The following is a 57,671-nucleotide window of genomic DNA, read 5'->3' on the forward strand; positions in this document are numbered from 1 at the left end:
GAATTCTGATCCCTGCCCTAGCCCTTCTCCCCCGCCAGCTTGTGTTCCAGGTAATGAATGCTGGTGCCGCCGGCGATGAAGGCAGCGTCGTTCAGCAGATCCTGGTGCAACGGGATGTTGCTCTGGATGCCTTCGATCACCATCTCCATCAGCGCGCCGCGCATGCGCGCGATGGCCTGGTCGCGGGTGTCGCCGTAGGCGATCACCTTGCCGATCATCGAGTCGTAGTGCGGCGGCACGTAATAGCCGTGGTAAATGTGCGAGTCGACGCGGATGCCGGGGCCGCCGGGGGCATGGTAATTGGTCAGCTTGCCGGGACTGGGGACGAAGGTGGTCGGGTGCTCGGCGTTGATGCGGCACTCGATGGCGTGGCCGCGGAACGCGATGTCCTTTTGCTTCCACGGCAGTTTTTCGCCAGCGGCGACGCGGATCTGCGTCTGCACGATGTCGATGCCGGTGATCAGCTCGGTCACCGGGTGTTCGACCTGCACCCGGGTGTTCATTTCGATGAAGTAGAACTCGTTGTTCTCGTACAGGAATTCAAAGGTGCCGGCGCCGCGATAGCCGATCTTGCGGCAGGCCTCGGCGCAGCGTTCGCCGATCTTGTCGCGCAGTTTGGGGTCGAGTCCGGGCGCGGGCGCTTCTTCCAGTACTTTCTGATGGCGGCGCTGCATCGAGCAGTCGCGCTCGCCCAGGTGCACCGCGTTGCCGTGTTCGTCGGCGAGGATCTGAATCTCGATATGGCGCGGCGTCTGCAGGAATTTTTCCAGGTACACCATGGGATTGCCGAAGGCGGTGCCGGCTTCGGTCTTGGTCATGGACACCGCGTTCAATAGCGCGGCTTCGGTGTGCACCACGCGCATGCCACGCCCGCCGCCGCCGCCCGCCGCCTTGATGATGACCGGGTAGCCGACGCGCGCAGCGGTCTTGATGATCTCGTCGGGGTCGTCCGTCAGGGCGCCCTCGGAGCCGGGCACGCATGGCACCTTGGCTTCGATCATCGCCTGCTTGGCCGCCACCTTGTCGCCCATCAGGCGGATGTTGTCGGGGCGCGGGCCGATGAAGCTGAAGCCCGACGACTCGACGCGCTCGGCGAAATCGGCGTTTTCCGACAGGAAACCGTAGCCGGGATGAATCGCCTCGGCGTCGGTGACTTCGGCCGCGGCGATGATCGACGGCACATGCAGATAGCTCTGCGCCGACGGCGCCGGCCCGATGCACACCGATTCGTCGGCCAGCTTCACATACTTGGTGTCGCGGTCGGCCTCGGAATACACGGCGACCGTCTTGATGCCCATTTCGCGGCAGGCACGCTGGATGCGCAGGGCGATTTCGCCGCGGTTGGCGATGAGTATTTTTTCGAACATTTTTAGGGGCTAGGGATCAGGGGGCAGGGGTCAGGATTCAGGGGATGTGCGGCTTCGCCGCGCCAATTTAAATTCAAAAAGCGCGAAGCCCTTCCCCTGATCCCCGACCCCTGAATCCTGACCCCTGAATCCTTCCTCAGGCAATCACAAACAAGGGTTCGCCATATTCAACCGGCTGGCCGTTTTCGACCAGGATGGCCTTGATTACGCCGCCCTGGTCCGATTCGATTTCGTTCAAAAGCTTCATCGCTTCGATGATGCACAGCGTATCGCCGGCATTCACGCTTTGGCCGACTTCGGCAAAATTCTTGGTGCCGGGGGCCGGCGCACGGTAGAAGGTGCCGACCATGGGCGAGCGCACGATGTGGCCTTCGGGCACGGCGTCTTCCACCGGGGCGGCCGTGATCGGTGCCGCCACCGGGGCGGGCGCGTGCATCATCTGCGGGGCGTGCATCATCATCGGCGCGCCCGCAATGCTTTTGGCGATGCGGACTTTTTCTTCACCCTCGGTGATTTCCAGTTCGGCGATGCCGGAGGCTTCGACCAGGTCAATGAGCTTTTTCAGTTTTCTGAGATCCATGGGAGGTCCTGTTTGGGAGGTGGCGCAGCGCATATTCCAGCGCCAGTTCGTAACCGTGCGCGCCCAGGCCGGACACCACGCCGACCGCGAGGTCGGAAAAATACGAGTGGTGGCGGAAAGGTTCGCGCGCGTAGATGTTGGAAAGATGGACTTCGACGAACGGAATGGCGGTGGCTGCCAGCGCATCGCGCAAGGCGATGCTGGTGTGGGTATAGCCCGCCGGGTTGATAACGATGAAGTCGACTTGGTCGTGCGCGGCCTGATGGATGCGATCGATCAGGGCGCCTTCGTGGTTGTTCTGGAAGGTCTCGACCTGTGCGTTAACGGCTTCCCCGCGGCTGACCAGCACACGGTTGATGTCGTCGAGCGTGGCGAGGCCGTAGTGCCCGGGTTCGCGGCTGCCCAGCAAATTGAGGTTGGGGCCGTGCAGAACCAGCACATGCGGGTGCAGACTGGGGACCGATTTGGCAACTGCGCGGCTGGTTCGTTTAGTCGTCATGGCGGCGAGTTTGCCGTAAATGAGGGTAAATTGTCCAGATATTGACGCTAAATCACAACTGTGGGCCGATTTTGCGCAATGCGCTTTCCAGCTTGACGCGCGGCAACCGCCCCAGGTGGCTCAGGGCGATACTGCCGTCGCGGTCGAGCACGATCGTATAGGGTAGCGCCCCGCTCGGGTTACCCAGTTGCCTGGCCAGGCTGTGCGCCGCCCCCTCGCCGATCAGGATCGGATAATTGACCGGCTGGCGCTGCAAGAACTGCGCGACATTGGCCGGGTTGTCGATGGCGATGCCGACAAACTCCACCCCGCTGGGCCGGAATCGGGTGCGCAAATCGGCAAAGTCCGGCATTTCCTCGCGGCACGGCGCGCACCAGCTGGCCCAGAAATTCAGCACCACCACCTGGCCGCGCCATTGCGACATCGGCTGCTGGCGTCCCTCAATGTCCGGAAAACCGAGCTGCCACAGGGCGGCGAGTGCGGGCGCGGCAGGCACTTGCGGCGCATAGCGCGTCTGCGCCAGCCAGACGCCGGCTGCCAGCGCCGCCAGCGCCACGGGGAGGGCATAAAGCCATTTTTTTTGCATGGAGTTGCGCGTGGACCGCGTGACCGATCACCCCGCAGGGGTGATCGGTGGGGTTCGTTTACAGCGTGCCGTAGGAATGCAGGCCCGACAGGAACATGTTCACGCCGATGAAGGCGAAGCTGGTGACGAACAGGCCGACCACCGCCCACCAGGCCAGCAGCGGGCCGCGCAGGCCCTTGACCAGGCGGATATGCAGCCAGGCCGCGTAGTTCAGCCACACGATCAGCGCCCAGGTTTCCTTCGGGTCCCACGACCAGTAGCCGCCCCAGGCTTCGGCGGCCCACATCGCGCCGAGAATGGTGGCGATGGTGAAGAAGCCAAAACCAATCGCGATCGACTTGTACATCATGTCGTCGATCACCTCCAGCTTGGGCAGGCGGCTGGCGAGAATGCCCCGCCCGGCAAGCAGGTAGGCCACCCCGAGCATGGCGGCGATGGAGAAGCCGCCATAGCCGACGAAGTTGGCGGGCACGTGGATCTTCATCCACCAGGACTTGAGCGCGGGCACCAGCGGCTGGATTTCATGTGCGCCGCGGTCAAAGGTGTACCAGAGGATGAAGCCGACCGCCGCAGAAATCACCAGCAGCACGAATGCACCCAGCTGCCGCGTCTGACAACGCGCTTCGTAGTACAGGTACATCATCGCGGTGATGAGGGAGAACAGCACGAATACTTCGTACAGGTTGGACACCGGGATATGGCCGACGTCGGCGCCGATCAGGTAGGACTCGTACCAGCGCACCATCAGGCCGATCCAGCCCATGGCCACCGCGGACCAGGTCAGCGCGCTGCCGGTTTTCAGCGTGAAGTCCGAACGCGCCAGCAGGCCCGCCCAGTAGGTCAGGGTGGCGAACCCGAACAGCGCGCACATCCACATGATGGCGGCCTGGCTGGAGATCAGGAATCTGAGGAAGAAGGCTTCCTCCATGCGCGCGAGGTTGCCGCTGTACTGGCTGATGGCGAACAGGCTGATCGCGCCGACCACCAGGAACAACGGGCGGAACGGCTTCCAGAACCAGCCAGCCACCGCCAGCGAGGGAATCACCGCCAGCAGGATGGCTTTTTCATAGATGTCCATGTAGTCGGCGTACTGCGACAGGGCGAACAGGGCGCCTGCCGCGACGATGGCGGCGAACAGCCAGTCGAACCACGACAGGCGTTTCAATAGCGGGGCGGGTTGATTGAGAGCGAGTTCCATGTTTTAAGCCTCCGGATTTTTTGCGGGCGTGGATGCCGGTTGGGTCAGCGTATCCAATGCCTGCGCGTGTTGGGTGAATTCTTTTTCAAAATCTATCGTCTGCTTGGCCGACGACATCGCCAGCAGCGCGTGGCCCGGCTTGATGCGCAGCCACACCCGACGTTCGCGAACATAAAGCATGAAGAATACGCCGAGCGTCAGCAAAAGCGAACCCAGATAGACTACGTTCTGGCCGGGCGACCGGGTCAGCTGCAAACCGCTTGCCTTGACCTCGTCATACGACATCAGCTGCAGATAGACCGGCGCACCATAGACGAACATGTCGCTGATGCTGTTGAGGGTGTCGCGCACCAGCCAGCCAGTCGCGTCGTCAGCCGGGGGCACGGGCAGGCCGGCTTGCTGGTTGGTAAGTTGCAGCGCCTCGAACGTAGCGAGTTCGAGGATGCGCAGATAGGTGCCCACTGCTTTTTCGCGCTCGGCCTCGGGGATGTTGTCCTCGATAAAACGCCCCAGCGACTGAAAGCCGCCTTCGGCAAACAGCGCCAGCATCTGGCTGGCGCTGAATTTAAGCTTGTCCTCGATTTCCGTGCTCCGGGCCTCCTGCGGCAAGGCCTGGCGGGCGAAGCGCGCGGCGATTTCGGGACGCAATTCCGCATTCAGCAGCGCGCCGCGCAGCCGCATGAAGCTGTCAATATCGCCCGCCGCATCGAGCGGCATACGCAGGTAGCGGAAGGCCTCGTTCGGCGTGTCGCGCACGCCTGACATCATGTACCAGCGGCCGTCGAGTTCCAGCGGCAGCATGTAGTTGGAGAACTCGCGCGCCTGCCCACGCGCATCGCGCAGCTTGTACTGGAAGCTCGGGCCGACGTTGCGCAGGTGCCGGTTGTCGCTGACCGGGCTGCCGCCGAGCACGCTCATGGCGCTGCCGGTCTCCACGATGTCGCCGCCCATGTTTTCGATGTTGAACGGGCGGAAATCGATGAATTCGAGCGTGTGCTCACCCGCTTCGCTGGTCAGGGTCGTGTCCTGGTATACCGTGCCTGCGAGGGGGAAGGAGGATGCCGTGGGGGCAAACAGATTCCAGCCGCGCAGCGTCAGGCGGGTGCCGCCGTCGGCAAAGCTCGCCTGGTAGATGGCGACGTTATCGTGGACCAGCGGGTGGTTGACGGCTATCGTCGCTTCGCGGATTTTGTTGCCGGCGTGGTCGAATAGTTCGACGTCGCTTTCGAAGCTCTTCGGCTGCCCCGTCGTGTAGTGCTCGATGCGGAACTGCTTCAGCGCCACGGTGAAGGGCAGTTCCTGCACCAGATAGCCGTCGGCCACGTTGAGGAAAGCCACATCCGCGCTGGAGCCCTCGGGAATCTGCACGCTGCCGCGAAACGACGGATTGGACGGCGACAGGCGCGAAATCGCCGGCACCTGGCTTTGCGGGATGTCGCGCGTCTCGATCTTCTTGTAGCCCAGCACTTGCTGCGCCTTGAAGATCAGGTTGCCGTCCATCAGGCCGCCGATGCAGATCATCACGATGGAAGAATGCGCCAGAAAATAGCCGAGGCGGTTCCAGCTGCCGGCCTTGGCGGCGAGCAGCACGCCGTCCTCGCGCGGCAGGTTTTTGACTTTATAGCCCTGGCCTTCGAGATAGGCTTGCGCGCTGGCGGCCAGTGCCTCCGGCGCGTGCGCGGTGACCGCTTCATGCCGGTGCTTGAACGCGTTGAGCGACTGCTCGCTGACGTGCTCGCGAAAGCTTTTCATCTCGCGCACGAAGTTGGGCGCGTTACGGGTGATGCACACGCTGGTGGAGACGACGAGGAAGGTCAGGATGACCAGAAACCAGGCCGCGTGATAGACGTCGTACAGGCCCAGCTTTTCAAACACCAGGAACCAGAACGGCCCAAGCTGCATGATGTAGTTGGCGTAGGGTTCCGACTGCTTCAGCACCGTGCCAATAATGGACGCAACCGCGAGGATGGACAGCAGGCTGATGGCAAAACGCATCGAGCTCAGCAGCTCAAACAGGGACTTGCCGAAGGAGGGGGTAGCGGTATTCATTGGCAACAAAAACCCTGTTGGTAACAAGTAAAAAGGGTGACTCGCGTCACCCTTTCATCGACTCAGGAACGGCCAATAAGTTTACCCGTTAGCCTCGTATGTGCATAAAGGCAAGTCGCGGTTGCATCGCCGATAAGCTTTGCAAGCTTGATTGAACCCGGATTAACCATGTGGCCAGAAACATCGTTGTAGGAGCGGCGCCCTCGCCGCGATTGCGGGCGCAAATCGCGGCGAGGGCGCCGCTCCTACATGGGAGCCGGCGACAATCCTGCCTTAACGCAAGCCCTGAATATAAGCAGAAACGGCCTTCATGTCGGCATCTGTCATCTTGGCGGCGATGCTGCGCATCATCTTGGCCGCGTCGTTGGCGCGCGCCTCGACGCGGAAGGCATTCAGCTGCGTGTAGATGTATTCGCCATGCTGGCCGGCCAGACGCGGGAACTGGGTGGGGATGCCTTTGCCCTGTGCACCATGACAGGAAGCGCACGCCGGAACGCCCGCACCCTGAACCCCACCGTGATAGATCTTCCTGCCGAGCAGCGCCAGTTCCTGATCCTTGGAGGTGCCGGGTTTGGGCTGCTGGGCGCTGTAATACGCGGCCAGATTCAGCATGTCCTGCGGGCTCAGGTTGGCAACCATGCTCGTCATGATGGGGTTCTTGCGCGCCCCGGATTGATAGTTGGTGAGCTGCTTGTTGAGGTATTCCGCATTGAGGCCGGCCAGCTTGGGGTTGGCCGCAGCCGCGCTGTTGCCGTCCACCGCGTGGCACGCCGCGCAAACCTGGGTGACGATGCTTTCCGCCGCCTTGGGGTCGCCTTTGCTGGCCGGGCCGACGGCGGGGGTAATGGCAAAAGCGGATGTGGCGGCCAGAGCGGCAACCAGAGAGACGACGAGTTTCATCAAAAGCTCCTGAAGCTTGCAAAACTTGGGAAAACGGGTAGTTTAGCGGTAACTAATATGACTGCCAAGCCCGTGCTCAATCGCGCCCAATTCCATACCTCGGTCGCCCAGCTGCGCGACTTGCCCTACAGCCGTGCCGAAGTTGCGTTTGCCGGGCGTTCCAACGCCGGAAAATCGAGCGCACTCAACCTGTTGACGCGAAAAAACCGCCTGGCGTATACCTCCAAAACGCCCGGACGCACCCAGCTCATCAATTTTTTCGAAGTGGACGCCGACACCTATCTGGTCGACCTGCCCGGCTATGGCTACGCAAAAGTGCCGGCTGCGGTGAAGGCGAAATGGGAGGGTCTGTTGGCCCGTTATCTGCAGGAACGCGAGGCGCTGGTCGGCATGGTGTTGATCATGGATGCGCGCCATCCGCTCACTCCGCTCGATTGGCAAATGCTCAACTGGTTCACCCCCACCGGCAAGCAGGTGCACATCCTGCTGTCGAAGGCAGACAAACTGTCCAACAGCGAAAAGACCCTTACCCTGCGCCGCGTCGAACAGGAACTTGCCGCGCTGGGCAACGTCACGGTGCAGCTGTTTTCCAGCCTGTCGCGCCTGGGCGTCGAGGAAGCGGCGACTGTGGTCGAGGGCTGGCTGAAGCCTGATGAAGTAACGGCGGAGGAAGCGGTTCACAAAGCGTAGTGACGCTAGGACACGCTGATTTATCCGTCGTTGCGAGGCGCGCAGCGACGCGGCAATCCAGGAATGCCTGCTTGATCAATGCGCTGGATTGCCGCGCTTCGCTCGCAATGACAAGGATAGGGACTTGTTCAGGTCATGCCTGAATGGCGCAGCAGATTGAATGGTTTCAACAATAAAAAAGCCCCGACCAAGGGAGGGGCCGGGGCTGAAAATGCCTTAAGGGGATTAAGGCATCCCGCTCAGGGAGGAGAAGCGGGAGACGATGCAAGACCGTCTGCTATTACAGAGTAGACCCGCTTGAAGAAAGTTCCAGAACGCCGTGCATATTCTTTGGAGATGTTTGTGACCCTGCCATTTGGCCCATTCCCTGCCCGGCGCATGCGGCGCATGCGCCGCGACGACTTTTCCCGCCGCCTGATGCGTGAGCACACACTTACGCCCAGTGACCTGATTTATCCGGTGTTTGTTCTGGATGGCCGGAACAGGCGCGAGTCGGTGGCGTCGATGCCCGGGGTCGAACGGCTGTCGATCGACCTGTTGCTGCCGGTGGCCGAGGAATGCGTAAAACTGGGCATCCCCGCGCTCGCGCTGTTTCCGGTGATCGATGCCGGTCTGAAAACCCTCGGCGCGGAAGAGGCGCTCAACCCCGACGGCCTGGTGCCGCGCACCGTGACCGCGCTGAAAAACCGCTTTCCTGAACTGGGCATCATCACCGACATCGCGCTCGACCCCTACACCAGCCACGGTCAGGACGGCTTGATCGACGAAGCCGGCTATGTGCTGAACGACGAGACGGTGGCTGTGCTGGCACGGCAGGCGGTGGTTCACGCCCAGGCCGGCGCCGATGTGGTCGCCCCGTCCGACATGATGGACGGTCGCGTCGCCGCCCTGCGCGCCGCGCTCGAGGGCAGCGGCCACATCCACACCCGGATCCTCGCCTATGCTGCCAAATACGCCTCCAGCTTTTACGGCCCTTTCCGCGATGCCGTCGGCTCCGCCGCCAACCTGGGCAAGGGCAACAAGTTTACCTACCAAATGGACCCGGCCAACAGCGACGAAGCCCTGTGGGAAGTTGGGATGGACCTGCAGGAAGGCGCCGACATGGTCATGGTCAAGCCGGGCATGCCGTATCTCGATGTGATCCGCCGCATCAAGGACGCGTACGGTGCCCCGACCTATGCCTATCAGGTCAGCGGCGAGTACGCCATGCTGAAAGCGGCGGCGCAGAATGGCTGGTTGGACGAGCGCGCCTGCGTGCTGGAAGCCTTGCTGGCGTTCAAGCGGGCGGGGGCGGACGGCGTGCTGACGTACTTCGCGCGCGATGCGGCGCGTTACCTTAAACAAACGTAAATTTCCGTTCATGTGTCAAGTTTTCGTCTGTTGTTGCCGAAATATTGTCTGTCAACTGCCATCGGACGACGAACATGATCGCTTTGCATTCATCCCGCAGGATCCGGAACATGTCTGATACACCCAAACTGCCGATTGGCATCAAGGATCGGCGCCGAGATCCGGACGAATGGGATAAAACCATCGTGGCCTTCCAGTCGCCTTACCGGCTGAAGGATTTGTGCATCGATCAGAGCGCGGATGCATCAAAAGAAGAAACCCGGGGAGTCAAACAAGAATTCAAGGTGCGTCTCGCCACCACGGAAGACCGCCGTAAATCGGCCAGCCTGCTGATCGAGAAAATGTATAGCTGGCGCGGCTATGACGCCGACGCCCTGATCCAGGATCCGAACAAGATTACCCTGGTGGCTTATCAGGATGACAAAGTGGTTGGTACGCTTACTTTGGGCCTGGATTCACCACAAGGCATGGTGGTGGACGAACTCTACAAGCGCGAAGCAGACATTCTGCGCGCTGAGGGCAGAGTACCCAGCGACATTACCCGTCTTGCCGTTGATCAGGACATCAAGTCCAAGAGCGTCCTGGCCGCACTGTTTCACCTGTCGTTCATTTATGGCCGCAACATCCACCAGGCCACGGATTTTCTGATTGAAGTGAATCCGCGCCATGTGATTTTCTATCAGCGCATGCTCGGATTTGAACCGTTTGGTGAAGAAAGAATCTGCCCTCGGGTCAATGCGCCAGCCGTGCTGTTGAGGTTGGACCTGGCTCACGCGAATAAACAGATCATTCGATACGGCGGGATGGGTGCGGCCGCTACGGGGGTGAAGTCGATCTACCCCTATTTCTTTTCGCGCGAGGATGAACTGGGCATCACCCAGCGATTGCTTAAGGGAGAATGATCCCTGGTTGGTTTCCAGAGCCTGGCCCCCATGCAATCTTTTATCTATGACGAAGCCTTTTCCCGCAACATCGGCTGGCTGACCCGGCAGGAGCAGGATCGGTTGCGCCACAAGCGCGTGGCCATCGCCGGTTTGGGTGGTGTGGGCGGGGTGCATCTGCTGACCTTGTGCCGGCTGGGTATAGGCAAATTCCACTTGGCCGATTTCGATGCCTTCGATCTGGCCAATTTCAATCGCCAGGCAGGGGCGACAGTCAGCACCCTGGGCCAGAACAAACTCGGCGTCATGATCCGGCAGGCGCTCGACATCAACCCGGAGCTTGAAACCAAGGGGTTTGCCGACGGCGTGACGGCGGACAATCTGGATGTTTTCCTGGACGGCGTTGACCTTTATATTGATGGCCTGGATTTCTTCGCGTTCGAAGCACGCCAAAAGGTCTTTGCTGCGTGTGCGGCAAAAGGCATTCCCGCTGTCACCGCCGCCCCGCTGGGAATGGGCGCGGCCGTGCTCAACTTCCTGCCGGGCGGCATGAGTTTTAATGATTATTTTTGCCTGGACGATGGCCCCGAGGCTGAAAAGCCATTGCGTTTCCTCATGGGCCTCGCGCCTGCCCACCTGCAAATGAGCTACCTGGCCGACCCTTCGACAGTTGATTTGGCCAGCCGCAAGGGCCCCTCCACTATCATGGCTTGCCAGCTCTGCGCCGGTGTCGCCGCCACCGAAGCCTTGAAAATCCTCCTCGGTCGCGGCACGGTGCGGGCGGCGCCGAGGGGCTACCATTTCGATGCCTACCGCAACAAGCTGGCTCTGACCTGGCGGCCCGGTGGCAATCGCAATCCCCTGCAGCGGGTTCTCATCGCGCTGGCCAAGCGCAAACTGGGGCTCTAAATGCAGCCGATCCCTCAGCCCATGGCGGACATTCTCGAACTCGCCCGTTGGGCGCCATCCGGTGATAACTCGCAACCTTGGCGCTTTGAGGTGTTTGCGGGTGATCGCGCCGTAATACATGTGCACGATACCCGATCGCACTGTGTATACGACTTCCAGGGACGTGCGACTCAGCTGGCCGTGGGGGCGCTGATAGAGACATTGCACATCGCCGCCTCAAGCATCGGATATCGGGTGACGATTACATCAGAAGCCGGCGCAGTCCCTACACACACAAAACACAATCTTGGTTTGCAGCCCGATGGCGCCATAAAATCCGATCCACTTGCCGCATCAATCACACGGCGTTGTGTGCAGCGACGCCCTCTGTCATTCCGTTCGCTGACTTTGGATCAAAGGCGCGCCCTCGAAGATGCGGCTGCCCCATACACACTTCGCTGGCTGGATACGCCTGGGCAGCGGCTGGAGATGGCACGCCTGCTGTTTATAAGTGCAAAGACCAGATTGATTGCGCCCGAAGCCTATGAAGTTCACCGTGCCATCATCGCCTGGCGTAGCCGGTATAGCGATGACCGGGTGCCGGATCAGGCGCTTGGTCTTGACCCGCTCACCTTGCGTCTCATGCAATGGGTGATGCGCAGCTGGAAGCGGGTTCGGTTTTTTAACCGGTATCTGGCGGGCACCTATATGCCTCGCCTGCAACTGGACTTGATCCCCGGCTTGGCCTGTGCCGCGCATTTCGCCCTGATATCAACTTCTTCGCCGCGCCAGCCTGAGGATTTCGTCGCAGCGGGACGAGCCATGCAGCGCCTTTGGCTCACCGCCACGCATTTGGGCCTGCAACTACAGCCTGAGATGACCCCGCTCATATTTAGCTGGTATCACGATAGCGGCACGCGATTTAGCCAGATCGAAGCCGTTCAGCGCACGTTGCCAGCAATACGTGACAGGCTGGCGAAGGTAATGGGGGAGGACGTGCCAAGCCATGGAGTTTTTATGGGGCGGGTCGGCTGGGGCAAGCAGGCGGCAAGCCGTTCGCGCCGGCTTCCCCTTGATCGTTTGATTAATCGTTGAGTGGGCAAGTGCGGCCGATGTCGATTTTTTTTACAGACCATGTCAGGGTTTGTGTGAGATGCGCGTGACGAAAAAGTGAGCCAAACCAGCAAATATGGGCCAACTGGCTTGCAATCGGTCTAATCCGGGCGGTGGAGGGCTGGGCGCCGGCCATACAACGGTGAGGGTAACCAAGGAATGGCCACAGAGTGGGTGGCCAGTCCAGGCATGCGCGATATCACTCGGGCCCGGTGTCGGTTTTCTTTACATGTTTTAAAATCGGCCGGGGTCTGAGGCCGTGCCATCCCGGAATGATTGTTTAAAAATTGTTTATAAACAATAGCTTGTTGTAGGTGTTCCCAAGATGGCATGGGGGTTGCTTTAAGTTAGGCGTGGCCCATCAGCGGCGCGAACTGTTAGTTAAGTAACCCAACATATAAGGAGTGTCATGATGAACTTGAAAAAATCTTTGCTTGGCGTGTCTCTCGCCGCTTCGCTGGGCTTTGGTGCAGCCGCCAATGCAGCTTTTGTCATGGAAGATCTGACGATCGACTTCACCTCTGTCGGTGGGCCCGTCGTAATGGGCGTGGATGCCATCGGCTTCAACGATGCGCCGTTTCGCTCCATCCTGACTGACGTCAATGGTAACGGCTTGGATGCCGGCGATTTCTATACGGTTACGGGCAAGGGCGCTGCCGGCACTCTGCTGAGCAATGAGGATGGCACCATTTCTCCGTCTGGTTTCGGCCTGGCTGGCGGCTTTGAACTGACCTTCGATTTCAATCTGGATGTGTTGGTTACCTCCGTTGTTGGTCCACAGATCAACTTTACCCACATGGCGGGTGCTGACGCGCTGCGTTTTTACCTCGACGATCTCGATGCGGCCAATGGCGACGGCGGCGTGAAATCCAACCCCGGCACCGGCCTCGGCTACACCGATGGCACCCTGGTGCTGACCTTTGACGTTTTGGCAGGTGAAGGTGGCAGTGTGAATGTGAGCACCTTGTTCGATGGCTCGGATGATGCAACTTTCATCCTGGCAGCGATCAACACGGCGGGTATCTTCAAAGACTCAGAGGGTAAGCCGTTTGTGATCGGCAGCACGCTCGCCCTTACCGACAGCAACTTCGACCTCGACTCGAACAACAACAACAAGCTCGACGAAACCCGCGGTGGTTTCGGTTGCACGGAAGCCAACCAAAGCGCTGGCTTCTTCTGCGGCGTGGAAGATGGCACGGTGCGCTTCGCGGTGCCCGAACCCGGCACGCTCGCGATCATGGGCCTGGGGCTGCTTGGCCTTGGCTGGTCCGCGCGTCGCAAGGCTTCTGTCTGAGGCACTGCCCCGGACGAAAAACCCGCAGCTTGCTGCGGGTTTTTTTTCGTCCATGCTTTGCCATCTCTTCGAGTCGTGCCACCATTTCATCACGCATCAAAATTATTGGAATGGAAGAAATATGCCTAGCCTGCCCGTGATCAAGCAATTCATCACCGAACTGGTCTCGCGTCGCGATGCGTTTCGCGTACCTGAGCCCAATCTGGTGATGGACGACCCCGAGCAGGTGCGCGGGTTTAACGAAGCCGGGCTGGAAGGCGGTGTGATGGCGCCGGTTTACCTGTTTCATGCGATCAATGTAACCGAGGTGATACGCCCGGGGGACACCGTATTGGATCTTGGCTGCGGGCCGGCCAATCAACTGGCGATGATCGCCCGCTTGAATCCCGAGAGTCAGTTTCTTGGGCTGGACCTCTCGGACGAGATGCTGATCCGGGCCCAGTCTCAAGTGGATGCGCAGCGCCTGGTCAACGTCAGACTGCGCCACGAGGATATCACCCGGCTGGAGAGCGTGGCCGATCAAAGCGTGGACGCGGTATTCTCGACCGTGGTGCTTCACCAGTTACCGGATCTTGATGCCTTCAATGCGGTGTTCCGGCAGATAGACCGGGTGCTGAAGCCGGAAGGTGGCGTGTATCTGGTTGATTTTGGGCATTTGAAGACCGAGCGCGCGATCGATTATTTCGCTCACCAGTATGCCGATCGTCAGCCGGATATATTTACGCGCGATTACCATAATTCGTTGCGGGCGGCGTTTGACTACACCGATTGGCAGACCGCGCAGCGTAACAGCCTTGCCTCGCGCGCCCGGCTATTCAGTACTTTTGCCATGCCTTATATGGTGGCGGTGAAAAGCCGCGGGCGACACTCGCCAAGCGCCGCGCAGCGGGAACAGTTCGGCGCGCTGTATCGCGCCATGCCTGATTGGCATAGGCGCGATTTCGACGATTTGAGAACCATGTTCAGATTGGGTGGGCTGAAGTTGCACGATTTCCCCAAATGAAGGGGAGTGCGGCAATTACAGGGTGGTGGATGCCGATCGGGATTCACGAACGGGATGGACGTGAACCCCGTAAGGATTCGAGGCGCTGCGAGATTCAGGAATAGGCCTATTCATGGATTTATAACTTGTTGAGCAGTGCGCGTAACGCAGATTGCTGGGGCGAGAGTTTTTGCGAGGCGGGCTGGGCGATAAGACGTGCTTCACGCGTTTCGCCGTGTTCTGCCAGCGCGGTTGCCAGATGCAATGCAATCTCCGGGTTCCCGGGTAGCGCGGCATAGGCAGCCTTGAGTGTGGAGATGCCTTTCTCCAATTGACCGCTCTGAACTTGTATCCAGCCGAGCGTGTCCTGAATCAGCGGATTCTTGGGCGCCGCCTGCGCAGCTTTTTCGGCATAAGACAGGGCTTTTGCATCCCCGATGGATTGATAGAGAATAGCCAAATTGTTCAGTGCCTGCACGTCGCCGGGGGACTGGCGCAGTATCAGCAAATATTGCTCGATTCCTTCGCGTGACTGCCCTGATTGTGCATAGAAGCCTGCCAGATGCCGCCGTACGCCACCATCCTTGGGATGTTGGCTCAGCCAGGTTGTCAGTAATCCGTTCGCCGCGTCGATTTGTCCGCTGCGCACCAAGGCCATGTGCAGGTAGCTTGCGCTACGCGAATCATTGGCGATGGCATGAGCCTGCCGATAAGCTTCGAGTGCCTGGGCAGATTGCCCTTGCGCGTCAAGCATCTGCCCTTCCTGATACCAGCCTGTTGCAGATTGGGGAAAACGCTGCTTGAGCTCGGCGATGAGCTTTTTTGATTCGACAAAATTCTTCTCGGCGATACGAAGAGTGGACAGGAGCGCCAGGGTCTCGATGTCGCCTGGGGTGGCGCCGCGCGATTTTTCCAGATTGGCAATCGCTTCCGCACGCTTGCCGATGGCAAGCTGGGCGGTAGCCAGTCGATAGAGCAGCCTGGGCGTCGATGACTGTTGCGCGAGCCTGGTATAACTGGCCGCTGCATTGGCCATGTCGTTGCTGGCGTATTGCACATCGGCAAGCAAGGCTTGCGCGATGGAATTCTCGGGTGCGGCGTTGATGGCGTCGCGGGCCGCCGACAAGGCCTGATCAGGCTGGTTTGCATTGATGAGGCCACGTACACGCAGGGCGTGTGCGGGCATATACGCGGGATTTGCCTTGAGTGCCTTGTCGATCCATTTCAGAGACGCCTGGCGATTGCCTTTCGAGGCTTCGAGTTCAGCCAGCGTGAATAACGCTTGCGCATGCACAGGAAACTGGTCGACGTAGCGGGTCAGCCGCGCGATCGATTTGTCGATGGTTTTGGCGCGTTTGTCCAGTTGGGCCAGATTGAGAATCGCCGCGATCGCCTCAGGATCGATGGCGTGCGCCTGCTCGAAACTGGCATACCCGCCGTTGATATCGCCGGAAGCCACCTGAGCCATGCCTTTGAGGTTGTAGGCAAGGGCGTTTTTTGAGGCACGCTGGATCAGCCGGTTCGCGACACCCAGTGCTTCGGCATTCCTCTTTTTCTTGATCAGTTCGGAAATCGCAATGACATCGGCGGATGTGACCTGTCCTTCCGCGCCATTGAGTGCATTCAGTTCAGTAAATCCTTGTTCATCGTCGCCAGTTTGAAAATGCAGAGAGGCGAGGCGGGTCAAGATAACTGGGTTCCCTGGCGCAAGTTGATTGGCCTGCGTGAGCGAGGCGATCGCTTGTGCCGAGTTGCCGCGCGATTGCTGCGTTTGTGCGAGCAGGGCAAGGACTTGCGGGTCGCGGGTGGTGAGCGCGATTGGGGCGAGCGTCTTGTAAGCAGATTCCGCATCGCCAGTCAGCAGTTGGGCGGACGCCAGATATTTTCTTGCTTCCGTGCGGCCTGGCGAGCGATTTACGACTTTCGACAGATGCGCGATGGCCTGCTCATACGATTTCATTTCGTAGAGCACCAAGCCCGCCAGAAGGTTGGTCTTGGTGTGGCCTGGCTGGCTCCCCAATAGCTGCTGAATTGCGGACAGAGCAGCTTGGAATTTGCCCTCTTGGTACTTGAACACCGCATCAAGGTAAAGCAGATCGGCGCTCTTGGGTGCGCTTTCCCGCAGCACTTCCAGATCCTTGCGCGCACGTTCTTTCTGGTTCATGGACAGCGAGATCAGCGCGTGCTTGAGCAACGCGCTTCTGTTTTCGGGCTGCAGGGCCAGGGTTTTTGAAAAACTCTTTTCAGCCGCGTCGAGATGGTTCTGATTGAGTTCGATATCGCCAAGCAATATCCAGTTCTCGACGTCCTCTGGCGCGAATTTGATCGCTGTTTGCAATTGTGCGCGAGCGCGGTCTGGATTCTTGGCATGCATCGCGCAACGGGCACGTCCACGATAGGCGGCACCAAGCTGGCTGTCCAGGTTCAGTGCGGAGTCGAAAAGCGCGCACCCTGATTCGGGCTGTCGAAGCCCCAGCTTGGCTTCACCCTGCATGCTCAAAAGCATGGCTTTCTGCCGGGAAGAGGCGTTATCCGATGGAATCGATTTTTCAAGCGCCTGGGTGTAGTCACCTTGCAGCAGCAGCGCTTGTACAAGCTGCGTCTGGAGGGATTCGTGTGCGACACCGAATTCCTCGGCACGTTTAAGCTCTTTTTCAGCATCCGCGCCTTGTCCGAGCTTCAGGTACGCTTCGCCAAGAAGCCAGCGTATTTGGGCATTGTTTGGGTCTTTCTGGAGCGCGTTCTTGAGCTCCAGGATGCTTCCTTTGAAATCTTTCTGGGTGTGTAGATCCTTCGCGCGTTGGAGGTGCTCCTCGGCCGTGAGATCGAGAAAGCGGTCACATCCTGCAAGCGTGACAACGGAGAGCAAAGCCAGAGCAAGGGATAGTGCGGGCATTGCGCGTCTAAAGAAATGTGGTCGCATGGCAAAGGCCTCAATGGGTAGCGGTCAAATGATTGTAGAGCTGGCGGGCCTGTGCTTCGGCGGTGAAGCCCACATTGCGATCCAGCAGCATCTTGAGCTCTTGGCGTGCGCGTGCCTTGTCGCCGTTTTCATTGAGTGCATAAGCCAGATGCCACTGAATTTCAGCCGCATCAGGGGCTTTTGATTGAGCTTTTTTCAAAATGCCCAGGCCCTTGGCAGCGTTCCCCGAGCGAACCAGCAGCCAGCCATAAGTATCGAGTACGGCCGGATTGTCGGGCTTGAGCTTGAGCGCCTGCTCGGCAAAGGATAACGCGCGCTTGTCGTTGAGTTCGGAAAGCGTCCACGCTAGATTATTCAATACCAGCAGATTGCCGGGGTTGCTCTTGTTCAGCACCAGGTAATGCTCGGCCGCGGCAGCGTATTGCTTGCGCCTGATCAGACTTTCGGCCAGCAGGGCGCGCGTGTCCGCGTCTTGGGGATTGGCGACCAGCCAGGCGGCGAGGCGTTTTTCGCCTTCCCCGGGGCGCTGGGTGGCGTTGAAGACCTGTAACTGGCGGGCGAGCAGCGCGCCGGAAGGCGCCAGTTTGTGCGCGCGCTCGAAGGCGGCAAGCGCGGCAGGGTAGTCCTTGCGCGCAAATGCGGTATCGCCTTCGAGGATGAAGCCAGCCGGTTTGTCGGGTTTTTGCTGCTGCACCTGTTTGGCGAGTTTGCTGGCCTCGTCAAAGCGCGCGCCCTGAATCTCGACGCCGCCCAGCATCAGTTGCGCGTCGAGAAAGTCGGGCTGGATGCGCAGCGCGTCCTGCAGGGTCTTGCGTGCACCGGGGAGGTCTTTGGCCGTGATTTGTGCGGTGGCCACCTTGACCAGGGGGGCAGCCTGGCCGGGCATGCGTTCGGCCAGCTTGCGGTAGCTGCCCAGCGCGTTGGTGGTGTCGCCCAGCGCCAGCTGGGTGGTGCCGAGGAGGTCGAGCGCAACCGGGTTGTCGGGCTGTGCGTTGACCGCCTCGCGTGCGGTGGCGAGCGCTTTGTTCCTGTCGCCCTTGGCGAGCTGGTAGCGCGCCAGCGCCACCCGCGGCTGCAGCGCCTGCGGGTGGGCGGCGGCGGCCTTTTCCAGCCAGTTGACATAGGATTTTTCGTCTTTGTCGCGCAGGGCGAGGTCGGCCAGCGCGAGCATGGCGTTGAGGTGCTTGGGCTCGGCCTTGAGGATGGCCTCGAAACGCTGGCGCGCGGCAGCGGGCTGCTTGTCCTTGAGGTCGAGTTGCGCCAGGTTGGCCGCAGCGGGGAAGAACGCGGGGTCGAGCTTGAGTGCCTGGCTGAAGCTGTCGCGCGCGCGGACGGCGTCCTGTTTGCCGAGGTAGGCCGCGCCCCGGTAGTTCCAGATGAGCGGATCGGCGGCCTGTTTCTTCTCCAGCGTGGCGATGCTGGTCAGCGCGGCGTCGAACTGTTGTTGTCTCAGCTGGTTGAGAATGATGAAGGTGTCGGCGCGGCTGCTGCTGCCTTCCATGTCGGCGGCGGCCTGCAGGTCGGCCATGGCACGGCTGTCGCCCTGGGCGAGCCGGGAAATGCCGAGCTCGGTGCGGATGGCGGCGTTGTCGGGGCTGTGCTGGGCAGCCTGTTCAAAATACGCCGAGGCTTGGGCGAAGTCCTTTTTGGCCAGCGCGATTTCGCCGGCGACGACCAGCACGCCGGGATCCTGGTTGGCCGACTTGAGCGCCGGGGCGAGTGTTTTCGACGCGTCATCGGGGCGCCCCAGGCGCAGTTGTGTGGCGGCCAGCAGGCGCAGCGCGTACAGGTTGTTCGGCGCGGCCTTGACCGCTTTGTTGAGGTGCGCCTCGGCGGTCTGCAGGTTGCCCAGTGCGTATTCGATCGAGCCGCCCAGCAGCAGGGCGGGCACGTAATTGGGCGCGCGCTTCAGCACGGCCGCCAGATGGTCGCGCGCGCGTTCGGTTTTCTTCTCGCGGAAGTCGATGAGCGCCTGGGTGTAACGCGCCTGCAGGTTGTTGGGGCTGGCTTTCAAGGCGGCATCGACTTCGCTGCGCGCGTCGGCCAGCTTGTTGTCGGCGAGGGCGATGCCCGCCAGTGCCAGCCGGGCATTGGCATGCCGGGGATCGATCTTGAGGACTTCGCGATAGACCGCGGCGGCTTCGGCCGGTTTCCCGGTGGCGCGCAGCAGGTCGCCCTTCAGCAACAGGCTGTCATGGTGCCTGGGGTCGATGCGCAAGGCCTGGTCGAGCGCCTGCATGGCCTTGTCGGCATCGCCGTCGGCCAGCGCCAGTTGCGCCAGCGCCAGATGAACCTCGGCATTGTCGGGTGCGGCCTGCTGCGTGTGCAGCAGCGTTTTGCGCGCGTCTTCCCTGCGCCCCAGGCTGAGTTCGGCGGTGGCGCGCAGGGCCTGCAGGGTGGCGGCGTCAGGGCCGGCCGGGGCGGGTAGCTCGTCCAGCACGCGCTGGAATTCGCGCTGACCCAGCAGGGCACGGGCGATCATCGGGTTGATGGCGTTCGCCGCATAGCCCGCCTCGCGGGCGCGACGGAACTCCTTCTCGGCGCTGGCCAGGTCGTTCTGGTCGAGATAGAGCTTGCCCAGCTCGTAGCGTGCCTCGGGGTTTTTATCGTCTTCCGCCACGGCATTTTTCAGCTGGATCATCGCCGCCTTGTAGTCCCCCGCCGCGGCCATCGCCCGGGCTTCGGCCACCAGGGTGGCGCTGTCTTCTCCACTACAGGCAGTCAGCAGGCCGGCACCGAGAATCAGGGCCGGCAGCAGCCGGGATGTGGGGGTGAAGATGGGCATAGGGATATCCAGTACTGTTGAATCAAAGTGTAGGCAAATTACGCAGGGTTTATTTCATGCCGATTTTCGCCATCAGGTCATACAGCGTGGGGCGGGTGATGCCGAGCAGTTCGGCAGCCTGGGCGATGTTGCCGTCGCTGTGGGCGAGCGCGCGGCTGACGGCCAGGCGTTCGGCATGCTCACGCGCCTGGCGCAGGTTGAAGGGCTGCGCCTCGGCGGGGCCGAGCCCGAGGTCGGCCGCGGTGATCTGGCTGCCGTCGGCCATGATGGTGGCGCGCTTGACCAGGTTTTCCATTTCACGCACGTTGCCGGGCCAGACGTGGGCTTCGAGCGCGCCCAGCGCGTCGGCGGTGAAGCCCCGCAGGGGGCGCCCCATCTCTCGCGCATAGCGTTCCAGGAACGCCTGGGCCAGCAGGATGGCGTCGCCGGGGCGTTCGCGCAGCGGTGGAATTTTCACCGTGATTTCGGACAGCCGGTAGTACAGGTCTTCGCGGAAGCTGCCTTCGCGGATCATGCCGGCGAGGTCGCGGTGGGTGGCGCAGACGACGCGCACGTCGACCGGGATTTCGCCGCGTCCGCCCAGCCGCTCGATCACGCGTTCCTGCAGGAAACGCAGCAGCTTAGCCTGCAGCGGCATCGGCAGATCGCCGATCTCGTCGAGGAACAGGGTGCCTTCGTTGGCGTATTCGATGCGGCCGATGGTCTGTTTGGCGGCGCCGGTGAATGCACCTTTTTCATGGCCGAACAGTTCGGATTCCAGCAGGGTGTCGGGGATCGCCGCGCAGTTGATGGCGACAAAGCGCTTGCCGGCGCGCGGCGACAGTTCGTGCACGCCGCGCGCCAGCACCTCTTTGCCGGTGCCGGATTCGCCCAGCAGCAACACCGTGACGTTGGCCGGGGCGACTTTTTCCACGGTGTGGCACACCTTGAGCATCGGCTCGCTGCTGGTGATCAGCCCCTGCAAGGCGGAGCCTTGCTGCCTGGCGGCGAGCAGGCGGTTTTCGATTTCCAGCGTGTGGACATGCAGCGCGCGGGCGATCATCAGTGCCAGCACGTCGGGGTCGAAGGGTTTCTGGAAGAAGTCGTAGGCGCCGAGCTGGATGGCTTTTACCGCATTGCTGCGATCGAGGTTGCCAGTGACGACGATGACCTTGGTGGCCGGGGCGAGCGAGAGGATTTGCTGCAGCGTGGCCAGGCCTTCGGTGGCGCCGTCGGCATCGGGCGGCAGGCCGAGGTCGAGCAGCACCACGGCGGGTTCGTGGCGGCGCAGCTGGGCGATGGCGCTGTCGCGGTCGGCGGCGATCGCCAGTTCGTAATCGGCGAGGCTCCACTTCAACTGCTTTTGCAGGCCCGGGTCGTCTTCCACCAGCAGAATTTTTTGCTTGGCGTCGCTCATGCGGCGTCTCCTCCAACGTATGCGTGATTGTCCAGCGGCAGGCTGATGCGGAAGCGGGTGCCGCGCCCCGGTGCGCTGTCCACTTCCAGTTGTCCGCCCAGCGCGCGGATGGTTTCGCGGCATTCATACGCGCCGATGCCCATGCCCGCGCCCTTGGTCGAATCGAACGGCTGAAACAGCCGGGTGCGGATGAAGGTGTCGTCCATGCCGCTGCCGCTGTCGCTGATTTCGACAATCGCCTGCCCGGATTCCTCGAATCCGCGCAGCGAGACCTGGCCGCTCGACGGGGTGGCCTCCAGCGCATTTTGCAGCAGATGGCCGATGGCGCGGGTGAGCCGGTCGCGCTCGGCGCGCACGCGCAGGCTGGACGGCGGCAGATCGAGGGCGGGACGCAGCTTGAATGCCTGCTTGCTGGCGGCGGCGTCGGCGAGGATATCCGCCAGCGCTACCGATTGTGCCTGCGCCTCATCGCTGCCCCGGCGCAATTGCGCCAGCACCTTGTTCATGCGGGCGACCGCGTTCTCAATGGTTTCCAGCATGTCGGCCTGGAACTCGGGGTTGTGCTTGTGCTTTTCGGCATTGGCCAGCAGCAGGGACAACTGGGCGACGAGATTTTTCAGGTCGTGGATGACGAAGGTGGTGGTGCGGTTGAACGACTCGAACTGGCGCGCCACGATGAGCTGGTTGGCCGCACGCATTTGCGCCAGGTGCGCGGCGGCCTGGCGCGCAGCGACCTTGAGCAGGTCGCTGATTTCCCAGTTGAAACTGACCTTACCCAATGAATGTTTCAGCACGACAAAGCCGAGCAGTTCATCGTGCAGCATCAGCGGCACCACCAGCCACGCATCGTCGGCGTGCCGGATCCACGCCGGCATGTCGAGGTCGCCGTACAGGTCGCGCCGGGTTTTCATTTCGTCCAGGTCCACCACCCACTGCTTGTCGGCGAGCCACTGAATGAAGGGGGAGTCGGCCGGCTCGGTGCCGTTGAGGTCGCGCCAGTTCCAGTGGCTGGCGCGCTGATAGCCGGCATCGCCTTCATGCATCCACAGCGCGCCGCCGGGGCTTTCGAGCAGTCGGGCCAGCGCTTCGACGGCGCGTTCGCACAATTGCTCGCCGGGCTGGCCTTCGGTGAGGGCGCGGGTGAACTTGAGCCATTCTTCCCGGTAGTCGTAGCGATAGCTGAAGAAGTGCTTGGACAGGAACACCCGCAGCCGCGCGCGCAGGGTGCCGGAGAACATCAGCAGCACCAGCAGCATGGCGGCGGCAAACAGGAACACGGTCTGCACCACGTCGCCCCATTCGCCGCCGAACAGGCGCAGGTAATAGCCGGCGCCCGCCATCAGCAGCAGATAGACCCCCGCGCCCAGCAGGCTGGCGGTGTGGAAGGCCATGCTGCGCGACAGCCCGACCGGCGCCGCCCACTCCGGGTTGCGGGCGGCGGAGATCGCGATCAATGGCGTCACCAGCGCCGCCACATAGCCGCGTGCCGCCCATACCTGGGCATCCATCGCGTTGAACAGCGCAGCATTGGCATAAAGGTAAAAGTCGTAGACGAACAGTCCGCCCAGCCCGAGGCAGAGAAACTTGATCGCCCAGCGGTCTTCCAGACGGGTGCTGCGGTAGACCTGCTCGACCAGCACCAGCCCCATCACCGTGAGCAGCACCAGTCCCAGATTGCCGGCCCAGCGCGCCAGCACCGGCTGGTCGGGGGCGATGAAGGGCATGACGCTGGCGAGCAGCAGGGCGCCGATGAGCACGCCGCCCAGGGCACGGATCAGGCGCAGCGGTGCGGGCAGGGTGGCGCCAGGCGGCAGCCGCAGCCGCAGGATATAGAGCAGCAGCAGCAGCCAGGCACCGTTGCGCGCGACCTCGGCGGTGAGTTCAAGCCGCGGTGGCAACACCCCCCACGCGGTGAGCGCCGACAGGGCACCCCAAGCAGCGCTGAGTCCGGTGGCGAGCACCAGCAGGCGGCCCTGCGGGCGCTGCCGCCAGCTGGCGACGATGAGGCCGGTCAGCCCCAGGTAGGCCAGCGTTGCCAGGCCATAGCCGACGGCAGCGAGCAGCAGCAGGGTGTCGGGCATGCTCGCTTTCAGACGCGCGCGGTCAGCGCACGCCCTTTCCCCACAGCACCACCTGGGCGGTCTGGAACAGGATCATGAGGTCGAGAAACAGGCTGTGGTTCTTGACGTAATAGAGGTCGTATTGCAGCTTGTGCATGGCGTCTTCGTCGGTCGCGCCGTAGGCATAACGCACCTGTGCCCAGCCGGTGATGCCGGGTTTGACGGTGTGACGCACGCCGTAATAGGGGACCTTCTGGGTCAGGTCCTGCACGAAATAGGGGCGTTCGGGGCGTGGGCCGACGAAGCTCATGTCGCCGAAGAACACGTTGAAGATCTGCGGCAGCTCGTCGATGCGGGTGCGTCGGATGAAGCGTCCGGTGAGCGTGACGCGGCTGTCGTTCTGTCCGGCCCAGCGTGGTTTGCCGTCTTTTTCGGCGTCGACGCACATGCTGCGGAACTTGAGGATGGTGAAGCTGCGCCCCCCCTGGCCGACGCGTTCCTGGCGGTACAGCACGGGGCCGGGGCTTTCCAGCTTGATCAGCAATGCGGTCAGCACCATGATGGGCAGGGAGACCGCCAGCATGGCCGCACTGACCACCAGGTCGAACAGCCGCTTGATGGTGTCGCGCAGCATGCCCTGGTGAAATCCCTCGGCCAGGATCATCCAGCTGGCGTTCATCGAGTCCAGCTGCAGGTGGCCGTTTTCACGCTCGAAAAAGCTGGATAGCTCGAGGATGCGGATCCCGCGCAGCTTGCACCTGAGCAGATCCGGCACCGGCAGGCCACCGCCGCGGCGGTCGCGCACGGCGAGGATGATTTCACTGATTTGCAGGCGCGCCGCCAGCTCGGGCAAGCTCTCCTGGGTGTCGAGAATACGGTCATGGTCGACGAAATGATGACTGCCGCCCATCGGCAGGTAGCCGAGCACCTGCACATTGCCGGCCTGGCCGCGCTTGGCCAGCAGCGCCTCGATGTGGGCGGCGCGGCTGCCGGTGCCGATCACCAGGGCACGGGTCTTGAACGCGCCCGCCCGCGCCCAGCGGATGAACAGCGCGCGGCTGAGCAGGATGCCCAGCAGCGCCAGGCCGAACGACAGCAGAAAGGCGCCGCGCCCGAACAGCAGGGGGGGAAAGAAATAGAACAGCAGACTCATCGTCACCAGGCCGAGCATGAAACTCAGGCCGAGACGCTGCAGCAGCGCACGAACCCCGCCCTGCCATTCCAGATCATAGAGGCCGCTGGCCGTCATCAATCCCAGCATGACGACGGTGAAGGTCAGGGCCTTGGGCAGCAGGGGCTGCAGGTCATCCGGAATCACATTGGCGTCAAGGAAGCGCGCGCTGACCCCCGCGTAGATGGCGCCGCCGAGGATGAATGCTTCGACCAGCACCAGCAGCAGCAAATTCAGGGGCACGTAGTGGCGGAAAAATCGGATCACGGCCGTTTACTCATCAAGAACACTGTCCAGGCCAATCAGCATCTTCCATGCCAGCGCGGGTTGTCGGGTTGTAATGGGGGCGGTCAAGTCAGGGCCCGCGCCTGCGGCAGGCGCACGCGCCGCGGGCTGCCGTCGGCCTGCAGGCGTTTCATGCCGCGCAGCTCGGCGGCCGGGTAGACGATGATTTCGACCGAAGCGCGCGGATCGTCGATGACAAAGCGGGGGTATATCCGTCCGGGCGCGTCCGCTGCGCGATGTTCGGCGGCCTGGTAAGGCGTGGCCAGGCGCATCAAGAGGAATTCGACTTCCTTCTGCTGGTCGGTAAACAGTTGCAGGCTGATGCCGGCGTGGCGTCCGGCGGTGCCGTTGAGCACCGAGCCGGTCAGGTGGGGGTCGAAGTCGGCCAGCTGCTCCATGTATTCAATGGCGACCTGCCGTAGCAAGGCCAGCTGCGCACGCGATTCATCCGCCTGGTAGAGCGCCTGATAGCTGCGCAGGGCCTCCTCGATCTGCTGGTTGTCGGGCAGGCTGCCGCTGTCGGGCGCACCCAGCTGGCGCGCGGCCTTGCGCTTGGCGCTGCCGTAATCGAGGCTGCCGTCTTCGGCCAGTATGCGTGCCGCCGCGTGCGCAATGCGGCGGCGCATGTCCTGATTTTTCATGGTGGGGTTTCGGCCTCAGCGCGTCCGAACGGCTCAGCCGGTTCGGTGAAGTCGCCCGAGTCGCCGCCCCAGACGTCTGCAGGCGCAGCGGGCGGGGGAAACTCCTGGTAGAAATGCTCCACCATGCTGGGGGTCTCGACCCCCAGTGCCGTGCCCAGCAAGGTGTCCCACACCGTGTCGGACAGTCGGGTGCCGGTGGCCGGGTTGATCTTGACGCTGATGATGCCGCCGGGCATTGCCCAGCTTTTTTGCGGCACGCCCTTGAGCGAGGTGCCCATGAAGTTCATCCAGATGGGCAGCGCGGATTGCGAGCCCGTCTCGCGCCGCCCCAGCGAGCGCGGCTGGTCGTAGCCCATCCAGGTGATCGCCACCAGGTCGGGGGTGTAGCCGGCGAACCAGGTGTCGAGCGCGTCGTTGGTGGTGCCGGTCTTGCCGGCAAGATCGCTGCGCCCCAACTGGCCGGCGCGCGCGGCGGTGCCGGAGCGCGTCACGTCCTGCATCATGCTGGTCATCAGCCAGGCATTGCGCGGGTCGATCACGCGCGGCGCGTTGCCGCCGACTCGTTGCGGGCTGGCCTGCATCAACAGGCGTCCGTCCTTGTCGAACACCTTGTCGATCAGATAGGGATTGACGCTGAAGCCGCCATTGGCGAACACACTGTAGGCGGTCGCCATCTGCAGCGGGGTGACGCTGCCCGCGCCCAGCGCCATGGTGAGATAAGGCGGGTGGCGCGCCGGGTCGAAGCCGAAGCGGCGGATATAGTCGCGCGCGTAATTCGGGCCGATGCCCTGCAAAATGCGCACCGAAACCAGGTTGAGCGACTTGGTCAGCGCCGTGCGCATGCGTACCGGACCACTGGTGCTGCCGTCGTAGTTTTTGGGTTCCCAGACGGTGCTGCCGGTTTCTTCGGCACTCAGTGACAGCGGCGCGTCGTCGATGAGGGTGGCCGGGGTATAGCCTTTTTCCAGCGCAGCGGAATAGATGAACGGCTTGAAGCTCGATCCCGGCTGCCGCCAGGCTTGCGTCACGCGGTTGAACTTGTTGCGGTTGAAGTCAAATCCGCCGACCAGTGCGGTGATGGCGCCGTCCTTCGGGTTCAGGGCAACCAGTGCCGCCTCCACCTCGGGCAGCTGCGCCAGCCGCCATTGCGGCTTGCTGCCGACTGCCTGTACCCGCACCACCGCGCCGGGGGCGAGCTGCCGCCCCTTTTTGCCGGCGGCCCAGTTCGCCACCCACTTGAGCGAATTGCCCGAAATGTCGACCACCGTGTCGTCCTGCAATTGTGCGCGGATCAGTTTGGCGTTGGCGCTTAACACCACCGCAGGCCGCATGTCGCTCACCGGCGCGAGGTCTTCCAGTGCGCTGGCAATGGCCGCTTCGCGTTGCGCCTTGTCGGCAGGCAGGCTGATCTGCTTTTCCGGCCCGCGATAGCCGTGGCGCAGGTCGTAATCGGCAATGCCCTCCCACACGGCCCGGTTGGCGGCGGTCTGCTGGTTGCGCTGCAGCGTGGTGACGACCTTGTAGCCTGAGCTGTAGATGGATTCGCCGTATTTCTCGAACAGGGTCTGACGCACCATTTCGGCGGCATAGTCGGCGCGGACGTCGGCCTGCGGGCGCGTCTGGCGGATCACCAGCTTCTGTTTGACGGCGGCTTGCCAGGTTGGCTGGCCGATGAACTTGAGGGTGCGCATGCGTCCCAGCACGTATTCCTGGCGTGCCTTGGCGCGCGGGAAGTTGACCACCGGGTTGTAGCGCGACGGTGCCTTGGGCAGCCCTGCCAGCATGGCGAACTCGGCCAGCGACAGTTCATGCATCGGCTTGCCGAAATAGGTGCGCGCGGCGGCTTCGAAGCCATAGGCGCGCTGGCCGAGATAGATCTGGTTGATGTACAGCTCGAGGATTTTGTCCTTCGATAGATTGTGCTCGATCTTCATCGCCAGCATGGCTTCGGACAATTTGCGGGTGAAGGTCTTTTCGTTCGAGAGGAAGAAATTGCGCGCCACCTGCATGGTGATGGTCGACGCGCCTTCCTTGGCGCCGCCGGCGAGCAGGTTCGAGCCAGCGGCGCGCAATACGCCGAGGGTATCGACGCCGCCGTGGGCATAGAAACGCTCGTCCTCGGCGGCGATGATCGCCTGCTTCATGTAGTTCGGCACCTTGTCGATGGCAATGAAGGCGCGGCGTTCCTCGCCGAATTCGCCGATCAGCGCGCCGTCGGCGGTGAAGATGCGCAGCGGAAGCTTGGGCTTATAGTCGGTCAGCGCTTCAAGCGGCGGCAGGTTGGGGTAAATCAGTGCAGCTGCCAGCCCGGCCAGCGCCGTGCCGACGACGCCGAGGCTGACGATCAGTGCCAGTGCGTAATGCCACCATTTCGAAAACATCCGGTTCCTTTAATTTAGTGCCTAAAGTTTTCGCCGATTATAGGCGTTAGTGGTGTTGGAAATTGGACACATGTGTTCAACCCCTGCAGTGCGGCGAGAAAAAAACTGTTAAAAACCGTGTGTTGTTGCTAGCATCTAAAAAAAATAACAAGAAAAGGTGCCAACTCACAGAAGCGTAAAGGAAAACTCTTGCACCTTAATATCAATCTGGACTGGCTGTCTGCCAAGGGGCTACCCATCCTGGGGCTCGACATCAGCACGACCGCGGTCAAGCTGGTGGAGTTGTCCGATGCGGGCAAGGGCATGCTGCGGGTGGAACACTATGTCATCGAGCCTTTGCCCAAGGATGCGGTGACGGACGGCAACATCACCAACCTCGATCAGGTGGCCGACACCTTGCGTACCGCCTGGAAAAATCTCGGCACGCGGGTCAAAAACGTTGCGCTCGCGCTGCCGTCGTCGGCGGTCATCACCAAAAAGATTCTGGTGCCGGCCAGCCTGAGCGGTCTCGACCTGGAAAATCAGGTGGAAGCCGAGGCCAATCAGGCCATCCCCTTCTCGCTCGATGAGGTGAATCTGGACTTTCAGGTGCTCGGCGAGTCGCCCGGCAGTCCGGACGATGTGCAAGTCCTGCTCGCCGCCGCGCACAAGGAAAAAGTCGAAGACCGCGTGGCCGTAGTCGAGGCAGCCGGCCTCAAGGCGCTGATCATGGATGTCGAGTCCTTCGCCACGCAAACCGCGTATGAGCAGATTGCCCACCTGCTGCCCAACAGCGGCGCCGGGCAGACGGTGGCGATCATCGACGTGGGGGCGCAGAACATGCATATCAACATCCTTCACGACAACGAGCCGGTTTACCTGCGCGAACACGGTTTTGGCGGCAACCAGCTCAACAACGAAATTTCGCGCCGCTACGGCATGACCAACGAAGAGGCCGACAGTGCCAAGCGCCGCGGCACCCTGCCTGAAAGCTACGACATGGAAGTGTTGCAGCCCTACAGTGAAACGCTGGCGATGGAAATTGGCCGCGCGCTGCAGTTGTTTACCACGTCCACCCAGTATCGCAAGGTCGATCAGATCCTGCTGGCCGGTGGCGGTGCCATGATCCCCGGCATCGATGAAGTGGTCGGCCAGCGCACCGGCACCCCGACCATGGTCGTCAATCCGTTTGCCAACATGGCAGTCGGCTCCAAAATCCGGCCGCAGGCATTGACCGCCGACGCGCCTTCCCTCTTTGTCGCTTGTGGCCTCGCCATGCGGAGGTTTGACCCCCAATGATCCGCATTAACCTGCTCCCCCATCGCGAACTGGCGCGTGCCGCACGGCGCCGCCAGTTCAATGTCCTGCTCGGCATTGCCGTGGCGGCGGGCGTGATCGCCGTCGTCCTCGGGCATGGCGTGATCGCTGCGAACCAGTCGGCACAGGATGCGCGCAATGCTTTCCTCACACAGGAAATCACCAGGCTCGACGGCCAGATCGGCGAAATCAAGAAAATCCGCGAACAGACGCAGGCGCTGCTGGAACGCAAACAGGTCGTCGAGACCCTGCAATCCAATCGCACCGAAGTCGTTCACCTGTTTGACCAGATGATCCGTCTGCTGCCCGACGGGCTGTATCTCAAGTCCTTCAAGCAGGCGGGCGACATCATCACCATCAGCGGCTATACCCAGTCGAGCGCGCGCGTCTCCACCCTGATGCGCAATCTGAATGACTCACCCTGGTTCGAGTCGGCCGATCTGGTCGAAATCAAGTCGGCCACCGTGAACAATCTGCGCGCCAACGAATTTGTGCTGTCGGTCAAACAGGCCCGCCAGCAGATGGATGACGCAAATAACAAGGGGGGCAAAGCATGACCCTGGACGACCTCAATAAACTCGACCTGAAAACGCTGGCCGACTGGCCGTTGCCGACCAAACTGGCGGCGCTGGGGCTATTGTTCGTGGCACTCGTGGTCGCGGGCTGGTGGTTCGACTGGCGTGGCGGGATGGAAACGCTGGATGCCGCCAAGCAGAAGGAAACCGAACTGCGCAGCGTGTTCACCACCAAGAAAAACCAGGCCATCAATCTGGAGGCCTATACCAGGCAGCTGGCCGACATCGAGCAGGCCTTCGGCGCGCTGTTGAAGCAATTGCCCAACAAGCAGGAAATGGACGCGCTGATCACCGACGTCAACCAGGCGGGCCTGGGACGCGGTCTGCAGTTTGACCTGTTCAAGCCCGACGCCGAAACGGCCTCCGAGTTTTATGCCGAAACGCCGATTCGCGTCAAAGTCACCGGTGGCTACCATGACATTGCAGCCTTCGTCAGCGATGTCTCCAAGCTGTCGCGTATCGTGACGTTACAGAATATCGCCCTGGAACCGGCCAAGGATGGCGTGCTGAATATGGACGCCATCGTCAAAACCTACCGTTACCTGGATGATGAAGAAGTCATCGCCCGAAAACAGCAAGCCAAGGAGCAGAAGAAATGAAGCGCCTGGCTACCTTACTCATTGTGTTGGGCCTGACCGGCTGCGGCGGCGGCAGCATGGACGACCTGCAAACCTTTGTTGCCGAGACCGGCCGCGACATGCAGGGAAAAATCGAGCCATTGCCGCAGGTCAAGGTGTATGAGCCGTTTACCTACAACGCCTTTGATCTGCCCGACCCCTTCAAGCCGAGAAAGCTCTCGACCGGCGGCGGCGGCGGAATGCAGCCTGACCTCAATCGCCCGAAAGAGCCGCTTGAGGCCTACTCGCTGGAAACCCTGAAAATGGTGGGCATGCTGTCCAGACAAGGCGTGATTCACGCGGTGATCAAGACACCGGACAACACGATTTACCACGTCAGGAAAGGCAATTACGTCGGGCAGAACTTTGGCATCATCACGCAGATCCGCGATGGCGAAGTGAGCTTGCGTGAAATTGTCCAGGATAGCGCCGGAGATTGGTCCGATCGCATCAGCGCCCTGCTTTTGCAAGAATGACCTTTAGCACTGATTTTAAAAGAGGCTGACATGAACGCATTGCCCAAAACCATTGGACGTAGCATTGCCCAGAAAATGCCCCACAAGGGGACTCCGACTTTCTCCCCGCAAGGGGGAGGCCGATGGGTACCCAACGGCTGCGCCGTTACCCATTCGCTCTACGAGCTGAAGCTCGTGAAAGATCGTATGACCCGTCATCTGTTCGGGATTGCCCTGCTCGCCGGTTTGGCGCTGCCGTTTGCGGCGCGCGCTGCCGATGCGCCCCCCACCGGCAACGCGGTGCAAAGCGTCGAGACCACGACCCTGCCTGGTGGCAAGGTCGTGGTGCGCGTCAACCTGAAGAATGCGCTGACTGCCACACCGGCCGGCTTCACCGTCGGCAACCCGCCGCGCATCGCCCTGGACCTGCCCGACACCGGCAATGCCATGGGGCGCAACACCGTGGAGGCCAATCTCGGCCCGCTGTCCAGCGTGAATGTGGTGCAGGCAGGCACGCGCACGCGCCTGGTGCTGAACCTGAACAAATCGGTCGAGTACGAAGCCCGGATCGATGGCAAATCGCTGCTCGTCGCACTGGGTGATGTCGGCGTCGGGGCCGCGCCGGTGAATGTCAGCCCGCGTTTTGCCGAAGCGTCACCCGATGGGGCGCGCCACAGCATTCGCGACATCGATTTCCGGCGCGGCGAGGCGGGCGAGGCACGCATCGTGACCACCCTGTCCGACGCCCAGGCGGGCATCAACATTCGCCAGCAGGCCGGCGGCGTAGTCGTCGATTTCATCGGCACCGAACTGCCCAAGGCCTTGCAGCGCCGTCTCGACGTGGCCGATTTTGGCACCCCGGTGCAGATCGTCGAAACCTATACCCTGGGCGACAACACCCGCATGGTGATCCAGCCCAAGGGCGGCTGGGAGTATTCGGCCTACCAGACCGACAACAGCTTCATCGTTGAAGTGAAACAGAGCGACGATGCGCAGAAGAAAACCGCTGACGGCAAGGTGAAATACGTCGGTGAAAAACTCTCGCTCAACTTCCAGAACGTCGAAGTGCGCTCGGTGCTGCAGGTCATCGCCGACTTCACCGGCCTCAACATCATCGCCAGCGACTCTGTGACCGGCAACCTGACCCTGCGCCTGAAGGATGTGCCGTGGGACCAGGCGCTCGATCTCATCATGCAGACCAAGGGCCTCGACAAGCGCCAGAACGGCAATGTGATCTGGATCGCGCCCAAGGATGAGTTGATGGCCAAGGAGAGGCTCGAGTATGAAGCCCGGTCGGCAGTGGCGGATCTGGAGCCCCTGACCACCGAGTACATCCAGCTCAACTACATGCGGGCGGATGAAGCGCAAACCATGCTGTACGGCTTTGCCTCCGGCGCCTTCCTCGCTTCCGCCGGCAACAATGCGGTGAACTGTTCGGCGCAGGCGCAGGGCCTGGGCGGCGCAGCGGCTGCGCAGGCCTCGCAGCAGGGCAAGGGGGAAAATGACCAGAAAGTCCTCACCAAGCGCGGCCGCGCAACCTATGAACTGAAAACCAACACGCTGATCATCACCGATACGGCGCGCAAGATTCAGGAAGTTCGCGAACTGCTCGCACGGCTGGATGTCCCCGCGCGTCAGGTCATGATCGAGGCACGGGTCGTGGTGGCAATCGATGGCTGGAGCCGCGATCTGGGCGCACGTCTGAGTTTTTCGGCTGCAAACAGTAGTGGCAGCCGGAGTATCAGTGGGGGTGGACAGGCGCTTCCCAATGTTCTTCCCAACCTGATCCTGAACCTGCTGGATCCTGCCAACGGGAGCTTGTTGAACCTGGAATTGCGTGCGCTGGAGGCGGATAACAAAGGCAAGGTGATTTCCAATCCGCGCGTGATGACCACCAACCAGAAGCCTGCGGTGATTCTCAACGGCACGCAGATCCCGTACATCACCCCCGGAACGGCCAACACCCCTGCGACGGTGACGTTCAAGGACGCCTTCCTTTGCCTGCTGGTCGATCCGCAGATACTCAACAACGACTCGGTCATCCTGACCGTCGAGGTGCAGAAAGATGCAGTGCGCTTCATCTCGGGCATCTCCGATCCGGCAATCGACACCAAGCGGATCAAGACCCAGGTACGGGTGAACAACGGTGAAACGCTGGTGCTGGGCGGCATCTTTGAGGGCGACGAAAGCTCGACCGTGAACAAGGTGCCGCTGCTGGGCGATATTCCTGGGCTGGGCCATTTGTTCAAGACCACCACCAAGGAAAACAGCAAGACCGAGCTGATCATCTTCCTCACGCCGCGCATCCTCGACGATCGCCTGTCGCTGCGCTGATCGCGTTGACCCATTCAGGCGCGGGCTTGTCCCGCGCTTTTTTTCGTCCTGATTTTCGCGTTCTGCGCCTCCGCGAGCCGTCGTCATTCGGCAGCCGTCAATTAGAATGGCGCCATGAGCAAGCGAGACAATCTTTACCTCGTCGGACTGATGGGCGCCGGCAAGACCACGGTGGGCCGGCTGCTGGCCAAACATTACGGTTGCACCTTCTACGATTCGGACCACGAGATCGTGGCGCGCACCGGCGTCAAGATTCCGGTAATCTTCGAGATCGAGGGCGAAGCGGGATTCCGCAAGCGCGAGGAGGCGGTGATCGCCGAGCTGACCGCCCTGTCCGGCATCGTGCTGGCCACCGGCGGCGGCGCGGTCCTGTCGCCGACCAACCGCGAAAATCTGAAGAAAAACGGGGTGGTGATTTATTTGCGCGGCACGCCCGAGCATCTGTACGAACGCACCCGGCACGACCGCAACCGTCCGCTGCTGCAAACTGACAACCCGCTGGCCAGGCTGCGCGAGTTGTACCAGCAGCGCGACCCGCTGTACCGTGAAGTGGCCGACATCGTGGTGGATACCGGGCGCCAGGGCGTGGGGGGAATGGCCCGTGTGCTCTGCGGCAAGGTGGATTTGTTGAGGAGCGGGCTGCCGCTACCCGATACGGCGGATTAGGGCGTGTTAAACACTAATTTCACGCCCGCGACGAGGCCGATTCGGGATGCAGCCCGCGAAGCGGGCCGCGCCGCAGTGTCATTCACTGCAAGCGGCTCGCGACAAAGGGATGCGCCCGGCTGGATTAAACCTTGGCCGTCCCGTCCCTTCGGGTTGCTGCGAGAAAGCGCGCTGCTTTTATTTAATACGGCGGCGTTGCGTCGTTTGGCAAGGGATAGCCCTTGCCAAGCGACGCGCCTTGCATCCATCGCTTTCTCGCAGCAACGCGGACGCGAAATTAGTGTTTAACACGCCCCAAATGCGGCAAGCCGTCTGCGCAGGTCTGCTCTGCCTGCTGACGGGCGTGGCCGCCGCAGCGGACTATCGCGCGGGCACGGAAGATTACCGCGATTATTTACGCCGCCTGCAGCCCGGCGACCGCCTGCTGCTCGAGCCCGGCGATTACCGCCAGGGCTTGCCGCTGAGCAATTTGTCCGGGCATGCCGGCCAGCCGATCGTTATCGAAGCCGCCGACTCCGCTGCGCCGCCGCGCTTTATCGCGCGGCCGCGCGCCAATACGGTCAGTTTGGTCAATGTGCGTCATCTGGTGTTGCGCCATCTGCAGCTCGATGGCGGCAACCTGCCGGTGGATGCGGTCAAGGCCGAGGGCCACAGCCGCTATGCCGATTTCATCACGCTGGAACATCTCTTCATCCACGACCATGCGGCGTCACAACAGAATGTGGGCATTTCGACCAAGTGCCCGGCATTCGGCTGGGTGGTCAGAAACAACCGCATCGAGCGGGTGGGAACCGGCATGTATTTTGGCGATGCGGATGGCAGCGATCCCTTTGTCGGCGGCGTCATCGAGGGCAACCGGATTACGCACACGCTGGGTTACAACCTGCAGATCAAGCATCAAAAATTCCGCTCAAGTGAATATGCGGATCGCTACGACACGGTGATCCGCTACAACGTGTTTTCCAAGCAGGACGCATTGCCCGGTCCGCAGGCGCGCCCCAACGTCTTGCTGGGGCATGTTCCGCTGACGGGCGTGGGCAGCGAAGACCGCTATCTGGTCTATGGCAACCTCTTCCTGCACAATCCCAGCGAAGCGCTGTTGCAGGTGGAGGGACGGGTGGCGGTGTACGACAATGTGTTCATCAACGGCAGCGGCGATGCGATTCGCATCCAGCCGCACAACGACGTACCGCGCGATATGGACATTTTTTCCAATACCGTGCTGGCGTCGGGCACGGGCATCCAGGTGCGCCAGGCCGAGGGTGCGGCGTATCGCCAGCGCGTGGTCGCCAATGTGGTGGCCGCCGTCACACCCTTGCGCGGCGGCGAGGCCGCGCACAACCTCACTCTGGACTATCAACCCGATTGGCTGGATGTCGCCGTGGCGGAACTGACGCCGCGCCTGCTTGCGAGCCAGCCGTCGCGCCGCCTGCCGGATGGGCTGGTGCGCGAGTTGGCGGCCTATCCCGGCTGGCAGGGGGCGTCGCGACCAGGCGCGAACGTCGCCCCGGCCTTGCTGCGCACGCTGGACGCCGCCCAGCCATGAGCCGGAACGCGGGAACGACCGGCAATCCCCGCAACCTGTTGTGGCTGGCCGCGCTGGTGTACACCGCGTTTGTCATTTACGGCAGCCTGGTGCCGCTGGAATTCCGTGCGCTGCCGTGGGATGAAGCGGTGGCCCGCTTCGGCGCGATACCGTTTCTTCAACTCGGCATCGGTTCGCGCGCCGACTGGGTGGCCAATCTGCTGCTGTTCATTCCGCTGACCTTCCTGTGGATGGGCGCGCTGTCGGCAGGTGCCGGCCGCCTGCGAACGGCGCTTGTGACGCTGGCGCTGATTCCGGCGGCCATTGCCTTGAGCGTCGGCATCGAATTCACCCAGCTGTTTTTCCCGCAGCGCACGGTGTCGCAGAATGACATTTATGCTGAAACCCTGGGCGGCGTCATCGGCGTGCTGGCCTGGTGGGGAACGAGCAGCCGTTTCGTCGACTGGCTGCAGTCCTGGCAACAGGTCCATGCTCGTGCCGCGCTGGCCGAGCGCCTGGCCTGGGTGTATCTGGCAGGGGTGCTGGTTTACAACGTCCTGCCACTCGACCTGACCATCAGCCTGGTCGAGATTTTCCATCAATGGCGGGACGGCAAGATCAACCTGATTCCGTTTGGCCGCTTGCCGGATGATGCCGCCTACGCGCTGTATGAAATCGCCACCGATGCCCTGATCTGGACGCCGCTTGCGCTGCTGTGGCGGCTCGACGGCATGCGCAGCGCGTGGCGCGTGTGGGGCATGACGTTCGGTACCGCGGCCCTGCTGGAATTCATGCAGTTGTTCGTGTATTCGCGGGTCAGCGATGTCACCGACCTGTTCACGGCCGCCGCCGGCGCGGCGCTGGGCGTCTGGGTGGGCGGCCGCCTGGCCGCGCGTGAGGCACCCGCCAGCCAGGTGCCGGCGTGGTCGGCGTGGTTGCCGTTCGCGCTGGCAACAGGGTGGATGGCCGCGCTGCTGTTCGTGTTCTGGTTCCCCTTCGATTTCCGTACCGATGGCGCCTTCATCAAAAGCCGGCTCGATTTCGTGCAGCGGGTGCCGTTCGAGGTGTATTACTTCGGCACCGAATATCGCGCCATCACCGAGGTGCTGCGCAAGACACTGTTCTTCGCGCCGCTCGGCGGCCTGCTGGCGTGGGGCATGGCACGCCAGCCGTGGCGCTGGCGCGGCCCGTTGTTTGCGCTGGCCATGCTGGTGCTGGCGGGACTGCCCGCAGTGATCGAGGGAGGGCAGTTGATGCTGCCGCACAAGATCGTCGATCTCACCGACTGGCTGCTGGCCTGGCTGGGTGGTCTGGTGGGCTATGCCGTGGCGTGGCGCTTGCTGCGGGCGCCGCGCCACGCTGTGTCCGCGCGGCCGGCCGCCAAGGCGGAACCCGCCGCACCAGTCGCCGCGTCTGGCGCGCGCTGGCATCTGCCGCTGATGGTGGGCGGCATGACGCTGCTGTTCTGGGGCGCGGCGCATGCGCCCTTCGTGCCTTACAACGTACGCGAGTTGCTGCGACAGGACAGCGCCTGGCTGTCGTCATTGTTGCTCGCACTGGCGTGCTACTGGCTGGCCGTATGGCCGGTATGGCTGGCGCGACGGCGCGTGTCCGGCCTGGCTCGGCTGGGGCAACTGCCGCTCGGTTTGCTGGTGTATGGCGGGGCCGCCTTCCTGCTGCTGGTTGCCGCCGTGCCGGATGAAAGCCTCCACGACCTGGTCGGCAGCCCGGTGCTGCACTGGCCGGGACAGTGGGAGACCGGGCTGCGCTGGGTGGCGCTGACTACGGTCCCCGGTGCCTTGCTGTATCTGGCCGTGCAGACCGTTCGCCGCTGGCGTGGGCGGCGTCTGGGTGCGCTGCATTTCTGGGCAGCGGGTCTAGTACTGCTACTGGCGTATTGGGGCGTGGTTGCTCAGGCTGCCACCGACAACCTCACCGAACTCATCGCCGTACCGCAGCCGCTGGCTTTTGCGGCGCTATGCGTCTGGCTCTACACCCTGTTCCTCGCCGCGGCAGTGCTCGCTTCGCCAGCGGCGCATCGCACTGCGCGGCTGGTTACTGTGGCGGCCTCGCTGCCGCTGGCGGTCTTGTTTCTGCACCTCGGGCTGGCCGGCGAGATCGACAAATACGGCCAGCAATTTTCAGCCATGCAGTTCTTGCTGAGCGCCGATCGCCAGCATTACGCCACGCAACCTGTCGTCTGGCTGCGCTACAGTGCGCTGCATGTGCTTGTCATCACGACGCTTGCATTCTTACAATGGCCACACTTCCGATCCGCTCGGCAACTTCACGCCCAACCCACTCATGCATTTCATTGACGTTTTCAACGGCGACGCCGATGGCATCTGCGCGCTGCATCAGTTGCGTCTGGACGAGCCAGCCGATTCCGAACTGGTCACCGGACCCAAGCGCGATATCAGCCTGCTGAAACGGGTCAAGGCGCAGGCGGGCGATCGCATCACCGTGCTCGATATTGCACTGTCGAAAAACCGTGAGGCACTGGACAGGCTGCTGGCAACAGGCGCTCAGGTGCGCTACTTCGATCATCACCAGCCGGGCGACATTCCGGCGCATCCGCACTTCGAGCCGCATATCGACACCGATGCCAATGTCTGCACCAGTCTGCTGGTAAATCACTATTTGCAAGGCAGGCAGTTGGCATGGGCGGTGACCGCCGCGTTTGGCGACAATCTCGCCGATGCCGCGCGGCAGGCTGCCGGGCCGCTCAATCTGTCTGCCGACCAGTTGGCGCAATTGCAGTCGCTGGGCGAATGCCTCAACTACAACGGCTACGGTGAAACGCTCGACGACTTGTTCTTTGACCCTGCCGATTTGTATCGCCAGCTGCGCCCGTTTGCCGACCCCTTCGCCTTCATCGCCGAATCGCCCGCCTATCAAATTCTGAAAACCGGCTATCAGGACGACATGGCGCGCGCCGTTGCCTTGGACGCAACGGAAACGCGCGACACCGGGCGCATTTTCATGCTGCCTGCCGAGAAATGGGCGCGGCGGATTTCCGGCGTGTTCGGCAATCAACTGGCAGTCGAGTCGCCTGCGCAGGCGCATGCCGTGCTCACCGCCAAAGCGGGCGGCGGCTATCTCGTCAGCGTGCGCGCGCCGCTGATTGCCCGGTCGGGAGCGGACGATTTGTGCAGCCAGTTCGACAGCGGCGGTGGGCGCCGTGGCGCCGCCGGCATCAATTATTTGCCCGACGCCGAGCTTGGCCGGTTTATTGCGCTGTTTTTCAAAACTTTTGGCTAACGCGGTTTTACCTGAGCTGACATGAATCATCTGATCGCACCTTACGGCGGCACCCTCGTCAATCTGATCGACCCCACAAAGGGTGAAGCACTCAAACAGGAAGCCCTGAGCCTGCCTTCGCTCGACCTTGGCTGGCGGCAGCAGTGCGAGCTTGAAATGTTGATGACCGGCACCTATTCGCCGCTCACCGGCTTCATGACGCGCGCCCAGTGCGCGCGCATCGAGTCGGACCGGCAACTCGATGACGGCACCTTCTGGCCGTTGCCTGTCGCCCTGAGTAGCCGACAAAAAATCGCCGGTGACCTGAAGCCGGATGATCGGGTGGCGCTGCGCGACGGTGAAGGTTTCATGCTCGCGGTGCTGACCGTCAGCGACGTGTGGGATGACAGCGGCACCGAGCCCAATAAAATCTGGCATCTAGGCGGCGCGGTCGAGGGCGTGGCCCTGCCGTCGCATCCGGATTTTGTCAGCCTGCGTGCCACCCCGGCCGAACTGCGCGCGCTGTTTGCCCGCCGCGGCTGGCGCCGCGTGGTCGCCTGGCAGGCACACCACCCGATGCACCGCGCGCAGTTCGAGTTTTGCCTGAAAAGTGCGATCGAAAACGAAGCCAACCTGTTGCTGCATCCTCAGGTGGGCGGGGACATCACCGATGCGCCCGGTTATTTTGGTCTGGTGCGCAGCTTTCTTGCCATCCGCGAACGCTTTCCCGCCGCCACCACCCAACTGTCGCTGCTGCCGGCGCCGCCGCGCGAAGCCAGCGCCCGTGCATTGCTGCTGCGCGCCATCGTCGCACGCAATTACGGTTGCAGCCTGCTGATTGCCGGCGGCGAACACCAGGCCGACGGCAACTGTCGGCGCGGCGAAGATCTCAGCCAGCCCCACGCTGATCTGCCCGTGGCTGAGTTGGCCGATAAAATCGGCGTGCAGCTCATTGCCTACCCTCGCATGGTGTATGTGGAGGATCGCGCCGAACATCTGCCGGAATTCGACGCGCCCTCCGGCGCACGTCTGCTCACCCTCAGCGGCGCGGAATTCCAGCGCCGCATGCGGGCTGGACTGAAAATCCCCGACTGGTATAGCTTCCCTGAAGTGCTGAGTGAACTGCACCGGCAGAGCCCACCGCGCGAACGGCAGGGCTTCACCGTGTTCTTCACCGGCCTGTCAGGCTCGGGCAAGTCCACCCTGGCGCGCGCGCTGACCGCACGGCTGATGGAAATGGGTGGGCGCTCCGTGACCCTGCTCGACGGCGACATCGTGCGCCGCAACCTTTCGTCCGAACTGGGGTTCTCCAAAGCGCACCGCGACATCAACGTGCGGCGCATCGGTTTCGTCGCGTCCGAAATCACGAAAAACCGCGGCATCGCCATCTGTGCGCCGATTGGGCCGTATCGGCAGACGCGCCGTGACGTGCGCGCCATGATCGAAGCCGTCGGCGGCTTCGTCGAAATCCACGTCGCCACCCCCATCGAAACCTGCGAGTCGCGCGACCGCAAAGGGCTCTACGCCAAGGCGCGCGCGGGGCTGATTCCGGAATTCACCGGCGTCTCCGATCCCTACGAAGTGCCGGAAAAACCGGAACTGGCGATCGACACCACCAGCCTCGGCATTGACGAAGCGGTGCAGCAAATCCTGCTCAAGCTGGAGCACGAGGGGTATCTGCGCTGAGCCTGATCAGACGAGCCTCACCCCGTCCCAATAGCCGACAAATGCGGCATCGTTGGTCAACAAGACCAGCGGCTCGATCATGCTTTGCGCCACCAGCATGCGGTCAAACGGGTCTTTATGAATGGCGGGAAGTTTCAGCACCTGCTCGGCGTGGCTTCCCAATACCGGCAGCTCTGCGATATCCATCTCCACCATGGCGGCGCGTAAAGCCGGAATATCCACCACGAAGTCCTGGCGTCTGAGCCCGGCTTTGATGGCGATCTCCCAAAGGCTTGCCGTGCTGCAAAAAAGCGCATTGTCAGGGTCTTCCAGCAGCCCACGAGCATCCTGAGGCAAGCGGCTGCTTTGCGCTACCGCCCACAGCAGCACATGCGTATCCAGCAGTATCCGCATTAATCGGGTTGGGCTTAGCGTTTGCTCCCTCTCCCTCTGGGAGAGGGTTGGGGTGAGGGCAGCGGTGCCCTGCCTTCAAAGGCGGCTTGAATTTCATCAGGCAAGGGTGCGTTGAAGTCGTCCGGTACGCTGAACTGTCCATCAAGCAAGCCCAGCGGACGCTTGCGGGTTTTAGGTTCGATACGGATCAGGCGGGCAACCGGTTTGCCGGCGCGCGCGATGACAATATCCTCGCCTCGCTCGGCCTCATCCACCAAACGGGATAAATGGGTTTTGGCTTCGTAGATATTGATGATGTGTTTCATGCGCGACCCTCCTGCGTAATTTCGAAGTTGGTCTTGTTGGTCTAGGGAAACACTGATTAATTCGATATAGCCGTCATTGCGAGCGAAGCGCGGCAATCCAGCGCATTGATCAAGCAGGCATTTCTGGATTGCCGCGTCGCTTCGCTCCTCGCAAAGACGGATTAATCAGCGTCTCCCTAGACGTGTTCGACAAGCAACGTAGAGGAAAATCCACAACAAAAAAACGGCGGCTGGATACCGCCGTTTTGACTCGTTACGCAGACATTTATCATGTCCCCATTATTGAGACGGCCAGATTATGTTTGAACCCACGAAGGACTATTCACGCTATCTTGCCTCGTCCAGCCTGTAGAGCCGTCTCAATAAAGCGCTGTTTTTAATGGTTATTGATTCGGCACACCTCGCTCCGGCATCGGGACGTGGCACATCGATCCAAGCCACTCATTCAAACTTCATCGTGCCGAATCAATAACGTGACGTGGCAGCCTGAACATTCAGTCCAGGGGCTTCAGTTCGTAACGGGTGCTTCGGCCACCCGCATCGGATTTCATCAGTACACCGCTGGCGATCAGACCCGTGATGTCACGCAGTGCTGTATCCGGTGAGCACTTGGCGATGGCTGCCCACTTGCTGCTGGTCAGCTTGCCGTCAAAGCCGTCAAGCAGCCGGTCGATCAGCTTGACCTGCCTCTCATTCAAAGGCGTTCCCATCCAGCGCTGCCAGAACCGGGCCTTGGTCAGTACGGCAGACAGCGTGACTTCTGCGCCCTGCAAGGCGCGCAACAGACAGCCCAGAAACCATTCCAGCCAATCGGTGACATTGAGTGTGCCTTTTTGCGTGTGCTCGAGCATGTCGTAATAGGCTTTGCGTTCGCGCTGTATTTGCGCAGACAGGCTGTAGAACCGTTGCGTCGATTGTTCAGCGCGCGCCAGAGCCATGTCACCCACCGCACGCGCGATACGACCATTGCCATCGTCAAACGGGTGGATGGTCACAAACCACAGATGGGCCAAGCCCGCCTTCACCACCGGATCAGGTTCATTGTGCACATTGAACCAGAGCAAAAAATCCGCCATCTCGGCTTCCAGCAGATGCGCGGGCGGCGCTTCGTAATGCACCTTTTGCCGACCAACGGGGCCGGAAACGACTTGCATCTGCCCCGAGGCATCATCGCGCCAGCCACCGGCCCGGATCGCGGCCAGACCGCTGTAGCCGGTTGGAAACAGCGCCGCATGCCAGCCGAACAAACGCTTAGCGGTCAACGGTTGATCAAAGTGGCCGGTAGCATCCAGCACCATATCAACCACGCCGTCCACCTGCCGGTCAGCCGGAGCCAGGGCGCCGACATCGACGCCCAGACGGCGTGCGATGGAAGAACGGACCGTGTCCGGACTCAGTCGCTCGCCTTCTATCTCGCTGGTTTTGAGCACATCCTCGGTCAACACCTGCAAAGTGGCCTGGTCGCGCAGACCGGTCCCCAAGTCACGCATTCGACCCAGCAAGTGGCCTTGAGCGTGGTGCACCTGAGCCAGCAGACCGGCCAGACGTTGCGTGTCATAGCGCCAGAGGGGCCAGTCGGATTGTTGCCAAAGGTAGGTATTATTTCCGCTAATCATGCGGAGATTATGGGATACAAGCTCCGCAACGTCAAATTATTCACCGTATTATGTGCGGCGATCAAACTGATCAATCTCCGCAGGCTACCCGGTTGCTGAATTCAGGCCGGTCTAAGATACCTTTTCATATGGAAATGGTGTCTGACCCTATTTTCCCGCTATTTTCCCGCGACCGCAGCCGCCGTTCTGCCGCCAAGAATCAGACGGTTTAAACAGCCTGCTTGCGGCGGCGGGTTGCACCCAGGCCGGCCAGACCGATGCCGAGCAGTGCCAGCGAAGCAGGTTCCGGGACGACGTGGCCCCCCGACCCGCCAGTGCCCCCCGACCCAATATCGACGCCTTGGTCAAAGCCGCCGCTTCCGAACCCAATACCCACGCAGCCGATGGAGATATTGTCTTGATTCAACGTCACTTGTTTCTCGGACGATAAGAGTCTGCCGCAACCAATTGTTAGAGAGCCGTCACTGCTGACGATGTCCGGCGCGAGGACATTTCCTGCGAACGTAGGGCCGTTGAGGGTCGCGGCGCTGCCGACACTCCAGTACAGCCCGACATTTTCACCGCCACCTACATTAACCACAGTAACCGTCGAGGTGGTCGAGGTGATAAGCGTGCTCGGAAATAGAAAAACCCACACCGCGTCATTGCTGCCTCCACCGTCGAGTATGAGTGCCCCGGACAAATTACTGGCTGCGGCGGGAACCGTATAGATGCCTGGAAAGATTGTGCCTGTAAGGTCTGGACCAATGGTAAGGCCGGGCCCCATCCCGTTAATAGCGAGGATCGCAGCGTCGAGATCAAGCTGGGCTTGTTGCGCCAGTGTGGTATTGGCTTGTATCGAACCGGATGTGAAAACGTATCCTCCGCCTACTGAAGGGTTGGGTGCAGAACCCAGATTTCCGCCAATAGTGCTGAAGGGCACATTGGTCACCCCGGTGGCCCCTAGAACCGCAAAGCTCGCTAAATCTGAACCCAATATGGGCGCGGCCAATACCGGGGAGGCACCGTAAGCCACTGCTAGCAACAACGGTACTGCTAATTTCGTAGCGTTCATTATATTCACCAGACAAATGGGACAAATGGGGTCAGACACGATTTATTTCCTTTATATTCAATCGGCTGAGTCTTGTAAGACTTACAAGCACACGCCATGCCAAGACAGAAGTCCTGCCGTGAATATCCATTTATTACAATTAGTTAAGAAATTTCTGGCGGCGGGTGGCCGGCGGAAATGAAAAGATTTCAGCCCGGAATGTAAAAATTTTCGACACTCGGCGCGCTTTGATCTCTACACACTTGCGCGACCGCACCCGGCGCTGAGGTTGTCAGCGCCGGGTGGTCAGTGACCCCGCCACCATTCCCATCGCACTCGCGATCAAACCCGCAAACTGCGGCGGCAGCGCGGCTTCGGGTGAGATGAACTCCATCGCAATCCACGCGGCCAGTCCCAGCACAATGGACAATCCCGCCCCCAGATTATTGGCACGCCTCCAGTACAACCCCGTCACCAGCGGAACGAAGGCGCACGCCAGCGTGACCTTGTAGGCGTTTTCCACCATCTGGTGGATGCTGGTTTCGCTTTGCAGCGACCACAGGGAATAAAACACCACCAGCACGGTGAAGACGACGACCACGCTGCGGGTGATCCACAGCAGTTTCTTCTGGCTCATGCGGTGATGCGGCATGAATTCCTTGATGATGTTTTCCGAAATGGTGACGGAGGGCGCCAGCAGGGTGCCGGAGGCGGTGGACATGATGACCGAGAGCAGGGCGCCGTAGAAAATGATCTGCGCATAGAGCGGCAGATGGGTTTTGACGAAGGTGGGCAGCACCCGTTGGGCATCGTCGGCCAACAGTGCCGTGGTCATGGCCGGGTCGACCAGGGTGGCGGCATAGGTGAGGTAAATGGGCACGGCGGCAAACACGAAATACAGCGAGCCGCCGATCAGCGTGCCCCACACGGCGATGCGTTCGTTTTTGCTGGCGTTGGCGCGCTGGAACACGTCCTGCTGGGGAATCGAGCCCAGGCCCAGGGTGAGAAAGCCGGCGATGAAGGTGACCAGCGCCGCCCATTCCATTGGTGGCCAGAATTCGAACTTGCCTGCCGCAGCGGCGTGCTCGATTACCGGGGCGACGCCGTTCACCTCGGGCATGTCGCTCACCAGTTTGGCAATCCATAGCAGGCCGATGATGATAACGGTCATCTGAACCAGGGTGGTCAGTGCCACCGACCACATACCGCCGAACAGGGTATAGAGCAGTACAACCGCTGCACCGATGTAAATGCCCTGTACCTGGGTGATGATGCCATCGGACAGCACATTGAACACCAGCCCCAGCGCCACCACCTGTGCCGACACCCAGCCCAGGTAGGACAGTGCGATTGCCGACGAGATCACGATCTCGACCGGGCGGTTGTAGCGCCGGCGAAAGAAGTCGCCCAGGGTGAGCAGCTTCATTCGGTACAGCGGGCGGGCGAAGAACAGGCCGAAAAGGATCAGCGCGAGCGAGGCGCCGAAGGGATCGGAAATCGTGCCGCCGAGATTTTCGTCGAGGAAGGTGGCGGGGATGCCGAGCACGGTTTCGGCACCGAACCAGGTGGCGAACACCATCGCCACTACTACGATCATCGGCAGCGAGCGGCCGGCGGTGATGTAGTCAGACGCATTGTGGACCTTGGTGGCGGCGTACAGGCCAATGCCGATGGATAACACCAGGTACAGCACGACGAAACCGATCAGCATGGCGAGTCCTTATCGCAGGTTGAAATAAAGGGTGGCGGCCGCCAGTACGGCGAGCAGGCCGGCGATGATGCCGAGCCAGCGGTTGCGGGCGTGCTGCTGGCGCAGCATGAGGGTGAGGCCGGTTTCCAGCTGGGCCAGCCGGTTTTCGTTCAAGGCCTGGTGCGCCAGGCGCGGCAGCTGCGGCAGCAGCGCCGCCCATTTGGGCGCTTCGGTCTGCAGGTTCTTTACCAGCGCGCGCCAGCCGAGCTGTTCGTTCATCCAGCGTTCCAGAAACGGCTTGGCGGTTTTCCACAGGTCGAGTTCGGGGTCGAGCTGGCGGCCGAGGCCTTCGATGTTGAGCAGGGTTTTTTGCAGCAGCACCAGCTGCGGCTGGATTTCCACGTTGAAGCGGCGCGAGGCCTGGAACAGCTGCAGCAACACGCGGCCGAAGGAAATGTCTTTCAGCGGGCGGTCGAACACCGGCTCGCACACCGCGCGTACTGCGGCCTCGAGTTCGTCCATGCGGGTGTCGGCCGGCACCCAGCCGGATTCCAGGTGTGCCAGCGCCACCCCCTTGTAGTCACGGCGGAAGAAGGCGAGGAAGTTGCGCGCAAGGTACTGCTTGTCGACCTCGGTGAGCGTGCCCATGATGCCGAAGTCGAGCGCGATGTACTGCTCGGAGCCGGGGCGCACCAGGATGTTGCCGGGATGCATGTCGGCGTGGAAGAAGCCGTCGCGGAACACCTGGGTGAAAAAGATCTCGACGCCGGTGGCGGCGAGTTGCGGCAGGTCGACGCCGGATTCGCGCAGACGCTTGATCTGGCTCACCGGGATGCCGTCCATGCGGTCCATCACCATCACGTCGTGGCCGCAATAATCCCAGTACACCCCGGGCACCAGGAGTAGCGGCGAATCCTTGAAATTGCGCCGCAACTGCGAGCAGTTGGCGGCTTCGCGCATCAGGTCGAGTTCGTCTTCCAGGTGCTTCTCGAACTCGGCGATCACTTCGCGTGGGCGCAGCCGAGGGCCGTCAGCAAACAGTTTCTCGACCAGAGTCGCGGCCGCATAGAGCAGCGATACGTCGTGCGCGATCACCGGCGCGATGCCGGGGCGCAGCACCTTCACCGCGACGGCGGTGCCGTCGTGCAAGCGGGCGAAATGCACTTGCGCCACCGAGGCGGAAGCGATCGGCGTGGCATCGAATTCGGCGAACGCTTCGGCCAGCGGTTTCTTGTACAGCCTCTCCAGCGTGGCGACGGCCTGGTTGGAGGGGAACGGCGGCACCCGGTCCTGCAGTTGGGCGAGTTCGTCGGCGATGTCGAGCGGCACCAGATCGCGCCGGGTCGACAGCATCTGCCCGAACTTGACGAAGATCGGCCCCAGCGCCTCCAGCGCACGGCGCAGGCGTACTCCGCGCGGCTCGGAGAGCGTCCGCCAGAACAGCGTGGTGCGCACCAGCCAGCGCAGCGGGTGCACCCGCTCGTGGCCGAGGAAGAATTCCTCCAGCCCGAAGCGCAGGCCGACGATCAGAATGCGGGCGAGGCGCAGCAGTTTCATTCTAAATTCCTCACCACAGAGGCACAGAGGCACAGAGAAAGACAATCCATCAATGACCCGTCAGCCGGTTGGCGCTCGTCCGGCGGGTGATCCGCCCTGGCAGTGCAAGGCTTTGTTTTTCCTCTGTGCCTCTGTGGTGCAACTGGTTTTTTCAGTTTCATGCGTGGCCTGCTTCCAGCAAGCGCAGGCGGGCATCCAGCCGTGCGGCATCGTCGGCAAGCTGATCCACGCCATGATTGAAGCGCGCGACATCAACGCCGCGCGCCATCAGTTCGGCTTCCTCGACCATGTATTCGCTGGCGTTGTGGCCGAGCGCGGAGAAGGTGTGGGCGAGGTCGGCGAGGGCGTCGCGCCCGAATGCATGCAGGCGATGCGCGGCGATGTCGCCAACGAGCGGCGCGAGGTCGGCTTCGACGTCCCAGTTCAACTGTTTGAACACGCGGTCGAGCGTGGCGAGCAGCGCGGGATCGCCGCTGTATTCGGCAAAACGCCACGCCTCGCGGCCGAAAAACGGCAAGCGGGCGACGAGCGCGGGGGTGGGGCGGATGACGGCGTCTGGCGTGCCGACCGCCGCCTCGGAAAAGCAGCCGTCGTCAGCGATGCGGCAGTCGTATTGGGCGAGTGTGAGATCGAAGCGCACGCTGCGCCCGGCGTGACGGCGCAGCGCCTCGGTCGCGCCGGGCGACTGCAGCAGCAGGTGATTGAGGCTGCGCTCGAAAAGGGCCGCCGTGATTAAACCAAGCGAGATCAAACCTTGAAACCCTTGTGCAGGGCCACCACGCCGGCCGTCAGGTTGTGATAGCTGACCTTGGCAAAGCCGGTCGCCTCCATCATGGTCTTCAGCGCTTCCTGCCCCGGGTGCATGCGGATCGACTCGGCCAGGTACTGGTAGCTGGCGGCATCCTGGGCGACGAGCTTGCCCATCAGCGGCAGCAGCTTGAAGGAATATAGGTCGTAGGCCGGTTCCAGCGGCTTCCACACCTTGGAAAACTCCAGCACCAAGAGCCGCCCGCCGGGTTTCAGCACGCGGTGCATCTCGGCCAGCGCCTGGTCCTTGTGCGTCATGTTCCTGAGGCCGAAGGCCACCGACACGCAATCGAAATAATTGTCGGGAAACGGCAGCCGCTCACCGTCGCACTGCACGGTGGGCGGCGCTTTTCCCTCGTTCAGCATGCGGTCGCGGCCTTCGCGCAGCATGGAGAAGTTGATGTCGGTGAGCAGCACGGTGCCGGTTGCGCCGACTTCTTTCAGGAACAGGCGCGTCAGATCGGCGGTGCCGCCCGCCACGTCAAGTACCTTCATGCCCGGCCGCAGACCCGCCTGCGCCACCGCAAAGCGCTTCCACAACCGGTGCAGGCCGGCCGACATGAGGTCGTTCATGAGGTCGTACTGCGCGGCGACGGAATGGAAGACCTCGGCCACCTTGGCAGCTTTGTCGGATTCGGCGACCTGCTGGTAGCCGAAATGGGTGGTTTTATCCATGGCAGACGGGGCGGAATGGGAACCCGCGAATTCTACCAGTGCACGGCTGGCAAGGACTCGTGGGAAGTTTAGTGGTGTCATAAATCAGTCATACTGCTGTCATAGGATGGCCAACATTCAATAAAGCTGGAGTCACCATGGCTGCCAATATTTTGCTGGTCGAAGACGAACCCGGGATTCAGGAGCTGCTCAAGTTCAACCTGACTCAGGCGGGGCATCAGGTCACTGCCGCCGGCGACGCCGAGCACGCGCTGACATTCCTCAAGACCACGCTGCCCGACGTCATCCTGCTCGACTGGATGCTGCCCGGCATGTCGGGCATCGACCTGTGCCGCCGCCTGCGCAGCGATGAACGCTACCAGCCGATCCCCATCATCATGCTGACCGCGCGCGGCGAAGAGCGCGACAAGGTGATGGGGCTGGATAGCGGCGCCGACGATTACATCACCAAGCCGTTCTCGCCGCGCGAGCTGGTGTCGCGCATCAAGGCCGTGCTGCGCCGCCGCGCGCCGCAGATGACCGACGACCTGGTGGAAATCAACGGCCTGCGGCTCGATCCCGCTAGCCACCGGGTAGTGGGCAATGGCCAGCCGCTGGAATTGGGGCCGACCGAGTTCCGCCTGCTGCATTTCTTCATGACCCACCCCGAGCGCGTCTATTCGCGTACCCAGCTGCTCGACCAGGTGTGGGGCGACGATGTGTTTGTGGAAGAGCGCACGGTCGATGTCCACATTCGCCGCCTGCGCCTGGCGCTGGAGCCGTCCGGCCACGCCGAACTGATCCAGACCGTGCGCGGATCGGGCTACCGCTTTTCGGCCGAAGTGGGATAATCCGCCCACCTTGGTTTCATTGGGTTAGGTCAACATGGGTTTCTGGTGGCGTCCGCTCGGCGTGCTGGCCAGCGTCATGCTGGTGGCGCTGGTTTTATGGGCGGCCTCCGGTTGGGTGGCTGCGCTGGGTTTTCTGGCGGGCATCCAGGCCTATGTCATGCTGCGCCGCCTGTGGCAGGAATACCGCCTGTCGCGCTGGCTGGAAAACCCTGATGAAGTCACCCCGCCCGACGCCGCCGGCAGCTGGGGCGATATATTCTATCGTCTCGAAAGACTTCAGCGCCGCCAGAAAGCCAGCCGCAGCGAACTCTCCAACGCGCTCGAACAGTTCGAGCATGCCGCGATGGCGGTGCCCGACGGCATGGTCATCCTCAACGACAACGAGCAGATTGATTGGTGCAACCCCGCCTCGCGCAAATACATGGGGCTGGACTGCGAGCGCGACCGCGGCCAGTTCATCCGCTATCTGATGCGGCAGGCGGATTTTCTGGATTTTCTCGACGCCGCCGATTATTCGCGTCGGCTGGTATGCAAATCGCCAATCAACCGCGAGCTGACCCTGTCGCTGCAGTTGGTGCCGTTTGGTGTAGGCAAGAAACTGCTGGTCGCCCGCGACATTACCGACCTCGAGCGGGTCGATGCCATGCGGCGCGACTTTATCGCCAACGTCTCGCATGAGTTGCGCACGCCGCTGACCGTGGTCGGCGGCTTCGTTGAAACCCTCGCCGATGCGCCCGACCTGCCACCTGGCGAATCGCGCCGCTATTTCGACCTGATGCTCGATCACACCCGGCGCATGCAGCATCTGCTGGATGACCTGCTGACCCTGTCGCGCCTGGAAAGCACCGATGACACGCTAAAAGACGAGCCCGTCAATGTCGCCGAACTGGCACACGCACTGAAATCCGAAGCGGAGTCGCTAAGCCATGGGCGGCATCGCGTCAGCCTGCAGCTCGACAGCAGCGCCTGGCTGAAAGGCAGCCTGCAGGAAATCCGCAGCGCGCTGGGCAACCTGGTGTCGAACGCCGTGCGCTATACCCCGGATGGCGGCGAAATCACGCTGACCTGGCGCGAGCGTGATGGGGAGGGCATTTTTTCCGTCACCGATAGCGGCGAAGGCATCGCCGCCGAACACATTCCGCGCCTGACCGAACGCTTCTACCGCGTCGACCGTAGCCGCTCGCGCGAAACCGGCGGCACCGGACTCGGGCTTGCCATCGTCAAGCACGTCCTCACCCGCCACGGCGCGCGGCTGGACATCCAGTCCATTCCCGGCAAGGGCAGCACCTTCTCTGTGGTCTTCCCCGCGCAGCGCCTGATGACGGCCCCGCCTTCCGCTACCGTCATTCCGTTTCCGGGGCAGGGACAAGCCGCAGGGTGAGCGTGGTTCTTGATGCTTTAGCGGCTTTAGAACCACGGCCTACCCCTTGCGGGTGGAGCGTGGTTCTTGATGCTTTAGCGGCTTTAGAACCACGGCCTACCCTTGCGGGTGGATTCAACCTAAAAACCGCAGTTGACCGCAAAGGACTCCGATCCACTATGGGCTGAAGCCCATAGTGGAATCGTATGCGGCAGACACACGCCCAGACGCACCATCGGGCGCGTCCAACTGCGGTTTCCAGGTTGAAGCTTGCCTATCCGGTTTGTTGCCAAAACCAATCCCCTGTAGGGCGGATGAGCGCAGCGTTATCCGCCGAATGAGCGACCCACATTCGGCGGAATGCGCTTCGCTTTTCCGCCCTACGAAGGCCAATACCGCTTTGGGTACGCTCAATCACTTTGGCAACAAACCGGATAGGCAAGGATTGAAGCGGCGAGCAGCGCGTCCAGATCGGGCGGCACGGCATGCGGCGTATCGCGTTGTCTCGCGCCCCACACCGGGTTGGGGAAATGCGGGTCATCCGCAAAACGTGGAATCACATGCCAGTGCAGGTGCGGCACCACGTTGCCGAGCGAGGCAAGGTTGACCTTGTCGGGCGCCATCACCCCGCGCAGCGCGGCTTCGGTGGCGAACACCACGCGCATCAGGGCTTGCTGATCGGCGGCCGGCAGGTCGGTCATTTCCTTGACGTGGGCATTCAGAATGACACGCAGAAAGCCGGGGTAGTCCGGCTCGTCGGCGCGCACCACGCGGCAGAACTCGTCCTGCCACAGCAGCGTGCCACCGGGTGCGTCACACAGTGGACAGCTCAAAGCAGTACCCGCTCGATGCCGCCGTTGCCGACGCGGGCGAGGTAGTTCGTCATCCAGTTTTCCCCCAGCAGGTTTTTCGCCAGTTCGATCACGATGTAATCCGGCTCGGTGTTCGTGTCGTCGCTGTAGCGTGCCAGTCCCTGCAGGCACGACGGGCAGCTGGTGAGGAGCTTCACTGTCTGATTGCCTGTTCCGAGCGCTTTGATGCCGGCGCGGATTTCCTCTTCCTTGCGGAAGCGGATCTGGGTGGAAATGTCTGGGCGGGTGACGGCGAGCGTGCCGGATTCGCCGCAGCAGCGGTCGGACAAAGCAACCCCGCCACCGAGCAGCGCATTGGCGACTTTCATCGGCGCGTGGGTCTTCATCGGCGTGTGGCAGGGGTCGTGGTAGAGGTATTTCTCGCCACTGACGCCTTCCAGCTTCACGCCTTTTTCCATCAGGTATTCGTGGATGTCGAGCAGGCGGCAGCCGGGGAAGATCTTCTCGAATTCGTATTTCAGCAGCTGGTCCATGCAGGTGCCGCACGACACGATCACGGTCTTGATGTCGAGATAGTTGAGCGTGTTGGCGACGCGGTGGAACAGCACCCGGTTGGCCGCGGTGATCGCCTCGCCCTTGTCGGCCTGGCCGCCTGCGGTCTGCGGGTAGCCGCAGCACAGGTAGCCGGGCGGCAGCACGGTCTGAGTGCCGAGTTCGAACAACATCGCCTGGGTGGCAAGGCCGACTTGCGAGAACAGCCGCTCCGAGCCGCAGCCCGGGAAGTAGAACACCGCGTCGGCATCGTCGGACAGCTTGGCCGGGTTGCGGAGAATTGGAACAATCGAGGCATCTTCCAGCCCCAGCAGCGCGCGCGAGGTTTTCTTCGGCAGCCCGCCCGGCATCGGCTTGTTCACCAGATGGATGACCTGCGCGACGAGCTTGGGCTTGCCCAGGCTGGCTGGCGGATTTTTCGTCTGCGCCTGGATCAGCCCCATGCGCTTGAACAGGGTGTGCCCCGTGCGTTGCGCGGCGTAGCCCCATTCGATCAGCGGTTTCCGCAGCGCCTTGATGGTGGCGGGATCGGTTGCATTCAGAAATGCCATCGACGCCCAGGTGCCGGGGTTGAATTTCTTCTTGCCCTGCTTGCGCAGCAGGTTGCGCATGGCGATCGAGACGTCGCCGAAGTCGATGTCGACCGGGCAGGGGTTTTTGCACTTGTGGCAGATGGTGCAGTGGTCGGCGACGTCGCCGAATTCGTCGAAGTGCTTCAAGGATATCCCGCGCCGGGTCTGCTCTTCGTACAGAAACGCTTCGATCAGGAGCGAGGTGGCGAGGATCTTGTTGCGCGGCGAGTACAGCAGGTTGGCGCGCGGGATATGGGTGTTGCACACCGGCTTGCACTTGCCGCAGCGCAGGCAGTCCTTGATCGAGTCGGCGATGGCCCCGGTCTCGGAGGCTTCGAGGATGATCGACTCGGCTTCCAGCAGACCGAACGATGGCGTGTAGGCATTGCGCAGATCCGCGCCGGGCAAGAGCTTGCCCTTGTTGAAGCGGCCGGTGGGGTCGACCTTGTTCTTGTAGTGGGCGAAGCTCGCGATGGTGGCGTCGTCGAGGAATTCCAGCTTGGTCAGCCCGATGCCGTGTTCGCCCGAAATCACCCCGCCGAGTTCAGTCGCCAGCGCCATGATGCGCGCAACTGCGGCGTTGGCGGCCTGCAACATGGCGTAGTCGTCGGAGTTGACCGGGATGTTGGTGTGCACGTTGCCGTCGCCGGCGTGCATGTGCAGGGCGACGAACACGCGGCTTTTCAACACCTCTTTATGGATGCGGTCGCAGGCCTCGAGCACCCGGGTATATTCGCGGCCGATGAACAGCTGGTGCAGCTCGCGGCGGACTTCGCGCTTCCACGACACGCGGATGTGCTTGTCGCGCAGCGCGGTGAAAACGGTGAGGGGGGCCTCGCTTCCCTCCGCGGACGGCGGGCGTGTCGCGTCGAGGTCGCCCGCATAGCCCTGCCAGCGTGTTTTCACCGAGTCGATCAATGCCAGCGCGCGCTGACGCTTGTCCTCCACCTGCACCGGATCGGCCACGGTCTCGTCGTCTTCCAGCAGCGGCAGCGGCGCGGCGAAGAACTCAGCCAGCGCGTCGAGCAGTTTGAGCTTGTTGGTAATCGACAGTTCGATGTTGATGCGATCGATGCCGTCGGTGTAGTCGCCCAGGCGCGGCAGCGGAATCACCACGTCCTCGTTGATCTTGAAGGCGTTGGTGTGGGCCGCGATGGCGGCGGTGCGGGCGCGGTCGAGCCAGAATTTCCTGCGCGCGTCCGCCGACACCGCGATGAAGCCTTCGCCGCCGCGCGCGTTGGCGATGCGCACGATGTGCGAGGCGGCTTCGCCCGCCGCGATTTCATGGTCGGACGCCACGTCGATCAGCAGCACCATGTTCGGACGGGTGGCACGCGGCGCCTTGGTCGCATAGCCGACCGCCTTGACGTAGCGCGCGTCGAGGTGCTCCAGCCCGGCGAGCAGGACGTCGGCGTGGGCGTCGCAATACTGCTTGATTTCGACGATCGCCGGGGTGGCCTCGGAGGCGTGGCCGAAGAATTCCAGGCACACAGTGCGGGTGTGTGCGGGCAGCCGGTGCAGGATGAAACGCGCCGAGGTGATGAGGCCGTCGCAGCCCTCCTTCTGGATGCCGGGCAGACCGGAGAGAAACTTGTCGGTGACGTCCTTGCCGAGCCCGATCTTGCGGAAGCGGCTGCCGGGAATGAGGAGAATTTCCGGCGAGCCTTTCAGTGTCTTGCCGTCGGCGGCAAAGCGGCGGATTTCAAAGGTGGCCGAGGGCACGTCGTGGATCTTGCCGCGGTTGTGGTTGAGCCGGGTGACCTCGATCCAGTCGGCGTCGGGGGTGACCATGCGCCACGACACCAGGTTGTCCAGCGCGGTGCCCCACAGCACGGCCTTCTTGCCGCCTGCGTTCATCGACACGTTGCCGCCGATGGTCGAGGCGTCCGCCGAAGTCGGGTCGACCGCGAACACCAGGCCGGCGGCGTCGGCCGCATCCATCACCCGCTTGGTCACCACCCCCGCGCCGCAGTGGATCGTCGGCACCTCGAATTCGACGCCGGGCAGGTGGGTCATCTCCACTGCGCTCATCGCTTCGAGTTTTTCGGTGTTGATGACCGCAGCCTGGTCGGTGAGCGGCACCGCGCCGCCGGTGTAGCCGGTGCCGCCGCCGCGCGGGATGATGGTCAGCCCCAGTTCGATCAGCCCGGCCACCAGCCCGGCCATCTCGGCCTCGGTGTCCGGGGTCAGCACCACGAACGGATATTCGACGCGCCAGTCGGTCGCGTCGGTGACATGCGAGACGCGCGCCAGGCCGTCGAACCCGATGTTGTCGCGGCGCGTTACCCCGGCCAGGCGGCGCCGGACGCGCGCGCGCAGACTGGCGGTGTCGGCGAACCAGGCCTCGAATTCGCGCACCGCGCGTGCGGCGGCTTCCAGCAACTGGCCGACCAGTTCGTTGCCCTCGCCAGAAGCGACAACGGCCCCGCTGTCCTGGCGCCGCACCTCGATCTCGTGCAGGCGATGCCGCAGCGCCTCGACCAGCATCTGGCGCCGCTTGGGGTTGTCGAGCAGGTCGTCTTCCAGGTAGGGGTTGCGCCGCACCACCCAGATGTCGCCCAGCACCTCGAACAGCATGCGCGCCGAGCGCCCCGTCCTGCGCTCGGCGCGCAGCGTGTTGAGTACGCCCCAGGCATCCACACCGAGCAGGCGGATGACGATTTCGCGGTCTGAAAACGAGGTGTAGTTGTAGGGGATTTCGCGCAGGCGTGTTGACATGCTGGGTGTGTTCGGACGTCGCCCGGGCGATGCCGAATCCATTTGCTTCAAAGCCGGTATTTTACGGGATATGGCTTTGTTTCGGGCGGGCAGGCCGGGTTGTGGCAATGCGCCCGACCCTGATTGGTACATTGGTTTTCGATACTTCAGTTTTTGCCGGGCAAGCCGATAAACGTACAACGGTAAAAGATTGCCGCGCGACTACTAATAATATTCAGGAGATCGACTTGCAGGTTGGTTTGAGTACCAAGCTCCTCGGCTACGTCTTGGCAGGCGTGCTGATCACGTCGGCCACCATTGGCGTGGTCCGGGTCCAGAACGAGCGCGGCCCACTCAACGAACTGATCGACAAGTCGGGTCAGAGCGTAGCCAATGCCACCGCCTCCGGCGCGGCCTCCCTGGTTGCCGGATACGACTATGGCAATCTGGAAATTCTCGCCGCCAATGTCGCGCGGCAGGCCAACGTGACCCGCGTCATCATCCGTAACCAGAATGATCGCGTGATGACCCAGGCCAGCGGGGAGACGGCCGGGGCATACAAGCGTTTCGAATCCCCTGTCGTGTTCGACGGCCAGACCATCGGCAGCACGATTGTCGATGTTTCCACCGAAGCGCTGGAAACGGCGCTCAACGACCTCTACTGGCGCGTCTTCATCGAACAGCTCATCTTCGGCGCGATTCTCGGCCTGATCGTCTATTTGTTCACCGCGAGCGGCATCGTCTCGCCGATCCGCAAGCTGACGATGGCGATGGAGGAAGCGATGGAAAAGGGCGACTCGTTCGTCGCCCGTGATCTGGAGGTGAAAAGCCGTGACGAGATCGGGCGGCTGGTGTCGGTATTCAATACCCTGAACAAATCGCTCGCCAATTATCACCGCCAGTTGCATAGCAAGATCGACCTGGCCAACCAGGAGCTGCGGGACAAGAACCTCCAGCTGGGCGGGCGCACCCTGGAGCTTGAGAATGCGCTCGACTTGCTCAGCACCATGGCCACGACCGACTGGCTGACCGAGCTGCCCAACCGGCGCAAATTTGATGAAACCCTGTCACGGATGTTCCATCAGTCCGAGCGTTTCGCGGAAGAGATCACCCTGGTGCTGTTCGACATCGACCACTTCAAGCTGATCAACGACAGCCATGGCCATGGCGCGGGGGATGAGGTGTTGCGCGATATCGGCACCCTTTTGCGCCTGCATGTCCGCAAGTCCGATGTGCCTGCGCGCCTCGGCGGCGACGAATTCGGCATCGTGCTGTATCACACCAATACCGAGCAGGCCGAACGGTTCGTCGAGATCCTGATGGAGGGTGTGCGGGCGCATGCGTTTGACTACGATGGGTTCCGGCTGAATATCGGCCTCAGTATCGGCATTGCACAGTACGACGCGTCCATGAGCACCCCTCAGGAACTCTACTATGCGGCCGATAAAGCCCTCTATCAGGCCAAGCATGGTGGGCGTGGCCGTTACTGTGTGTATTCCGAAGCAAGTCTTTCCCAGGAGAAAGCATCATCATGAAACCGAAACGGGTATTTCAGGGCCTGCTGGCCGCGCTGCTGATGGGGGTGTCGTCTGCGTCCGCCTGGGCTGCAACCCCCCCGAGTGCTCAAGCTGCCGGGGTGACCATGGGGTCGGTAGCCATGGACATTCCGGTCGAGATGATCAAGCGCATGAGTGCGCTGACCAATCACCTGGCACTGAATACCAATCTCAATGTCCGCTTCCGGCCATCGCCGAACCTGGGCTCGGCCGTGGACGATCTGGGCACCGGCCAGACACAGATTGCCTACCTCACGCCGGTGGCCTATATCGAGGCGCGCAAGAAATACGGGGTGATCCCGCTGGTCGCGCCCACCGCAGGCGGACGACCACACTTCGCCCTGGTGATCGGCGTGAAGGCCGGATCGGGCATCAGCTCGCCGGAAGGGCTCAAGGGCAAGCGCTTTGCCTTTGGCGATGAAAAGGCCTTGCTGCAACGGGCGGCGGTCGAGTCGATGGGGCTGAAATCCGGCGACTTTTCGGCCTTTGCCTACCTCAAGCATTACGACAACATCGCCAAGGCGGTGCTGGCGGGTGATTTTGACGGCGGCATCCTCAAGGATTCCATCGCCGACGAGTTCAAGAGCAAGGGGCTTGTCGTGGTGGGCAGTACCGCGCCGTTGCCTTCGTACATTTTTGCCGTGCACCCCGGCATGCCGGTGGCGGTGCGAAAGCAGTTGCGTGACGCGCTGCTGGCGCTGAACAAGAGCACCCCCGAGCAGGCCGCCACGCTGGAAGCGTTCGACAAGTCCTATGATGGCTTCGTCGTGGTCGATGACCCCGCCTACGACACGGTGCGTAAG

Annotated in this window: 45 protein-coding genes (1 of these 45 only partly in view); 21 read left to right on the forward strand and 24 right to left on the reverse strand. The window is 62.1% G+C overall.

Annotated elements, in window-relative coordinates:
• Positions 1 to 17: 17 nt before the first annotated feature.
• The 7 genes from accC to ABW22_RS05420 form a co-directional block, all read right to left on the reverse strand.
• On the reverse strand, positions 18 to 1,367 hold the full coding sequence (gene accC, locus ABW22_RS05390; protein WP_059752864.1) for an acetyl-CoA carboxylase biotin carboxylase subunit: 1,350 nt from the start codon (positions 1,365 to 1,367) through the stop codon (positions 18 to 20).
• A gap of 136 nt (positions 1,368 to 1,503) precedes the next feature.
• Complete coding sequence (gene accB, locus ABW22_RS05395) at positions 1,504 to 1,947, reverse strand: acetyl-CoA carboxylase biotin carboxyl carrier protein (RefSeq protein ID WP_059752867.1); 444 nt, start codon at positions 1,945 to 1,947, stop codon at positions 1,504 to 1,506.
• Positions 1,916 to 2,446 (reverse strand): type II 3-dehydroquinate dehydratase, encoded by a 531-nt coding sequence (gene aroQ, locus ABW22_RS05400; protein ID WP_059752870.1) that lies wholly within the window; start codon positions 2,444 to 2,446, stop codon positions 1,916 to 1,918. Before aroQ ends, accB begins: the two co-directional genes overlap by 32 nt.
• A gap of 52 nt (positions 2,447 to 2,498) precedes the next feature.
• A complete protein-coding gene (locus tag ABW22_RS05405) occupies positions 2,499 to 3,032 on the reverse strand; it encodes a TlpA disulfide reductase family protein (RefSeq protein ID WP_059752873.1) in 534 nt (177 codons plus the stop codon).
• 58 nt (positions 3,033 to 3,090) lie between these two features.
• Positions 3,091 to 4,230 (reverse strand): c-type cytochrome biogenesis protein CcsB, encoded by a 1,140-nt coding sequence (gene ccsB, locus ABW22_RS05410; protein WP_059752876.1) that lies wholly within the window; start codon positions 4,228 to 4,230, stop codon positions 3,091 to 3,093.
• 3 nt (positions 4,231 to 4,233) lie between these two features.
• The gene (locus ABW22_RS05415; protein ID WP_059752879.1) at positions 4,234 to 6,279 is read right to left on the reverse strand and encodes a cytochrome c biogenesis protein ResB; all 2,046 of its coding nucleotides are present in this window, start codon (positions 6,277 to 6,279) and stop codon (positions 4,234 to 4,236) included.
• Between the two features lie 273 nt (positions 6,280 to 6,552).
• Complete coding sequence (locus ABW22_RS05420) at positions 6,553 to 7,179, reverse strand: c-type cytochrome (RefSeq protein WP_059752881.1); 627 nt, start codon at positions 7,177 to 7,179, stop codon at positions 6,553 to 6,555.
• A gap of 57 nt (positions 7,180 to 7,236) precedes the next feature.
• Between ABW22_RS05420 and yihA the strand changes: the two genes are divergently transcribed.
• From yihA to ABW22_RS05455, 7 genes are all read left to right on the forward strand, one after another.
• Entirely contained in the window at positions 7,237 to 7,869 is a 633-nt protein-coding gene (gene yihA, locus ABW22_RS05425) for a ribosome biogenesis GTP-binding protein YihA/YsxC (RefSeq protein WP_059752884.1), read from the forward strand.
• A 336-nt stretch (positions 7,870 to 8,205) separates the two neighbouring features.
• Positions 8,206 to 9,219 carry a porphobilinogen synthase gene (gene hemB, locus ABW22_RS05430; protein ID WP_059752887.1) on the forward strand — a complete coding sequence of 338 codons (1,014 nt, stop codon included), beginning with the start codon at positions 8,206 to 8,208 and terminating at the stop codon, positions 9,217 to 9,219.
• A 110-nt stretch (positions 9,220 to 9,329) separates the two neighbouring features.
• Positions 9,330 to 10,121 (forward strand): N-acyl amino acid synthase FeeM domain-containing protein, encoded by a 792-nt coding sequence (locus ABW22_RS05435; RefSeq protein ID WP_082708547.1) that lies wholly within the window; start codon positions 9,330 to 9,332, stop codon positions 10,119 to 10,121.
• A 30-nt stretch (positions 10,122 to 10,151) separates the two neighbouring features.
• Positions 10,152 to 11,009 (forward strand): ThiF family adenylyltransferase, encoded by an 858-nt coding sequence (locus tag ABW22_RS05440; RefSeq protein ID WP_059752889.1) that lies wholly within the window; start codon positions 10,152 to 10,154, stop codon positions 11,007 to 11,009.
• Positions 11,010 to 11,030: 21 nt separating this feature from the next.
• Positions 11,031 to 12,083: a molybdopterin biosynthesis protein MoeY gene (locus tag ABW22_RS05445; protein WP_237763238.1), complete on the forward strand. Its 1,053-nt coding sequence runs from the start codon at positions 11,031 to 11,033 to the stop codon at positions 12,081 to 12,083.
• Positions 12,084 to 12,513: 430 nt separating this feature from the next.
• Positions 12,514 to 13,395, forward strand: coding sequence for a flocculation-associated PEP-CTERM protein PepA (pepA, locus tag ABW22_RS05450; RefSeq protein WP_157648554.1), 882 nt, complete (start codon positions 12,514 to 12,516; stop codon positions 13,393 to 13,395).
• A gap of 121 nt (positions 13,396 to 13,516) precedes the next feature.
• The gene (locus ABW22_RS05455; RefSeq protein WP_059752899.1) at positions 13,517 to 14,398 is read left to right on the forward strand and encodes a class I SAM-dependent methyltransferase; all 882 of its coding nucleotides are present in this window, start codon (positions 13,517 to 13,519) and stop codon (positions 14,396 to 14,398) included.
• Between the two features lie 118 nt (positions 14,399 to 14,516).
• On the opposite strand, the gene prsT (ABW22_RS05460) is transcribed toward ABW22_RS05455, so the two are convergent.
• The 7 genes from prsT (ABW22_RS05460) to ABW22_RS05495 all read right to left on the reverse strand — a co-directional run bounded on the left by prsT (ABW22_RS05460) (position 14,517) and on the right by ABW22_RS05495 (position 28,019).
• Positions 14,517 to 17,273 carry an XrtA/PEP-CTERM system TPR-repeat protein PrsT gene (gene prsT, locus ABW22_RS05460; RefSeq protein WP_157648555.1) on the reverse strand — a complete coding sequence of 919 codons (2,757 nt, stop codon included), beginning with the start codon at positions 17,271 to 17,273 and terminating at the stop codon, positions 14,517 to 14,519.
• A 37-nt stretch (positions 17,274 to 17,310) separates the two neighbouring features.
• Positions 17,311 to 20,085, reverse strand: coding sequence for an XrtA/PEP-CTERM system TPR-repeat protein PrsT (gene prsT / locus ABW22_RS05470; protein ID WP_059752909.1), 2,775 nt, complete (start codon positions 20,083 to 20,085; stop codon positions 17,311 to 17,313).
• 49 nt (positions 20,086 to 20,134) lie between these two features.
• Positions 20,135 to 21,481 carry a PEP-CTERM-box response regulator transcription factor gene (gene prsR / locus ABW22_RS05475; protein WP_059752912.1) on the reverse strand — a complete coding sequence of 449 codons (1,347 nt, stop codon included), beginning with the start codon at positions 21,479 to 21,481 and terminating at the stop codon, positions 20,135 to 20,137.
• Positions 21,478 to 23,562: an XrtA/PEP-CTERM system histidine kinase PrsK gene (gene prsK / locus ABW22_RS05480; protein WP_059752914.1), complete on the reverse strand. Its 2,085-nt coding sequence runs from the start codon at positions 23,560 to 23,562 to the stop codon at positions 21,478 to 21,480. The genes prsR and prsK overlap by 4 nt, the downstream gene beginning before the upstream one ends.
• A 22-nt stretch (positions 23,563 to 23,584) precedes the next feature.
• The gene (locus ABW22_RS05485) at positions 23,585 to 24,979 is read right to left on the reverse strand and encodes a TIGR03013 family XrtA/PEP-CTERM system glycosyltransferase (RefSeq protein ID WP_059752917.1); all 1,395 of its coding nucleotides are present in this window, start codon (positions 24,977 to 24,979) and stop codon (positions 23,585 to 23,587) included.
• Between the two features lie 83 nt (positions 24,980 to 25,062).
• Entirely contained in the window at positions 25,063 to 25,638 is a 576-nt protein-coding gene (locus ABW22_RS05490; RefSeq protein WP_059752920.1) for a hypothetical protein, read from the reverse strand.
• The gene (locus ABW22_RS05495; protein WP_059752923.1) at positions 25,635 to 28,019 is read right to left on the reverse strand and encodes a penicillin-binding protein 1A; all 2,385 of its coding nucleotides are present in this window, start codon (positions 28,017 to 28,019) and stop codon (positions 25,635 to 25,637) included. Before ABW22_RS05495 ends, ABW22_RS05490 begins: the two co-directional genes overlap by 4 nt.
• A gap of 189 nt (positions 28,020 to 28,208) precedes the next feature.
• Here ABW22_RS05495 and ABW22_RS05500 point away from each other — a divergent pair, with 189 nt between their 5' ends.
• From ABW22_RS05500 to ABW22_RS05545, 10 genes are all read left to right on the forward strand, one after another.
• Positions 28,209 to 29,297 carry a pilus assembly protein PilM gene (locus ABW22_RS05500; RefSeq protein WP_059752925.1) on the forward strand — a complete coding sequence of 363 codons (1,089 nt, stop codon included), beginning with the start codon at positions 28,209 to 28,211 and terminating at the stop codon, positions 29,295 to 29,297.
• Positions 29,294 to 29,872: a PilN domain-containing protein gene (locus ABW22_RS05505; RefSeq protein WP_059752928.1), complete on the forward strand. Its 579-nt coding sequence runs from the start codon at positions 29,294 to 29,296 to the stop codon at positions 29,870 to 29,872. The genes ABW22_RS05500 and ABW22_RS05505 overlap by 4 nt, the downstream gene beginning before the upstream one ends.
• Positions 29,869 to 30,489 (forward strand): type 4a pilus biogenesis protein PilO, encoded by a 621-nt coding sequence (locus ABW22_RS05510; RefSeq protein WP_059752931.1) that lies wholly within the window; start codon positions 29,869 to 29,871, stop codon positions 30,487 to 30,489. Before ABW22_RS05505 ends, ABW22_RS05510 begins: the two co-directional genes overlap by 4 nt.
• Positions 30,486 to 30,983 carry a pilus assembly protein PilP gene (locus ABW22_RS05515; protein WP_059752934.1) on the forward strand — a complete coding sequence of 166 codons (498 nt, stop codon included), beginning with the start codon at positions 30,486 to 30,488 and terminating at the stop codon, positions 30,981 to 30,983. The genes ABW22_RS05510 and ABW22_RS05515 overlap by 4 nt, the downstream gene beginning before the upstream one ends.
• Positions 30,984 to 31,169: 186 nt before the next feature.
• Positions 31,170 to 33,296, forward strand: coding sequence for a type IV pilus secretin family protein (locus ABW22_RS05520; RefSeq protein WP_059752937.1), 2,127 nt, complete (start codon positions 31,170 to 31,172; stop codon positions 33,294 to 33,296).
• A 114-nt stretch (positions 33,297 to 33,410) separates the two neighbouring features.
• A complete protein-coding gene (locus ABW22_RS05525) occupies positions 33,411 to 33,962 on the forward strand; it encodes a shikimate kinase (protein WP_059752941.1) in 552 nt (183 codons plus the stop codon).
• A gap of 298 nt (positions 33,963 to 34,260) precedes the next feature.
• Entirely contained in the window at positions 34,261 to 35,508 is a 1,248-nt protein-coding gene (locus tag ABW22_RS05530) for a right-handed parallel beta-helix repeat-containing protein (RefSeq protein WP_059752944.1), read from the forward strand.
• Positions 35,505 to 37,805 (forward strand): VanZ family protein, encoded by a 2,301-nt coding sequence (locus tag ABW22_RS05535; protein WP_059752947.1) that lies wholly within the window; start codon positions 35,505 to 35,507, stop codon positions 37,803 to 37,805. The genes ABW22_RS05530 and ABW22_RS05535 overlap by 4 nt, the downstream gene beginning before the upstream one ends.
• Positions 37,792 to 38,748, forward strand: a complete 957-nt coding sequence (locus tag ABW22_RS05540) for a hypothetical protein (protein ID WP_059752950.1) — start codon at positions 37,792 to 37,794, stop codon at positions 38,746 to 38,748. Before ABW22_RS05535 ends, ABW22_RS05540 begins: the two co-directional genes overlap by 14 nt.
• 21 nt (positions 38,749 to 38,769) lie before the next feature.
• Positions 38,770 to 40,413: a bifunctional sulfate adenylyltransferase/adenylylsulfate kinase gene (locus ABW22_RS05545; RefSeq protein ID WP_059752953.1), complete on the forward strand. Its 1,644-nt coding sequence runs from the start codon at positions 38,770 to 38,772 to the stop codon at positions 40,411 to 40,413.
• A gap of 6 nt (positions 40,414 to 40,419) precedes the next feature.
• Here ABW22_RS05545 and ABW22_RS05550 read toward each other — a convergent pair whose 3' ends face one another.
• The 8 genes from ABW22_RS05550 to ubiE form a co-directional block, all read right to left on the reverse strand.
• Positions 40,420 to 40,806, reverse strand: a complete 387-nt coding sequence (locus ABW22_RS05550; protein ID WP_059752956.1) for a type II toxin-antitoxin system VapC family toxin — start codon at positions 40,804 to 40,806, stop codon at positions 40,420 to 40,422.
• A gap of 14 nt (positions 40,807 to 40,820) precedes the next feature.
• Positions 40,821 to 41,111, reverse strand: coding sequence for a type II toxin-antitoxin system Phd/YefM family antitoxin (locus ABW22_RS16695; RefSeq protein WP_082708599.1), 291 nt, complete (start codon positions 41,109 to 41,111; stop codon positions 40,821 to 40,823).
• A gap of 494 nt (positions 41,112 to 41,605) precedes the next feature.
• The gene (locus ABW22_RS05560; protein ID WP_059752961.1) at positions 41,606 to 42,727 is read right to left on the reverse strand and encodes a Fic family protein; all 1,122 of its coding nucleotides are present in this window, start codon (positions 42,725 to 42,727) and stop codon (positions 41,606 to 41,608) included.
• A 208-nt stretch (positions 42,728 to 42,935) separates the two neighbouring features.
• Positions 42,936 to 43,781, reverse strand: a complete 846-nt coding sequence (locus ABW22_RS05565; RefSeq protein ID WP_082708601.1) for a PEP-CTERM sorting domain-containing protein — start codon at positions 43,779 to 43,781, stop codon at positions 42,936 to 42,938.
• 271 nt (positions 43,782 to 44,052) lie between these two features.
• The gene (locus ABW22_RS05570) at positions 44,053 to 45,471 is read right to left on the reverse strand and encodes a sodium:solute symporter family protein (protein WP_059752968.1); all 1,419 of its coding nucleotides are present in this window, start codon (positions 45,469 to 45,471) and stop codon (positions 44,053 to 44,055) included.
• A 9-nt stretch (positions 45,472 to 45,480) separates the two neighbouring features.
• Entirely contained in the window at positions 45,481 to 47,007 is a 1,527-nt protein-coding gene (gene ubiB, locus ABW22_RS05575; protein ID WP_059752971.1) for a ubiquinone biosynthesis regulatory protein kinase UbiB, read from the reverse strand.
• 157 nt (positions 47,008 to 47,164) lie between these two features.
• The gene (locus ABW22_RS05580) at positions 47,165 to 47,758 is read right to left on the reverse strand and encodes a ubiquinone biosynthesis accessory factor UbiJ (protein WP_237763239.1); all 594 of its coding nucleotides are present in this window, start codon (positions 47,756 to 47,758) and stop codon (positions 47,165 to 47,167) included.
• Positions 47,755 to 48,489 carry a bifunctional demethylmenaquinone methyltransferase/2-methoxy-6-polyprenyl-1,4-benzoquinol methylase UbiE gene (gene ubiE, locus ABW22_RS05585; RefSeq protein WP_059752974.1) on the reverse strand — a complete coding sequence of 245 codons (735 nt, stop codon included), beginning with the start codon at positions 48,487 to 48,489 and terminating at the stop codon, positions 47,755 to 47,757. Before ubiE ends, ABW22_RS05580 begins: the two co-directional genes overlap by 4 nt.
• Before the next feature lie 137 nt (positions 48,490 to 48,626).
• On the opposite strand from ubiE, the gene phoB reads away from it, so the two are divergent.
• Complete coding sequence (gene phoB, locus ABW22_RS05590; protein WP_059752977.1) at positions 48,627 to 49,319, forward strand: phosphate regulon transcriptional regulator PhoB; 693 nt, start codon at positions 48,627 to 48,629, stop codon at positions 49,317 to 49,319.
• A 34-nt stretch (positions 49,320 to 49,353) separates the two neighbouring features.
• Positions 49,354 to 50,700, forward strand: coding sequence for a phosphate regulon sensor histidine kinase PhoR (phoR, locus tag ABW22_RS05595; protein WP_059752979.1), 1,347 nt, complete (start codon positions 49,354 to 49,356; stop codon positions 50,698 to 50,700).
• Positions 50,701 to 51,089: 389 nt separating this feature from the next.
• On the opposite strand, the gene ABW22_RS05600 is transcribed toward phoR, so the two are convergent.
• Positions 51,090 to 51,512 carry an HIT family protein gene (locus tag ABW22_RS05600; protein ID WP_059752981.1) on the reverse strand — a complete coding sequence of 141 codons (423 nt, stop codon included), beginning with the start codon at positions 51,510 to 51,512 and terminating at the stop codon, positions 51,090 to 51,092.
• Positions 51,509 to 55,333 (reverse strand): DUF3683 domain-containing protein, encoded by a 3,825-nt coding sequence (locus ABW22_RS05605; RefSeq protein ID WP_088178758.1) that lies wholly within the window; start codon positions 55,331 to 55,333, stop codon positions 51,509 to 51,511. Before ABW22_RS05605 ends, ABW22_RS05600 begins: the two co-directional genes overlap by 4 nt.
• A 107-nt stretch (positions 55,334 to 55,440) precedes the next feature.
• On the opposite strand from ABW22_RS05605, the gene ABW22_RS05610 reads away from it, so the two are divergent.
• Together ABW22_RS05610 and ABW22_RS05615 are read left to right on the forward strand one after the other, a co-directional pair.
• The gene (locus ABW22_RS05610) at positions 55,441 to 56,847 is read left to right on the forward strand and encodes a sensor domain-containing diguanylate cyclase (protein ID WP_162264471.1); all 1,407 of its coding nucleotides are present in this window, start codon (positions 55,441 to 55,443) and stop codon (positions 56,845 to 56,847) included.
• On the forward strand, positions 56,844 to 57,671 hold the 5' portion of the coding sequence (locus ABW22_RS05615; protein WP_082708556.1) for a PhnD/SsuA/transferrin family substrate-binding protein. 24 nt of this gene lie beyond the right edge of the window; only the first 828 of its 852 coding nucleotides appear in the window; its start codon is at positions 56,844 to 56,846; the stop codon falls past the right edge of the window. The genes ABW22_RS05610 and ABW22_RS05615 overlap by 4 nt, the downstream gene beginning before the upstream one ends.

The organism is Thiobacillus denitrificans (assembly GCF_001530125.1).
Classification (GTDB): Bacteria; Pseudomonadota; Gammaproteobacteria; order Burkholderiales; family Thiobacillaceae; genus Thiobacillus; species Thiobacillus denitrificans_C.

Bases quoted from the DNA above. Each gene is read 5' to 3' on its own strand.
- accC (WP_059752864.1), bottom strand. From the start codon at position 1,367: ATGTTCGAAAAAATACTCATCGCCAACCGCGGCGAAATCGCCCTGCGC.
- accB (WP_059752867.1), bottom strand. From the start codon at position 1,947: ATGGATCTCAGAAAACTGAAAAAGCTCATTGACCTGGTCGAAGCCTCC.
- aroQ (WP_059752870.1), bottom strand. From the start codon at position 2,446: ATGACGACTAAACGAACCAGCCGCGCAGTTGCCAAATCGGTCCCCAGT.
- ABW22_RS05405 (WP_059752873.1), bottom strand. From the start codon at position 3,032: ATGCAAAAAAAATGGCTTTATGCCCTCCCCGTGGCGCTGGCGGCGCTG.
- ccsB (WP_059752876.1), bottom strand. From the start codon at position 4,230: ATGGAACTCGCTCTCAATCAACCCGCCCCGCTATTGAAACGCCTGTCG.
- ABW22_RS05415 (WP_059752879.1), bottom strand. From the start codon at position 6,279: ATGAATACCGCTACCCCCTCCTTCGGCAAGTCCCTGTTTGAGCTGCTG.
- ABW22_RS05420 (WP_059752881.1), bottom strand. From the start codon at position 7,179: ATGAAACTCGTCGTCTCTCTGGTTGCCGCTCTGGCCGCCACATCCGCT.
- yihA (WP_059752884.1), top strand. From the start codon at position 7,237: ATGACTGCCAAGCCCGTGCTCAATCGCGCCCAATTCCATACCTCGGTC.
- hemB (WP_059752887.1), top strand. From the start codon at position 8,206: ATGTTTGTGACCCTGCCATTTGGCCCATTCCCTGCCCGGCGCATGCGG.
- ABW22_RS05435 (WP_082708547.1), top strand. From the start codon at position 9,330: ATGTCTGATACACCCAAACTGCCGATTGGCATCAAGGATCGGCGCCGA.
- ABW22_RS05440 (WP_059752889.1), top strand. From the start codon at position 10,152: ATGCAATCTTTTATCTATGACGAAGCCTTTTCCCGCAACATCGGCTGG.
- ABW22_RS05445 (WP_237763238.1), top strand. From the start codon at position 11,031: ATGGCGGACATTCTCGAACTCGCCCGTTGGGCGCCATCCGGTGATAAC.
- pepA (WP_157648554.1), top strand. From the start codon at position 12,514: ATGAACTTGAAAAAATCTTTGCTTGGCGTGTCTCTCGCCGCTTCGCTG.
- ABW22_RS05455 (WP_059752899.1), top strand. From the start codon at position 13,517: ATGCCTAGCCTGCCCGTGATCAAGCAATTCATCACCGAACTGGTCTCG.
- prsT (WP_157648555.1), bottom strand. From the start codon at position 17,273: ATGCCCGCACTATCCCTTGCTCTGGCTTTGCTCTCCGTTGTCACGCTT.
- prsT (WP_059752909.1), bottom strand. From the start codon at position 20,085: ATGCCCATCTTCACCCCCACATCCCGGCTGCTGCCGGCCCTGATTCTC.
- prsR (WP_059752912.1), bottom strand. From the start codon at position 21,481: ATGAGCGACGCCAAGCAAAAAATTCTGCTGGTGGAAGACGACCCGGGC.
- prsK (WP_059752914.1), bottom strand. From the start codon at position 23,562: ATGCCCGACACCCTGCTGCTGCTCGCTGCCGTCGGCTATGGCCTGGCA.
- ABW22_RS05490 (WP_059752920.1), bottom strand. From the start codon at position 25,638: ATGAAAAATCAGGACATGCGCCGCCGCATTGCGCACGCGGCGGCACGC.
- ABW22_RS05495 (WP_059752923.1), bottom strand. From the start codon at position 28,019: ATGTTTTCGAAATGGTGGCATTACGCACTGGCACTGATCGTCAGCCTC.
- ABW22_RS05505 (WP_059752928.1), top strand. From the start codon at position 29,294: ATGATCCGCATTAACCTGCTCCCCCATCGCGAACTGGCGCGTGCCGCA.
- ABW22_RS05510 (WP_059752931.1), top strand. From the start codon at position 29,869: ATGACCCTGGACGACCTCAATAAACTCGACCTGAAAACGCTGGCCGAC.
- ABW22_RS05515 (WP_059752934.1), top strand. From the start codon at position 30,486: ATGAAGCGCCTGGCTACCTTACTCATTGTGTTGGGCCTGACCGGCTGC.
- ABW22_RS05520 (WP_059752937.1), top strand. From the start codon at position 31,170: ATGACCCGTCATCTGTTCGGGATTGCCCTGCTCGCCGGTTTGGCGCTG.
- ABW22_RS05525 (WP_059752941.1), top strand. From the start codon at position 33,411: ATGAGCAAGCGAGACAATCTTTACCTCGTCGGACTGATGGGCGCCGGC.
- ABW22_RS05530 (WP_059752944.1), top strand. From the start codon at position 34,261: ATGCGGCAAGCCGTCTGCGCAGGTCTGCTCTGCCTGCTGACGGGCGTG.
- ABW22_RS05535 (WP_059752947.1), top strand. From the start codon at position 35,505: ATGAGCCGGAACGCGGGAACGACCGGCAATCCCCGCAACCTGTTGTGG.
- ABW22_RS05540 (WP_059752950.1), top strand. From the start codon at position 37,792: ATGCATTTCATTGACGTTTTCAACGGCGACGCCGATGGCATCTGCGCG.
- ABW22_RS05545 (WP_059752953.1), top strand. From the start codon at position 38,770: ATGAATCATCTGATCGCACCTTACGGCGGCACCCTCGTCAATCTGATC.
- ABW22_RS05550 (WP_059752956.1), bottom strand. From the start codon at position 40,806: ATGCGGATACTGCTGGATACGCATGTGCTGCTGTGGGCGGTAGCGCAA.
- ABW22_RS16695 (WP_082708599.1), bottom strand. From the start codon at position 41,111: ATGAAACACATCATCAATATCTACGAAGCCAAAACCCATTTATCCCGT.
- ABW22_RS05560 (WP_059752961.1), bottom strand. From the start codon at position 42,727: ATGATTAGCGGAAATAATACCTACCTTTGGCAACAATCCGACTGGCCC.
- ABW22_RS05565 (WP_082708601.1), bottom strand. From the start codon at position 43,781: ATGAACGCTACGAAATTAGCAGTACCGTTGTTGCTAGCAGTGGCTTAC.
- ABW22_RS05570 (WP_059752968.1), bottom strand. From the start codon at position 45,471: ATGCTGATCGGTTTCGTCGTGCTGTACCTGGTGTTATCCATCGGCATT.
- ubiB (WP_059752971.1), bottom strand. From the start codon at position 47,007: ATGAAACTGCTGCGCCTCGCCCGCATTCTGATCGTCGGCCTGCGCTTC.
- ubiE (WP_059752974.1), bottom strand. From the start codon at position 48,489: ATGGATAAAACCACCCATTTCGGCTACCAGCAGGTCGCCGAATCCGAC.
- phoB (WP_059752977.1), top strand. From the start codon at position 48,627: ATGGCTGCCAATATTTTGCTGGTCGAAGACGAACCCGGGATTCAGGAG.
- phoR (WP_059752979.1), top strand. From the start codon at position 49,354: ATGGGTTTCTGGTGGCGTCCGCTCGGCGTGCTGGCCAGCGTCATGCTG.
- ABW22_RS05605 (WP_088178758.1), bottom strand. From the start codon at position 55,333: ATGTCAACACGCCTGCGCGAAATCCCCTACAACTACACCTCGTTTTCA.
- ABW22_RS05610 (WP_162264471.1), top strand. From the start codon at position 55,441: ATGCGCCCGACCCTGATTGGTACATTGGTTTTCGATACTTCAGTTTTT.